The organism is Cytobacillus pseudoceanisediminis (assembly GCF_023516215.1).
GTDB lineage: Bacteria > Bacillota > Bacilli > Bacillales > Cytobacillaceae > Cytobacillus > Cytobacillus pseudoceanisediminis.
Map to the genome: position 1 here is coordinate 4696715 of NZ_CP097349.1, position 57671 is coordinate 4754385.

Annotated in this window: 46 protein-coding genes, 1 tRNA gene, 13 pseudogenes and 2 riboswitches (1 of these 62 cut by a window edge); of the genes and pseudogenes, 46 read left to right on the forward strand and 14 right to left on the reverse strand. The window is 43.9% G+C overall.

What is annotated here, in order from left to right:
* The 5 genes and pseudogenes from M5V91_RS25100 to M5V91_RS25120 form a co-directional block, all read left to right on the forward strand.
* Nucleotides 1-701, forward strand: a pseudogene (locus M5V91_RS25100) (DMT family transporter) (it extends 212 nt beyond the left edge of the window).
* Between the two features lie 74 nt (nt 702-775).
* A riboswitch (SAM riboswitch) is annotated at nt 776-875 on the forward strand.
* 101 nt (nt 876-976) lie between these two features.
* Nucleotides 977-1077: riboswitch (SAM riboswitch) on the forward strand.
* A gap of 109 nt (nt 1078-1186) precedes the next feature.
* Nucleotides 1187-2218, forward strand: a complete 1032-nt coding sequence (locus M5V91_RS25105; protein WP_009331872.1) for a methionine ABC transporter ATP-binding protein — start codon at nt 1187-1189, stop codon at nt 2216-2218.
* A complete protein-coding gene (locus M5V91_RS25110; RefSeq protein WP_071156401.1) occupies nt 2208-2858 on the forward strand; it encodes a methionine ABC transporter permease in 651 nt (216 codons plus the stop codon). The genes M5V91_RS25105 and M5V91_RS25110 overlap by 11 nt, the downstream gene beginning before the upstream one ends.
* 18 nt (nt 2859-2876) lie before the next feature.
* Entirely contained in the window at nt 2877-3704 is an 828-nt protein-coding gene (locus M5V91_RS25115; RefSeq protein WP_009331870.1) for a MetQ/NlpA family ABC transporter substrate-binding protein, read from the forward strand.
* Nucleotides 3705-3731: 27 nt separating this feature from the next.
* A complete protein-coding gene (locus M5V91_RS25120) occupies nt 3732-4940 on the forward strand; it encodes a M20 family metallopeptidase (protein ID WP_251175530.1) in 1209 nt (402 codons plus the stop codon).
* Between the two features lie 159 nt (nt 4941-5099).
* On the opposite strand, the gene M5V91_RS25125 is transcribed toward M5V91_RS25120, so the two are convergent.
* Nucleotides 5100-5375 carry an alpha/beta-type small acid-soluble spore protein gene (locus M5V91_RS25125; RefSeq protein WP_009331868.1) on the reverse strand — a complete coding sequence of 92 codons (276 nt, stop codon included), beginning with the start codon at nt 5373-5375 and terminating at the stop codon, nt 5100-5102.
* Nucleotides 5376-5524: 149 nt separating this feature from the next.
* Here M5V91_RS25125 and M5V91_RS25130 point away from each other — a divergent pair, with 149 nt between their 5' ends.
* From M5V91_RS25130 to M5V91_RS25170, 10 genes and pseudogenes are all read left to right on the forward strand, one after another.
* The gene (locus tag M5V91_RS25130) at nt 5525-5761 is read left to right on the forward strand and encodes a DUF2198 family protein (RefSeq protein WP_009331867.1); all 237 of its coding nucleotides are present in this window, start codon (nt 5525-5527) and stop codon (nt 5759-5761) included.
* 394 nt (nt 5762-6155) lie between these two features.
* Nucleotides 6156-8134 (forward strand): annotated as a pseudogene (gene uvrB / locus M5V91_RS25135) (excinuclease ABC subunit UvrB).
* A gap of 7 nt (nt 8135-8141) precedes the next feature.
* Nucleotides 8142-11018: an excinuclease ABC subunit UvrA gene (uvrA, locus tag M5V91_RS25140; RefSeq protein WP_251175531.1), complete on the forward strand. Its 2877-nt coding sequence runs from the start codon at nt 8142-8144 to the stop codon at nt 11016-11018.
* Nucleotides 11019-11317: 299 nt separating this feature from the next.
* Nucleotides 11318-11659 (forward strand): annotated as a pseudogene (locus tag M5V91_RS25145) (SGNH/GDSL hydrolase family protein); the annotation flags it as partial.
* 29 nt (nt 11660-11688) lie between these two features.
* A complete protein-coding gene (locus M5V91_RS30735) occupies nt 11689-11862 on the forward strand; it encodes an SGNH/GDSL hydrolase family protein (RefSeq protein WP_369425917.1) in 174 nt (57 codons plus the stop codon).
* A 207-nt stretch (nt 11863-12069) separates the two neighbouring features.
* Nucleotides 12070-12414 (forward strand): hypothetical protein, encoded by a 345-nt coding sequence (locus M5V91_RS25150; protein WP_009331863.1) that lies wholly within the window; start codon nt 12070-12072, stop codon nt 12412-12414.
* Between the two features lie 354 nt (nt 12415-12768).
* On the forward strand, nt 12769-13083 hold the full coding sequence (locus tag M5V91_RS25155; RefSeq protein WP_217026078.1) for a magnetosome magnetite crystal formation protein family: 315 nt from the start codon (nt 12769-12771) through the stop codon (nt 13081-13083).
* A 23-nt stretch (nt 13084-13106) separates the two neighbouring features.
* Nucleotides 13107-14216: a DUF4097 family beta strand repeat-containing protein gene (locus M5V91_RS25160; protein ID WP_284521578.1), complete on the forward strand. Its 1110-nt coding sequence runs from the start codon at nt 13107-13109 to the stop codon at nt 14214-14216.
* A 190-nt stretch (nt 14217-14406) separates the two neighbouring features.
* Complete coding sequence (locus M5V91_RS25165; protein ID WP_009331860.1) at nt 14407-14601, forward strand: PspC domain-containing protein; 195 nt, start codon at nt 14407-14409, stop codon at nt 14599-14601.
* A gap of 3 nt (nt 14602-14604) precedes the next feature.
* A complete protein-coding gene (locus M5V91_RS25170) occupies nt 14605-14964 on the forward strand; it encodes a phage holin family protein (RefSeq protein WP_009331859.1) in 360 nt (119 codons plus the stop codon).
* A gap of 39 nt (nt 14965-15003) precedes the next feature.
* On the opposite strand, the gene M5V91_RS25175 is transcribed toward M5V91_RS25170, so the two are convergent.
* The 7 genes and pseudogenes from M5V91_RS25175 to M5V91_RS25205 form a co-directional block, all read right to left on the reverse strand.
* Entirely contained in the window at nt 15004-15669 is a 666-nt protein-coding gene (locus M5V91_RS25175) for an N-acetylmuramoyl-L-alanine amidase (RefSeq protein ID WP_251175533.1), read from the reverse strand.
* Nucleotides 15670-15776: 107 nt separating this feature from the next.
* Nucleotides 15777-16508 carry a GntR family transcriptional regulator gene (locus tag M5V91_RS25180; RefSeq protein ID WP_009331857.1) on the reverse strand — a complete coding sequence of 244 codons (732 nt, stop codon included), beginning with the start codon at nt 16506-16508 and terminating at the stop codon, nt 15777-15779.
* 32 nt (nt 16509-16540) lie between these two features.
* Nucleotides 16541-17275 carry a glucosamine-6-phosphate deaminase gene (gene nagB / locus M5V91_RS25185; protein ID WP_251175534.1) on the reverse strand — a complete coding sequence of 245 codons (735 nt, stop codon included), beginning with the start codon at nt 17273-17275 and terminating at the stop codon, nt 16541-16543.
* Entirely contained in the window at nt 17272-18462 is a 1191-nt protein-coding gene (nagA, locus tag M5V91_RS25190; protein WP_009331855.1) for an N-acetylglucosamine-6-phosphate deacetylase, read from the reverse strand. The genes nagB and nagA overlap by 4 nt, the downstream gene beginning before the upstream one ends.
* A gap of 186 nt (nt 18463-18648) precedes the next feature.
* A complete protein-coding gene (gene murQ, locus M5V91_RS25195; protein WP_251156261.1) occupies nt 18649-19554 on the reverse strand; it encodes an N-acetylmuramic acid 6-phosphate etherase in 906 nt (301 codons plus the stop codon).
* Nucleotides 19555-19556: 2 nt separating this feature from the next.
* Nucleotides 19557-20623: pseudogene (locus M5V91_RS25200) on the reverse strand (DUF871 domain-containing protein).
* Between the two features lie 463 nt (nt 20624-21086).
* Nucleotides 21087-22466 (reverse strand): PTS transporter subunit EIIC, encoded by a 1380-nt coding sequence (locus tag M5V91_RS25205; RefSeq protein ID WP_251175536.1) that lies wholly within the window; start codon nt 22464-22466, stop codon nt 21087-21089.
* Between the two features lie 358 nt (nt 22467-22824).
* On the opposite strand from M5V91_RS25205, the gene hprK reads away from it, so the two are divergent.
* From hprK to hisIE, 13 genes and pseudogenes are all read left to right on the forward strand, one after another.
* Nucleotides 22825-23760, forward strand: a complete 936-nt coding sequence (gene hprK, locus M5V91_RS25210) for an HPr(Ser) kinase/phosphatase (protein WP_009331851.1) — start codon at nt 22825-22827, stop codon at nt 23758-23760.
* 291 nt (nt 23761-24051) lie between these two features.
* Complete coding sequence (lgt, locus tag M5V91_RS25215) at nt 24052-24876, forward strand: prolipoprotein diacylglyceryl transferase (RefSeq protein ID WP_009331850.1); 825 nt, start codon at nt 24052-24054, stop codon at nt 24874-24876.
* A gap of 19 nt (nt 24877-24895) precedes the next feature.
* Nucleotides 24896-25842: pseudogene (locus M5V91_RS25220) on the forward strand (nucleoside recognition domain-containing protein).
* A gap of 49 nt (nt 25843-25891) precedes the next feature.
* A pseudogene (gene ppaX / locus M5V91_RS25225) lies at nt 25892-26479 on the forward strand (pyrophosphatase PpaX); the annotation flags it as partial.
* Nucleotides 26476-27027, forward strand: a complete 552-nt coding sequence (locus M5V91_RS25230; protein WP_251175538.1) for an acyltransferase — start codon at nt 26476-26478, stop codon at nt 27025-27027. The pseudogene ppaX and the gene M5V91_RS25230, both read left to right, overlap by 4 nt.
* 269 nt (nt 27028-27296) lie before the next feature.
* Nucleotides 27297-28480 (forward strand): annotated as a pseudogene (locus M5V91_RS25235) (ATP phosphoribosyltransferase regulatory subunit).
* A complete protein-coding gene (hisG, locus tag M5V91_RS25240) occupies nt 28477-29121 on the forward strand; it encodes an ATP phosphoribosyltransferase (protein ID WP_251175540.1) in 645 nt (214 codons plus the stop codon). Before M5V91_RS25235 ends, hisG begins: the two are co-directional and overlap by 4 nt.
* Nucleotides 29122-29283: 162 nt before the next feature.
* On the forward strand, nt 29284-30555 hold the full coding sequence (hisD, locus tag M5V91_RS25245) for a histidinol dehydrogenase (protein WP_251175541.1): 1272 nt from the start codon (nt 29284-29286) through the stop codon (nt 30553-30555).
* A 15-nt stretch (nt 30556-30570) separates the two neighbouring features.
* Nucleotides 30571-31158, forward strand: coding sequence for an imidazoleglycerol-phosphate dehydratase HisB (gene hisB / locus M5V91_RS25250; RefSeq protein WP_009331843.1), 588 nt, complete (start codon nt 30571-30573; stop codon nt 31156-31158).
* A complete protein-coding gene (gene hisH, locus M5V91_RS25255; RefSeq protein WP_009331842.1) occupies nt 31159-31797 on the forward strand; it encodes an imidazole glycerol phosphate synthase subunit HisH in 639 nt (212 codons plus the stop codon).
* Nucleotides 31794-32530 (forward strand): annotated as a pseudogene (hisA, locus tag M5V91_RS25260) (1-(5-phosphoribosyl)-5-[(5-phosphoribosylamino)methylideneamino]imidazole-4-carboxamide isomerase). Before hisH ends, hisA begins: the two are co-directional and overlap by 4 nt.
* Nucleotides 32524-33282, forward strand: a complete 759-nt coding sequence (gene hisF / locus M5V91_RS25265) for an imidazole glycerol phosphate synthase subunit HisF (RefSeq protein ID WP_009331840.1) — start codon at nt 32524-32526, stop codon at nt 33280-33282. Before hisA ends, hisF begins: the two are co-directional and overlap by 7 nt.
* Complete coding sequence (gene hisIE / locus M5V91_RS25270; protein ID WP_019383313.1) at nt 33279-33923, forward strand: bifunctional phosphoribosyl-AMP cyclohydrolase/phosphoribosyl-ATP diphosphatase HisIE; 645 nt, start codon at nt 33279-33281, stop codon at nt 33921-33923. Before hisF ends, hisIE begins: the two co-directional genes overlap by 4 nt.
* Nucleotides 33924-33968: 45 nt before the next feature.
* Here hisIE and M5V91_RS25275 read toward each other — a convergent pair whose 3' ends face one another.
* The 5 genes and pseudogenes from M5V91_RS25275 to M5V91_RS25290 form a co-directional block, all read right to left on the reverse strand.
* A complete protein-coding gene (locus M5V91_RS25275) occupies nt 33969-35207 on the reverse strand; it encodes an NAD(P)/FAD-dependent oxidoreductase (protein ID WP_217026091.1) in 1239 nt (412 codons plus the stop codon).
* Complete coding sequence (locus tag M5V91_RS25280) at nt 35204-35536, reverse strand: (2Fe-2S)-binding protein (RefSeq protein ID WP_217033779.1); 333 nt, start codon at nt 35534-35536, stop codon at nt 35204-35206. Before M5V91_RS25280 ends, M5V91_RS25275 begins: the two co-directional genes overlap by 4 nt.
* Entirely contained in the window at nt 35529-35804 is a 276-nt protein-coding gene (locus M5V91_RS25285; RefSeq protein ID WP_071156423.1) for a (2Fe-2S)-binding protein, read from the reverse strand. Before M5V91_RS25285 ends, M5V91_RS25280 begins: the two co-directional genes overlap by 8 nt.
* A gap of 77 nt (nt 35805-35881) precedes the next feature.
* Nucleotides 35882-36037, reverse strand: a pseudogene (locus M5V91_RS31025) (helix-turn-helix domain-containing protein); the annotation flags it as partial.
* 62 nt (nt 36038-36099) lie between these two features.
* Nucleotides 36100-37494 (reverse strand): annotated as a pseudogene (locus tag M5V91_RS25290) (sigma 54-interacting transcriptional regulator); the annotation flags it as partial.
* A gap of 215 nt (nt 37495-37709) precedes the next feature.
* On the opposite strand from M5V91_RS25290, the gene M5V91_RS25295 reads away from it, so the two are divergent.
* The 13 genes and pseudogenes from M5V91_RS25295 to M5V91_RS25355 all read left to right on the forward strand — a co-directional run bounded on the left by M5V91_RS25295 (nt 37710) and on the right by M5V91_RS25355 (nt 52092).
* A complete protein-coding gene (locus M5V91_RS25295; RefSeq protein ID WP_251175543.1) occupies nt 37710-38885 on the forward strand; it encodes an NAD(P)/FAD-dependent oxidoreductase in 1176 nt (391 codons plus the stop codon).
* Nucleotides 38885-39922 carry a proline racemase family protein gene (locus tag M5V91_RS25300; RefSeq protein WP_251175544.1) on the forward strand — a complete coding sequence of 346 codons (1038 nt, stop codon included), beginning with the start codon at nt 38885-38887 and terminating at the stop codon, nt 39920-39922. The genes M5V91_RS25295 and M5V91_RS25300 overlap by 1 nt, the downstream gene beginning before the upstream one ends.
* A complete protein-coding gene (locus M5V91_RS25305; protein WP_251175545.1) occupies nt 39919-40872 on the forward strand; it encodes a proline racemase family protein in 954 nt (317 codons plus the stop codon). The genes M5V91_RS25300 and M5V91_RS25305 overlap by 4 nt, the downstream gene beginning before the upstream one ends.
* Before the next feature lie 31 nt (nt 40873-40903).
* The gene (gene dapA, locus M5V91_RS25310) at nt 40904-41797 is read left to right on the forward strand and encodes a 4-hydroxy-tetrahydrodipicolinate synthase (protein ID WP_009331831.1); all 894 of its coding nucleotides are present in this window, start codon (nt 40904-40906) and stop codon (nt 41795-41797) included.
* 20 nt (nt 41798-41817) lie between these two features.
* On the forward strand, nt 41818-43320 hold the full coding sequence (locus tag M5V91_RS25315; RefSeq protein WP_071156429.1) for an aldehyde dehydrogenase family protein: 1503 nt from the start codon (nt 41818-41820) through the stop codon (nt 43318-43320).
* A 164-nt stretch (nt 43321-43484) separates the two neighbouring features.
* Nucleotides 43485-44948 (forward strand): alanine/glycine:cation symporter family protein, encoded by a 1464-nt coding sequence (locus M5V91_RS25320; RefSeq protein WP_009331829.1) that lies wholly within the window; start codon nt 43485-43487, stop codon nt 44946-44948.
* 471 nt (nt 44949-45419) lie between these two features.
* Nucleotides 45420-46919: a tetratricopeptide repeat protein gene (locus tag M5V91_RS25325; RefSeq protein ID WP_071156431.1), complete on the forward strand. Its 1500-nt coding sequence runs from the start codon at nt 45420-45422 to the stop codon at nt 46917-46919.
* Between the two features lie 129 nt (nt 46920-47048).
* Nucleotides 47049-47998 (forward strand): annotated as a pseudogene (gene trxB, locus M5V91_RS25330) (thioredoxin-disulfide reductase).
* A 384-nt stretch (nt 47999-48382) separates the two neighbouring features.
* On the forward strand, nt 48383-48841 hold the full coding sequence (locus tag M5V91_RS25335; protein WP_019383301.1) for an 8-oxo-dGTP diphosphatase: 459 nt from the start codon (nt 48383-48385) through the stop codon (nt 48839-48841).
* A gap of 28 nt (nt 48842-48869) precedes the next feature.
* The gene (gene rapZ / locus M5V91_RS25340; RefSeq protein ID WP_009331825.1) at nt 48870-49763 is read left to right on the forward strand and encodes an RNase adapter RapZ; all 894 of its coding nucleotides are present in this window, start codon (nt 48870-48872) and stop codon (nt 49761-49763) included.
* Entirely contained in the window at nt 49760-50737 is a 978-nt protein-coding gene (gene mgfK / locus M5V91_RS25345; protein ID WP_009331824.1) for a gluconeogenesis morphogenetic factor MgfK, read from the forward strand. The genes rapZ and mgfK overlap by 4 nt, the downstream gene beginning before the upstream one ends.
* Nucleotides 50738-50856: 119 nt before the next feature.
* Nucleotides 50857-51805 (forward strand): annotated as a pseudogene (whiA, locus tag M5V91_RS25350) (DNA-binding protein WhiA).
* 29 nt (nt 51806-51834) lie between these two features.
* Nucleotides 51835-52092 (forward strand): HPr family phosphocarrier protein, encoded by a 258-nt coding sequence (locus tag M5V91_RS25355; RefSeq protein ID WP_009331822.1) that lies wholly within the window; start codon nt 51835-51837, stop codon nt 52090-52092.
* 43 nt (nt 52093-52135) lie between these two features.
* Here M5V91_RS25355 and clpP read toward each other — a convergent pair whose 3' ends face one another.
* Nucleotides 52136-52741, reverse strand: a complete 606-nt coding sequence (gene clpP, locus M5V91_RS25360; protein WP_009331821.1) for an ATP-dependent Clp endopeptidase proteolytic subunit ClpP — start codon at nt 52739-52741, stop codon at nt 52136-52138.
* Nucleotides 52742-53046: 305 nt separating this feature from the next.
* Here clpP and M5V91_RS25365 point away from each other — a divergent pair.
* From M5V91_RS25365 to gap, 5 genes and pseudogenes are all read left to right on the forward strand, one after another.
* Nucleotides 53047-53118 (forward strand) — tRNA-Arg (locus M5V91_RS25365).
* Between the two features lie 358 nt (nt 53119-53476).
* A pseudogene (rpoN, locus tag M5V91_RS25370) lies at nt 53477-54807 on the forward strand (RNA polymerase factor sigma-54).
* Between the two features lie 17 nt (nt 54808-54824).
* Nucleotides 54825-55073 (forward strand): glutaredoxin family protein, encoded by a 249-nt coding sequence (locus tag M5V91_RS25375; protein WP_251175546.1) that lies wholly within the window; start codon nt 54825-54827, stop codon nt 55071-55073.
* A 134-nt stretch (nt 55074-55207) separates the two neighbouring features.
* Complete coding sequence (locus M5V91_RS25380) at nt 55208-56230, forward strand: sugar-binding transcriptional regulator (RefSeq protein WP_009331818.1); 1023 nt, start codon at nt 55208-55210, stop codon at nt 56228-56230.
* A gap of 45 nt (nt 56231-56275) precedes the next feature.
* A complete protein-coding gene (gene gap / locus M5V91_RS25385; protein WP_009331817.1) occupies nt 56276-57283 on the forward strand; it encodes a type I glyceraldehyde-3-phosphate dehydrogenase in 1008 nt (335 codons plus the stop codon).
* Nucleotides 57284-57671 lie beyond the last annotated feature (388 nt).

Genomic DNA, 57671 nt, shown 5'->3' on the forward strand with positions numbered 1-57671 from the left:
ATACTTGGATTCCTTGGTTTTACGGTTTATCATACAGCTCTCAACATTGGGGAAAAACAGTAAGCGCCGGGCCGGCAAGCTTGATTGTATCAATGACTCCGATCTTTTCGGCTGCGTTGGCTGCTTTATTTTTAAGGGAAAGGTTTGGAAGGGTCAGGTGGACTGGTTCCGCAGTCAGTTTTGCTGGTGCCGCACTTATTTCGCTTGGTGCAGGAGGAGGGTTTGAAATCCAAACCGGTATTTTATTTGTCCTGCTTGCTTCCATTTCAGAAAGCATCTATTTCGTGTTTCAGACTAAATATTTTAATAAATACGGATTTTTGTCATTTACATCCTATACGGTATGGGCAGGGACTGGTTTTATGCTGATTTATCTTCCTGGGCTTGGTAATGAGATCTTTCATGCATCGGCCGAATCCACTTTAAGTGTCATCTATTTGGGGATTTTTCCAACGGTAATTCCATATATTGCCCTAGCTTTTCTTGCGTCCATAGGAGGGACTTCTGAAGCGACAAGCTCTCTTTATCTGACACCAGCAATAGCATTTGTCATTGCTTGGGTTTGGCTGGGAGAGGTGCCGACTATGTTATCCGTTGCGGGTGGTATAATCGCTCTGGCAGGTGTGATGATTATTCACCGTAAAGACAGCTCTGTTAAAGTAACGGAAATTTTTGAAAATGGACCAAGTGAAAATATTTGAATAATAATGATTGACATCCTTTTCTTTATGGTGGTAAAGTAATAAGCATATTAAACAACCGAATAATAAAAATCTTCTTATCCAGAGAGGTTGAGGGACTGGCCCTATGACACCTCGGCAGCGGACAAAAGTGTACCGTGCCAAATCCAGCAAGCGTAGCTTGAAAGATAAGAAGAGGACCATTGATAAATGCCGCCCTCTTCTTTCTTTAGAAGAGGGTTTTTGTTTTTATCCGAAAAAATGCATCAAGATTCTATTCATAAACATATGAATAATTCTTATCGAGAGAAGCAGAGGGACCTGGCCCAATGAAGCTTCGGCAGCAGGCAGACTGCACTGTGCCAAATCCAGCAGGCGATAGCCTGAAAGATAAGGAGGGGACTTCAAAAAACCTCTTCTGTTAGAAGGGGTAAATTTCAGGATATAATTCTTAGTTTTCCCATGGGATTAATTATATATAACATTTAGAAAAGGAGAGATGCTGAATGATAGAGTTTCAGAATTTAAAGAAAATCTATGAAAGCGGAGGACAGCAGGTAGCTGCTTTAAATGGAATAGACTTAAAGATTAACAAAGGTGAGATTTTCGGTGTGATCGGCTTCAGCGGTGCGGGAAAGAGCTCTTTGATCCGCTGTGTCAATTGGCTGGAGAAGCCGACTTCAGGAAAGGTCATTGTCAGTGGACATGATCTGACGGCTTTATCTGTAAGAGAAATTCGCGAAGTGAAAAGAAACATCGGGATGGTCTTTCAGCATTTTAATCTTTTAAATTCGAAAACAGTGTTTGCCAATGTGGCGATGCCGCTCACACTGGCTAAGATCCCTAAAGATGACATCAAAAAGCGTGTCCATGAACTATTAGAATTCGTGGGGCTTGCAGACAAGGCAAACAGCTATCCCGATCAGCTGTCAGGCGGGCAAAAGCAGCGGATCGGAATTGCCAGGGCGCTGGCGACCCAGCCTTCCATTCTATTATGTGATGAAGCAACTTCAGCGCTGGATCCGCAGACAACCAGCTCTATCCTGCAGCTGCTGAAAAAAATAAATAAAGAATACAACATTACTATACTGATCATTACCCATGAAATGTCTGTAATCAGAGAGATCTGTGATCGTGTCGCTGTAATAGAGGCAGGAAAAATTATCGAAGAAGGAACCGTCTTCAATGTCTTTTCATCACCAAAGACACAAACAGCGAAAAACTTTGTCAGCACTGTCATGAATGATCAAATACCTGACTCCATTAAAGAAGTGATTGAAAAACAGCAAGGGCTTCAAAAGGTATTTAGAATCAACTTTGTTGGAAATTCTGCCGGGCAGCCGCTCCTCTCGCAGGTTGCCAAAAAGTTTAATATCGACTTCAACGTCCTGTTTGGAAATATTACTGAACTTCAGGGAACACCGTTTGGCAACCTGATTGTCGAATTCCAGGGTCCGGACAGTGAAATCAGACGTGCTATACAGTACATCAGCCAGGAAAAAGTTTCAATAAAGGAAGTGACAACACGTGCTAGTTAATCAGGAAAAAATCATCGAAGCCTTAATCGAAACGGTTCAAATGGTGGCATTCTCATTGCTGTTTTCAGCTATTATCGGACTGCCGCTTGGTATATTGCTTGTCGTAACAAGGAAAGGGCATCTGCTGGAAAACCTCGTTGTTTTTAATATCATAAACAGCATTATTAATATTTTCAGATCAGTTCCCTTCATCATTTTAATGGTGGCCATTATCCCCATTACCAGGCTGATTGTCGGAACATCGATAGGTACGGCTGCAGCCGTAGTGCCGCTAGTCTTTTATGCCGGGCCATATATTGCAAGATTAATAGAAAACTCATTGCTTGAGGTAGATCCGGGAGTCATAGAAGCTGCAGAAGCAATGGGAGCAACACCAGGCCAGATAATATTAAAATTCCTGATTCCGGAAGCACTTAGTTCGCTGGTATTAGGCTTTACAATTGCAACAATCGGATTGGTCGGAGCATCAGCCATGGCCGGGGCAGTCGGAGGCGGCGGGCTTGGTGACCTCGCCATTACCTACGGCTACCAGAGATTCGATACAACAGTCATGCTGATTACCGTTGCGATCTTAGTTGTCATGGTTCAGGGCCTGCAGTCATTCGGAAATATCTTATCCAAAAAAATCAGAAGAAGATAAATAAGGAGGAAATACATCATGAAAAAACTATTCTTAACATTCATTATTTTAGCATTGGGTGTGTTCACTGCAGCATGCTCAAGCACAACTGGAGGAGAAGAAACAAAGAAGATTAAATTAGGTGTAAGCGGTTCTGATACACGCATCTGGGACTTTATTGCAGAAAAGGCTGAAAAGGAAGGCATTGAAATTGAAGTTGTGACATTCTCTGACTATGTGCAGCCAAATGTTGCCCTTGCAGAAGGCGATCTTGATGTGAATGCATTCCAAACAGTCGCTTATTTTGACACTTTTATTAAAGAGCATAATATGGATCTTACCCCAATAGCGACAACTGTTTTAGCACCAATGGGGCTTTATTCTGAAAAAGTAAAATCGGCAGAAGACATTCCGGAAGGCGGCAAAATTGCCATTCCAAATGATGCTTCAAATGGCGGAAGAGCCCTTCTTTTACTGGAGGAAGCCGGCCTGATTAAATTATCCGAGGACTATGACGGAAACCTGGACTTGAATAAAATCGTTGAAAATCCGAAGAACCTTGAATTTGTAGAAATGGTATCAGCGCAGACACCGCGTGCACTTCCGGATGTCTCTGCTTCTGTAATCAATAACGGAATTGCCGTAGATGCAGGCTTTAACCCAACTAAGGATTCAATTTTTATTGAAAGTGAAACCGCTACTCCATACGTAAATATCATTGCTGTCCGAACAGAAGACAAGGATAACAAAACGCTTAAGAGAATTGCTGAACTTTACCAGGAAGATGATGTAGCTGATTTCATTACGAAGGAATATGACGGAAGCATGATCCCGACTTTTATTCCTTTAAGTGATATTGGCTGGTAAAAAATTATTTATAAAGGAGGAACAATGATGGCGGCACCTGTAAAAGCACTATCTGAACTGAAAGAAGCAATCAAGAAAAATGTTGAGGGAAATAAAGAACTTTATCTTTCCGCAAGCCACCGGATCCATGCGACCCCGGAAATAGGAAATGAGGAGTTTTTTGCCTCTGGCTTGCTTTCAGGCATCCTTGAGAAGGAAGGTTTTGAAGTTGAGCGGGCAGTGGCCGGGCATGAAACAGCTTTCCTTGCCCGGAAAAAATCCGATAAACCAGGGCCGTCTATTGCATTCCTTGCAGAATATGATGCCCTTCCCGGGCTGGGTCATGGATGCGGCCACAATATCATTGGCACAACAAGTGTGGCAGCAGCCATTGCATTGAGCAAGGTTATTGATGAGACCGGAGGAGAGGCAGTAGTATTTGGAACCCCGGCAGAAGAAGGCGGGCCAAATGGAAGTGCAAAAGGCAGCTTTGTGAAGCATGGCTTACTTGAAGGCATTGACGCTGCCCTAATGGTTCATCCATCAAACCATACCCGCCTGACCAGTTCATCACTGGCAGTTGATCCGCTTGACTTCGAGTTTATCGGTAAGCCTGCCCATGCGGCAGCTTCACCGGAGGAAGGAATCAATGCCCTTGATGCAGTTATTCAGCTATTTAACGGAATTAATGCCCTTCGTCAGCAATTAAAGGATGATGTACGAATCCATGGCATTATTACTCATGGCGGGGATGCTCCAAATATTATCCCTGAGTATGCAAAAGCCAGATTCTTCATCCGTGCTACAACCAGAACCAGTCTTAATGAGGTAACACGGAAGGTTAAAGCTGTCGCTGAAGGCGCCGCATTGGCAACCGGAGCAAAGCTCAATGTTATTGCTTTTCAAAATGAAGTTGATAACCTGCTGTTAAACAAGACATATGACCAAGTGTTTAAAGAAGTGATTGAAGACTTGGGAGAAACGGTCGTTGAAGGGGACAGAGATGGAATCGGCTCGACGGATGCAGGCAACATCAGCCAAGTGGTGCCAACCATTCATCCTTATATTAAAATTGGTGCAGATGATCTTGTTGCCCATACAGTTCCGTTTCGTGAGGCTGCAGCATCTGTAAAAGGAGACGAAGCACTGATAACCGGGGCAAAAGGGCTCGCACTCACTGCCTTCCAGCTGGTAACAGACCAGGAGCTGCTTAAATCCATTAAACAGGAATTTCTAGAGCGGAAAGCCGCTGAATAAGAACAAAAGCTATCCTCTTTGCGGGATAGCTTTTCCTTATTCAGTGAGTCTTTTCCTCAAATTGGAGGTTTCTTTCCCTAATTTGCTGAATAATATTTTCCGTAAATTTAGTCTGCGTTTCCCCAATTTTCTCATTCTTTTCCCGAAGTTCACGATTACCTACTGTTCCTTCATCTGTTCCTGTGCCATCCGAATAAGCTCCTTCACCATACTTCCGCCAATCTTCCCGCCCACTGTTCCTGCCTGTTTGGATGTAAGACGGCCGTTATATCCCGGCTTCAATGGCACACCGGCCTCCTCGGCAATTTCATATTTCACGACATCGGGATTTTCATTGTCAACATGGTATCCCTGGTTTGCCATTACCTGATTTTTAAGCTGGTCTAATGCCGCTCTTGATTCCGGCACAAGCGGGCGTCTTTTTCTTCTTGCCATGATGCATTCCTCCATAATAAGTACTTTTTCTTATTATGTGATAGAACATAGGGAATAACACTGAAAAAACTTGTACATCTTCTTATGAAAAGATATTCTAATGTTAGAAACCCTGAATCATTGTGAATAAACAAAAGAAGGTGTTTTGGTTGGCATTAAAATACTTGTCAGCTCTGCTGCTGCCCGGCCTGCTGGTTTTGCTCTTTACGAGAGTAAGCTATAATCGTGTGATTGGGCTTGTATTGACGGTGGGACTGATTGCTGCTTCTGTCTATAAAGGGTATACAAATTCATTTGCCTTGATTGTTATAGACGCACTTTCATTGACTGTCGGGTTTTGGTACGCTCAAAAACTGAAGCCCAAAACAAAGCCAAGTGCGGAATAATTTTTGCGGAACCTGTCGATCAAACGTATCGACAGGTTTTTTGTAAAATGAAATTTCAGCTGTATTTTTGCTCGCATAAAATCAGCTATTAATCAATATCAATCAAACGTTTGATTTAATTTCAGGAGGTTAATCAAACGTTTGATTAACCTTGCTTCGACACCACCCTCAAGAATTCGGCATATTTCCCAAGCAATATTTACCCGGCAAAAATAAAAAAACGAATATCCGTTCGTATATTGTTGGTTTGTTTTAGGCTCTTTGTGGTAGAATGATGATATGAGTTTTGAGTAAAAAACTGACAAATCAGCCATGCATCCCGGATCTTAAATTCTTTCAATGCTGGTTTGTGATTAATATATAGATAAAAGTAATTTGAACGGGAGGCTTATAGGTGAAGGATCAATTTGAATTAGTCTCAAAATATTCCCCTCAGGGCGATCAGCCTGGGGCAATCAAAAAAATTGTGGAGGGAATTAATTCCGGCAAGAAGCACCAGACGCTTTTGGGTGCAACAGGAACGGGAAAAACCTTCACAGTTTCAAATGTTATACAAGAGGTTAACAAGCCGACGCTAGTCATTGCGCATAATAAGACACTTGCAGGGCAGTTATACAGTGAATTTAAGGACTTTTTTCCAAACAATGCTGTTGAGTATTTTGTCAGCTATTATGACTACTATCAGCCGGAGGCATATGTGCCTTCTACAGATACCTTTATTGAAAAAGATGCAAGCATCAATGATGAAATTGATAAGCTCCGCCACTCGGCGACTTCTTCATTATTTGAGCGCAAAGATGTCATTATAATTGCCAGTGTGTCTTGTATATATGGTTTGGGTTCTCCTGAAGAATACAGTGAAATGGTGCTATCCCTCAGAACCGGCATGGAGATTGAGAGGAACCAGCTTCTTCACAGGCTCGTTGACATTCAGTATGAACGCAATGATATCGACTTCCAGCGCGGCACCTTCCGTGTACGCGGGGATGTAGTAGAGATTTTCCCGGCATCACGGGATGAGCATTGTATCCGTGTAGAGTTTTTCGGGGATGAGATAGACCGGATCCGTGAAGTAGATGCCCTCACCGGAGAAATTATGGGTGAACGTGAGCACGTTGCGATCTTCCCGGCATCCCACTTCGTAACGCGTGAAGAAAAATGCGGATCGCCGTCCAGAACATTGAAAAAGAACTGGAAGAGCGCCTTGCTGAATTAAGAGAAAACGATAAGCTGCTTGAAGCCCAGCGCCTCGAGCAGCGGACCCGCTATGACCTTGAGATGATGAGGGAGATGGGTTTTTGTTCCGGCATAGAAAACTACTCCCGCCACCTTACATTAAGGCCGCCTGGTTCAACACCGTATACCCTTCTGGATTATTTTCCGGAAGACTTTCTAATTGTGATTGATGAGTCGCACGTAACTCTGCCGCAAATCCGCGGTATGTTCAATGGTGACCAGGCAAGAAAATCCGTGCTTGTGGACCATGGTTTCCGTTTGCCTTCAGCCATGGATAACAGGCCGCTTACGTTTACCGAGTTCGAAAAGCATGTGAAACAGGCTGTCTTTGTTTCGGCAACACCTGGCCCTTATGAGCTTGAGCATACACCGGAAATGATTGAGCAAATTATCCGCCCAACCGGTTTGCTTGATCCTACTATTGATGTCCGTCCAATCGAAGGGCAAATTGATGACCTAATCGGTGAAATCCAGGATCGCATTCAGAAAAATGAACGTGTGCTTGTCACTACATTAACAAAGAAAATGTCTGAGGACTTGACAGACTACTTAAAAGAAATCGGCATTAAAGTGCAGTATCTGCACTCAGAGGTAAAAACGCTTGAGCGGATTGAGATTATCAGAGAGCTTCGTCTAGGTAAATACGATGTGTTAGTCGGAATCAACCTTCTAAGGGAAGGACTTGATATACCGGAAGTGTCTCTCGTTACTATACTTGATGCTGATAAGGAAGGTTTCCTCCGTTCGGAACGTTCACTCATCCAGACGATTGGACGTGCAGCGCGTAATGCGAATGGCCATGTCATTATGTACGCAGACCGGATCACTGACAGCATGGAAAAAGCCATCAGTGAAACAAAGCGCCGCCGGTCCATTCAGGAAGAGTACAATAAGAAGCATGGCATCACGCCAATGACTATACAGAAGGATATACGCGATTCAATCCGTGCAACACATGCGGCAGAAGAGCAGGAAGAATACCAGCCGTCAGCAAAGCTCGGCAAGCTGAACAAGAAGGAGCGCGAGAAGCTGATCGGCGATATGGAAAAAGAAATGAAGGAAGCGGCCAAATCCCTGAATTTCGAAAGGGCTGCCGAGCTTCGTGATCTAATATTAGAGCTGAAAGCGGAAGGATGACGTAAAAATGGCGATGGATAAACTGATTGTAAAGGGTGCCAGAGCCCATAATCTGAAAAATATAGATGTCACCATTCCGAGAGATAAGCTTGTCGTCCTGACAGGACTTTCAGGTTCAGGAAAGTCCTCACTGGCATTTGATACGATTTATGCAGAAGGGCAGCGCCGCTATGTGGAATCATTATCTGCTTATGCCCGGCAATTCCTCGGCCAGATGGATAAGCCTGACGTGGATGCGATCGAAGGTCTGTCTCCTGCCATTTCAATTGACCAAAAGACGACAAGCAGAAATCCTCGTTCCACAGTGGGAACGGTGACAGAAATTTATGATTATCTGCGATTATTATTTGCAAGGGTGGGGCGTCCAACCTGTCCGATTCACAATATTGAAATCTCCTCACAGACCATAGAGCAAATGGTTGACCGGATTATGGAGTACCCTGAAAGAACAAAACTCCAGGTTATGGCTCCGCTTGTATCCGGCCGAAAAGGGACACATGTAAAAGTGTTTGAAGATGTCAAAAAGCAGGGGTTTGTCCGTGTCCGTGTCGACGGAGAAATGATGGATCTCGGTGATGAGATTGAGCTGGAAAAAAATAAAAAGCACTCTATAGAAGTAGTAATCGACCGGATTGTCGTAAAAGAAGGCGTAGCACCAAGGCTTGCAGATTCATTGGAAACCGCGTTGAATCTGGGCAATGGCAAGGTGCTTGTGGATGTAATCGGGGAAGAAGAACTGCTGTTCAGCGAGAACCACGCATGCCCTCAATGCGGGTTTTCAATCGGCGAACTTGAGCCAAGAATGTTCTCTTTTAATAGTCCGTTTGGTGCCTGTACGGAATGTGACGGATTGGGCTCAAAGCTGGAGGTAGATATTGATCTGGTCATACCCAATAAGGATCTTTCATTAAAGCAAAATGCTATTGCCCCATGGGAACCGACCAGCTCTCAATATTATCCTCAGCTGCTGGAGGCGGTATGCAATCATTATGGAATTGATATGGACGTTCCGGTTAAGGATATTCCTGAACACTTGCTTGAAAAAGTTTTATACGGATCCGCCAAGGACAGCATTTATTTCCGATATGAAAACGATTTTGGCCAGGTGCGGGAGAATTATATCCATTTTGAAGGTGTCATCCGCAATGTGGAGCGCCGCTATAAAGAAACAAGTTCTGATTATATCCGGGAGCAAATGGAAAAATACATGGCCCAGCATCCATGTCCTTCCTGTAAAGGCTACCGTCTGAAGCCGGAAACGCTTGCGGTGCTTGTATCAGGAAAGCATATCGGCCATGTGACAGAATATTCGATTGAGGAAGCATTCAGCTTCTTTGAGAATCTGACACTGTCTGAAAAAGAAATGAAGATTGCCAAACTCATTTTCCGTGAGATTAAGGAGAGGCTAGGCTTCCTCATTAATGTCGGGCTGGATTACCTGACATTAAGCCGGGCAGCGGGAACTTTGTCCGGCGGTGAAGCCCAGCGTATCCGCCTGGCCACACAAATCGGTTCGCGCCTGACAGGTGTACTCTACATTCTGGATGAGCCTTCCATTGGTCTCCATCAGCGTGATAATGACCGCTTGATTGATACACTGAAAAATATGCGGGATATCGGCAACACCCTGATCGTGGTGGAACACGATGAAGATACAATGGTGGCAGCTGACTATTTAATTGATGTAGGTCCGGGAGCAGGGGTTCATGGCGGACAAATCGTTTCAGCTGGTACCCCTCAGGAGGTAATGGATGATCCAAACTCCCTGACAGGGCAATATTTGTCAGGCAAGAAATTCATTCCGCTTCCAATTGAGCGCCGCAAGAATGACGGGCGCTTTATCGAAATTAAAGGGGCTAAAGAAAACAATCTTAAAAATGTGAATGTTAAGTTCCCGCTCGGCACTTTTATTTCCGTTACTGGTGTATCAGGTTCGGGCAAGAGTACATTGATTAATGAAATTCTTCATAAAGGGCTTGCCCAAAAGCTTCATAGAGCCAAATCAAAGCCGGGTGAGCATAAAGAAATTAAAGGTGTGGATCACCTCGACAAAGTCATTGATATCGACCAATCTCCAATCGGACGGACACCTCGGTCCAACCCGGCAACATACACCGGAGTGTTTGATGATATTCGTGATGTATTTGCTTCAACCAATGAAGCAAAAGTTCGAGGCTACAAAAAGGGGCGCTTCAGCTTCAATGTAAAAGGCGGACGATGTGAAGCATGCCGCGGAGACGGGATCATCAAGATTGAAATGCACTTCCTGCCTGATGTGTATGTGCCATGTGAAGTATGTCATGGCAAACGCTATAACAGGGAAACACTTGAAGTGAAGTATAAAGGGAAGAATATTTCGGAGATTCTCGATATGACAGTGGAAGATGCACTGGAGTTTTTCGAAAATATTCCTAAAATCCGCCGCAAGCTGCAGACGATTTATGATGTTGGCCTGGGCTACATCACTTTGGGACAGCCTGCGACAACATTGTCCGGCGGTGAAGCGCAGCGTGTCAAACTTGCTTCCGAATTGCACCGCCGTTCAACGGGCCGCTCCCTGTACATTCTTGATGAACCGACAACAGGTCTTCATGTAGATGATATCTCAAGACTGCTCGTGGTCCTTCAGCGTCTTGTTGAAAATGGAGACACGGTACTGGTTATTGAGCATAATCTTGATGTCATCAAGGCAGCCGACTATATAGTGGACCTGGGACCTGAGGGCGGAGATAAGGGAGGTACCATCTTAGCAGCCGGTACACCGGAAAAAATTGCCGAAGTCCCGGAATCCTACACAGGCAAATACCTCAAACCAATCCTGGAAAGAGACCGCCTGAGAATGAAACAGCAAATTGAAGAGAAAGAGGGCGTGACAAACGCTTAATTAGGAGGAAGCAGTACCGTTTTGGTACTGTTTCTTTTTTATGTAAAAGAGATTAATTCTTCTGGATGAGGGGTATAGAACATGCGTCTGCAGCAACCCTCAATAATCTCAACCAAGAAAGGAACATTCACTATGAAAAATAAAATCTACCTTTTGGCAGGCCTTATTTTGCTTGGGTTCGGCATCTATCTATCCATCACATTTCTTGGAGAGGAAAAAAGGCTGAAAGCAATCAATCGATTGTAGCTTTTGGCGATTCGCTCACCTACGGATATGGAGATGAAACTGAGGAGGGGTACATTGGCAGGCTGCAGAGCAAACTGGATCGGACATTTCCGGAGAAGAATTATACAATAACAAATCATGGAGTGTATGGCTTTAAATCTTCGGATGTCCTTCAGCAAATGCTCAAACCGGAAGTGGCACAGGATATTAAAAATGCAGATATGTTTATCGTATATATTGGAACAAACGATTTGCTGAAAAGCAACGGAGGGGATCTTTATCCGCTCCATCACGAAAAACTGGTTGAAGCTAAAGACATTTATGAGGATAAACTGAATGGAATCCTGGAAACACTGGAAACCGCCAACAGTGATGCACCTGTTATCCTTCTCGGACTATACAATCCCTATCAGGACGGTGACCAGATTGAAAAATATATTGACCATTGGAACAATTCCATAAGAAAAAAGCAGCGGAAGATAAAAATATCACCTACATTTCTACCAATGAACTATTCAAGGGAAAAAACAAGAAACAGTACTTCGCTGATTCCCTTCATCCGAACGGAAAGGGATATGAGATGATTGCGGATAGGATTATGGAAGGCTTTTCTTTTTAATAAAATTTAAAGCTTACTAAATTGATTTTAGCACCCTGTTGCCTGGAGCGGAAATCAACAGGTCAAATCAAAAGAACCATTTGAAGTTCCTTCCTTTCTGACCATTTGATAACACAATGTAATGTTCCAGCAAAATCGATGTAACCAAGCAGCGTTATACTCCTATATAAGGGAAGCTATTGCCTGGAAACAGAAGGGGAGGTCATTATGGAGGATTATTTAGAGAAGTCTCTGGAAGAATGGAAAGAAGATATTTCTGAGGTTTTGGATCAGATTAATAATGAATATGAGGATGTTAAAAAAGAGCTTAAAGTATATTCCTACAAATATGGAATTACAAAGCAGGTTATCCAGTCTACTGTGAACGAAGAGATTATTGATAATATCCGCGAAATGTATCATAAGCCTTTTGAAGAGAAGTATAACGAATTGAAAGAATACATACGTGATTTGGATGAAAAACGAAAAGTTTTCCAAATGTTTGTCAATAAAATCGACGAAGTGAAAAAGAAGGAAGCGCCTCGCACTGACCTGGCAGCTGCCTATAAATAGGACATAATCATAAAACCGTCTTTTCAAGAAAGGCGGTTTTTAATATAGAAAAAAGCTATGCGACTTGAGGCTATGGAACCCCTCAGCCTGCAGATGTATTTTTAGAAATATGAAGGAAAATACTCCTTTGATTTTCTATAATGAAGAAGAGGCTGAAACTTTTAGCGCTCCATTTCCGTATGACAGATAAGGTGAAACTTCAATCAGTGGGGTTTTTTTATCCCCATTGATTGTTAGTTGAACCAATCGGGCCTTTACGGGCAGTTTGCCCCCCACTTATCCTCCATTGGTTTCTCTGAGTCTTGAAGTGGGGGTCTTACTGCCCGTTAGACTGCGATAAAGGAGCTGAAAACAATGGAAACAAGAAAGGTTCTGTCTGCCTTAAGCTATTTTAGCATTATGTTCGCAGGATTTATTTTTCCGCTCATTGTATTTTTTGCATCAGAAGACACGGAAGTGAAGCGGCATGCCAAGAGTGCATTCTTATCACATTTGATTCCGCTGGTTCCTGTTCCGTTTATTGTTTTTGCTGGGGTGACCCAGTTCACAGTAAATGATCAGGAAATCCCGGTCCTATTTCTTGCAGCTGTGGGCATCACGATCATTCTGCTATTAATTGTACTTATCTGGAATATCATTAAAGGGGTAAAAGTCCTGATGCAAGAATAGAAATAATAGAGGAGGGCCAAAGAATGAAAGAGGAACGCAAACGTATTTTGAAAATGGTCGAGGATGGAAAGCTTACGGTTGACGAAGCTTTAACTCTGCTGGAGCAGCTTGAAAAAACAAACCAGACGATGGAACAGAAGCAGGAGGATTTAATTAAGGAGCTATCTGCTGAGGTTAAGTTTGAAGAAGCTAAAAAGGGTGAGCCATACAGCTCAAAGCAACAAAGTGCCAAGGAAAAAATCATTGATTTTGTAGATTCAGCATATAAGAAAGTGAAGGATCTCGATCTTGATTTTAATTTTGGGAAAAGTGTTGAGATCTCTCATATATTTCAGCATGCAGACGCATACTTAAAAGATCTGGACATTGATGTTGCCAATGGGACAGTTAAGGTGATTCCATGGGAGCAAAGTGATGTCCGCGTTGAATGCAAAGCTAAGGTCTATCGTGTGGATAATCAGGATGAAGCACGCAGAAATTTCCTGAAGGATGTTATTTTTGCCATTGAGGGGCAAAGGCTGAGATTTTCCAGTCAGCAAAAGTGGATGAAGCTTGAAGCAGTCATCTATATTCCAAGATCTGAATATGAAAATGTGAAAATCCGCATGTTTAATGGCCCGATTGAAAGTCAAAACTTAACAGTGGAAAACTTTAAAGCGAAAACGGCCAATGGAAAGATTACGGTTAGTGATTTAAACAGTAAAAATGTTGAGGCTGAAACCGCCAACGGGCAGATTACCATTCAAAAAAGCCGAATTGATCATGTAGAAGCCGAAACGTTGAATGGTGCAATTCTGGCTGAAGGAGACTTCAAAAAAGCCGAACTCCAATCGTTTAATGGAAATGTAACATGCAGGGCAGAAAATGAACGCTGCGAATGGATCGAAGCGAAGGCAGCGACGGGCAGCATCGACTTGTTTGTTCCGGATTTCGCTGCTGTCAGCGGAGAACTTCGCACCAATCTGGGCAGTTTCCACCCTGATATTGAGGGTATTGAAGTTATAGAAGAAAAGAGCGAAGTGATTCAGAAAATGCTGCGCTTCAAGTCTGTAAAAGAAAGCGGCAGCGGACTCAAGCTGAGGGCTGACTCAAAAACAGGTACGATCACGATCAAGCGGTCAACTGCCTGGTAAAGCGTAAGGAATTTGGCTGTTGATAGATAGTATAAAATTTTGAACATTACTGTCTAGCTCCACAAGGAACGCTCGACAGCTTTATCATCGCACGACTAAAAGCGCCAGCTTTTTAGGAGGAGCGCCTGCCCCCTCGAGGGGTCTGGGGTGGGCAAGGGGCTTTCGCTTTTCTTGATAGGAGGGATTCTTTGTGAATAAATTGGTTCGCTCCCGCAGCAACCGGAAATTAGCGGGGGTATTGGGCGGCTTATCAAAATCGATCGGTATAGATCCTACCGTACTCAGGGTGATTTTCATTGTTTTATTATTTACAACAGGCGTTTTTCCAATGACACTCATTTATGCTCTGCTTGTGTTCTTGCTTCCTAATGAAGAGGTGCTGTAGAAAATGAGATGGATTCTGGGAATTTTGATTAATGCGGTCCTATTTGTAGCGATCGCCGGTTTTTTTAAGGATTCGTTTTACTTATCGGGATTTGGGGCTGCCATCGGTGCCAGCTTCATGCTTTCCATCCTGAACATTCTCGTGAAACCAATCCTGATTATATTAACTCTGCCAGTCACTGTTTTAACGCTCGGTCTGTTTTTGTTCGTCATCAATGCTGTTACATTAATGATTACAGATGGCTTTATGGGGGATTCTTTTGAAATTGACGGGTTTGGCACAGCGATTCTTGTGTCTGTGATTATGTCAATTGTTAATCTGATCATTCAAAAAGCGATCCTCGAACCGGCAAGGGAAAAGTAAATGCGTTAAAAAGCCAGCATCCGTGATGCTGGCTTTTTTCTATTCAATGATGGTGGCATTAAAGCCGTCCCTCTTCAGACTCCCGGCAAGTTTCTCGGCAAGCTGCTTTTCTGAAAATGCAACTTGAACTTTATATTGTTTGATTTTATCATTCTTTCTCAAGCCGTATTGTTCGGCGATTGCTTTTACTATGGCTTGTGCACAGCGTTTTCGATAGAGAGGGGTCCGGAGAAGGGAAGCTTCTTCTTTATTGGTCATAAACCCGCATTCCACAAGTACAGCAGTCATTTTTGTCTCACGAAGAACCTGGAATTCAGCTGTTTTGACTCCCCGGTCCCGCAAGCCTGTAGAACTGATTAAGTTTCGCTGTATCTTTTGGGCTAATGCCAGCGCTTCCCGAGGTTTTGAAGGGTAGACATATGTCTCAATTCCGCCTGCACTGTTCCATCCGCCTGTTCCGTAAGCATTGGCATGGATGGACACATAGCAGTCCGCGTTTTGTTTATTTGCCAGCTCGGTCCTTTCGGCAAGCGGCACGTCCCGTACATCCGAGTGTGCAAAGGAAACCACTGTGGTTTGATAGCTTTCCAGCATCTCCTTTGCTAGTTCGGCAACAGCCCGATTGAATTCATATTCTCTCATTCCGTTAGGGCTCCGTTTGCCGGAGGTGCTGTATCCATGCCCGGCATCCAGTATGATTTTCATCTAATCGCTCCTTTCAATAAAAAATATTCTCATGTATATAATATGGACAAACCTTCCAAAAGGACATGGTAAAATGAAAATAGGAGAAAACCCTGATGGGCTTTCTCCTATTTTGCGGCGCGCTGCATCGTATGAACAAATTTATAGCGGTCTGCGCGGTATGCTGATTTGACAAGCTCAAAAGGCGTGCCATCCTCTAAAAAGGAAGTTCGGACAATAAGCAGTACAGGCGATCCGGATTCGACCTGCAAGTGGTTTACTTCCGTTTCCTTAGCGATGGAAGCTTCAATTTGCTGGGTTGCTTCACTGATGGTCAGGGACAATTTTTCTTCAATATGCTGGTAAAGGGACTTGTTGATGATTTCTTCTGTAAGCCCTTTAACGAGATTAGCAGGCAGGCAGGTAGTTTCCAGCGCCATTGGCAGATTATCTGCCATACGCACCCGTTTAATTTCATAAACAGGTGTGTTTTCTTTTATATCAAGCTTTCTCGCCAGCTGCGGCTCGGCCGGGATGATTTCAAATGAAATCAGACGGCTGCTCGGCACCATGCCGCGCTCTTTCATATCTTCAGTAAAGCTGGTCAATCCCTGAAGCTTTTGTTCGACCTTCTGCTTGTTGACGAAAGTTCCGCGCCCTTTTTGCCTGTATAGATAGCCATCATTGACAAGGTTGTTTAATGCCTGTCTGACTGTCATGCGGCTAATCTGGTATTGCTCAGAATACTCGCGCTCAGAAGGGATTGCTTCATCAGGCTTTAATTTGCCGCTTTCTATTAATTGTTTAATATACTCTTCCAATTGGTGATATATCGGGATGGGTGATTGCTTATCGATCATGGGAATTCTCCTATCACTATTAGTAGTGCTCATCAATCCTTACTGACAAGACTAAGTGCTTCTTCATCGGCTATGATTGTCACATTCTCATGAAGCTTCAAAGCTGATGCGGGGAACTGTTCATCAGGTTCTCCATAAACCAGTTGCCTGATAGCTTCTGCCTTGGCTGAACCTGAAGCGAGCAGGATGATTTCCCGGCTATCAAGAATCGAAGCGATTCCCATAGTAATCGCTTGGGCTGGAACGTCTTCAATAGAATTGAAAAACCTTGCGTTCGCCTTACGTGTACTTTCAGCCAGGTCCACGACATGCGTACGGCTTTGAAAAGACGTGCCGGGTTCATTGAAGCCGATATGTCCATTGCGTCCAATTCCCAGCAGCTGCAGATCGATATCTGCCAGATCCTTGATCAGCTGCTCATACCGTTCGCATTCCTGTGGCATATCTTCTGCTGCTCCTTTTGGAAGGTGAGTGTTTTCCAGCCGGATGTCCAGATGATCAAATAGTTCACTATTCATGAAATGCCTGTAGCTATTAGGGTCGAAAGGAGGCAGGCCGATATATTCGTCCAAATTAATCGTCGTGATTTTATCATAAGAAGTGCCATTTTTTTGATGATCTTTAAAAAGTTCAGCATAAACTCCTTTTGGTGTGCTGCCGGTTGCAAGCCCTAATGTCAGATCCGGCTGCTGCCGGATTTTTTCAATCATCATCTGGGCAGCTTTTTGGCTCATATCGTTATAATTGGCTGTTCGAATGATTTTCAAGGTCTTTTCACCTCGCGTTCAAAGGCTTTGACGCCTCTGCAGAAAGTCATGGCAACCTCAAGGTTCTCATCGAGTACAACCAGGTCGGCATCCTTTCCTTCCGAAATGCTGCCTTTCCGGTCAAATATATTGAGCTGTCTGGCCGGGTTGCTGCTTGCAAGCTGGACAGCTTCAGACAGCTGAATATCAGTAAAATCAATCATATTTTTAATGGAATCTTTCATTTTCAAAATACTTCCAGCCAGTGTGCCGTCAGCAAGCAGTGCCTGGCCATTTTCAACCTTTACATCCTGTCCGCCAAGATCATAATGGCCATTTTTCAGGCATTTTGCTCTCATGGAATCGGTTATCAGGATCATTCCATCCGGGCCCTTGGCGTTTAGTGCAAGCTTGATCATTTCAGGCCGGACATGGATTCCATCAGCAATCATTTCAACTATCAATTCTTTGAATAAAAGCGAAGCGCCGGCTACTCCAGGTTCACGGTGATGCATGCCTCTCATTCCGTTAAAAAGGTGAGTCACCTGCTTAGCTCCCGCCTGAACAGCTTTCTCCATTTCTGTAAAAAGGGCATCGCTATGGCCGATTGAGGGGACAACACCGTTTTCACTCAAGTAGCGGATAAATTCATAGCCATTTGCTTTCTCAGGTGCAAGTGTAATCAGCTTGATGGTTCCATTTGCTGCTTCCTGCCAGCGCTTAAAAAGTTCAATATCAGGCTCGAGTATATGATCCTTCGGCTGGGCTCCGCCTCTTGCTTCGTTAATAAACGGGCCCTCCAGGTGGATTCCGATTACTTCCGCCTGGCCAGGAGTATTTTGTTCTTTTTGAAAGTGGGCTGCATTGATCAGCGCGCCTTCTATTTTTTCCTTTTCCTGTGTGATAGTCGTGGCCAGGAAGCTGGTGGTCCCTTCTTCAGGCAGCACGCTGGCCATCGTGTTAAGTGCTTCAAATGTTGCATCCATTGTATCGGCACCGCCAGCGCCGTGAATGTGAACATCAATAAACCCCGGACTGATTGTATGCTCAGGGGAAAGTTCTATGATTTCTGTATCCTGGCCGATGGCAGGAAGCTCCTCCAAAGTTCCAGTTTTTAAGATTCGGTCTTTCTCTATTAGAATAAACCCTTGATCAATCATGCTGTTTTCCAGAATAATTCTAGCGTTTTTCAGTAATAGACGGCTCATTTTAGTTCATCTCCGTTTGAATGATACTTTTATTATAAAAGGTTTGTGTTTAGATGTCTATACCAGTTGGGATAATTAACTCTATCTGGTGTTTTGGTCTATACAACTAAAATAGGATAGAAGGCGGGTGGACGCTTTCTATCCTATTAATTTGAGTTTTAAGGGAATTTCATACAATATATCTGATTATTTAGTATGATATTCCGCAATGGCTTCCCGTAAATAACCATTATGCTTTTTCAGAAGCCTGGCGGCTGCTTCACCTTTTAATCCTGTTAAAATTTGAAGAATCGCAGCCTTTGTATTATGGTTTTGTTCTTTGAGAGCGGCCTGGGCTTCTTCATCAGATGCACCTGTGGCCATTTTGACGATATTTTCAGCACGTTTAAACAGCTTCTCATTTGTCATCTGCACATCCACCATCAGATTGCCGTATACTTTTCCGAGTTTGATCATGGAAGCTGTTGTTAACATGTTCAGGACGAGCTTTTGTGCAGTGCCTGCTTTCATTCTTGTAGAGCCTGTAACCACTTCGGGCCCTGTGATAGGTGCTATCGTATATTTTGCAATTCTCCCCATTTCGGAGTCTTTAGTGCAGGCAACAGCAACAGTAACAGCACCGACTTCATTTCCATATTGAAGAGCACCGATCGTATACGGCGTACGGCCGCTCGCTGCAATGCCGACAAGCACATCCTTGTCCGACAATTGAATATCTGCGACATCCTGGCGTCCCTGTTCACTGTCATCCTCGGCGCCTTCAACTGCCTCGGTCATGGCTTCTTTGCCGCCGGCAATAATGCCGACAACCATTTCCGGGTCCGTTCCATAAGTGGGCGGACATTCTGAAGCATCGATAATGCCAAGGCGTCCTGAGGTGCCTGCACCAACGTAAATCAAGCGGCCTCCTTTTTTAAAACTATCCGTAATTTCATCCACCACTTTTACAATGTGAGGAATTTCTCTTGCAATGGCATTTGGAACAATCGCATCTTCCTGGTTTATGATTGTAATAATTTCTTCGGTTGTCATTAAATCTACTTCCATTGTTTTAGGGTTTCGCTGCTCGGTATTTAGCTTTGTAATATTCATTGTTAATCCCTCACTATTAATTGAAATTTAGTTCCTGCCTTGATCTGGTCAAGGAGTGGCAGATCCTCATCCATAACTCTTGCGATCACATTCACGCGTTCATCCCGGGGAGATCTGCTAAAGTAATCTGCATCTCGCCTGCGTAGCGGCCGTATAGGATATTATCAACTGTGACACTCCCTTTTTTACGTTCCAGCTGGTTCATAGGTTCCCATTTATTTGATCCCTGGCCAGCATATGACCTTGATTCCACTGACCTTACAACATCCCGGGCAGGATCCATCCGATTTGTATGAGGTTTGTTAAAAAGCTCCTCATAGGTTTGTCCGCCAATTAGCTCGATTCGGAGAGGCACAGTAGCATTGGCGATTTTCGCCAGTTGTGCAAGAGTCCCGTCTTTTACTGAATGATCACCGATCAGCACCTTGTCTGTATAGCAGCTGTTCATCAATTCAGCCGCCGCCGCAGCGGGTGGATAGCCCCGGTGCTTCTCAAGAGTAGGAAGCCCTGCGAAAATGGGTCCGCGATGTTCAGCGTCACCAGGCGCAAACGCCATGGTGGTTATCCCCATGCTTTTAAGGAACCGATTTCGCTCTATAAAAAAGTCTTTATCCAAACCCGTTTCAGGCCGCGGATAAAAATTATGCCAGGCTTCAACATTATGGGCGTTTAATCCCGCTTCCATCCACTCCTGCAGTTCTGCAGCAGAGATAGTGCTCGCATTGATTCCAAGTTTCATTTTTTTAGAGAGTTCAACAATCTGCTTAGAAGTAAAGCCGTAGTCTGCCCGGATTCCGGAGAGACCCCATTCAAGAAGAGTATCGAGCGTTCCCCAGTCCAATCCTAGATGGTCCAATGACTGAGGGGAAACGTCGGCGAGGAGTTCCATTTGATGCTGCTTTGCAAGAGCACCGAGGTTCTGAAGCAATTGTTTATATGTGCTGTGGTCATCTTCGGGAATATGGAGGGAAGTGAAGATGGATGTGAAGCCGTGAGAAGCCGCCCGCGCAATCCATTTTGCATTTTGAAGCTGGCGCTCCTCTGATAGATAAACTGATATTCCAAGCATCATAGTCACCTCTATAAGTCTGAATTTTTCAAAAATGCGACTTCATAAGTAAAGAAGGAGGAATGCTCCTCCTTCTCCTAAATTAGAAAATATAAAATCTTGAATATAGATAACTGCCTAGCTCCAGCGCCTACCCCCTCGAGGTCACAAGGGCTCCTATGGACTCGGGTCATAAGCCGTTTCCTTTCAGAAGGAAGAACGCCTACTTACAGAAACCGTCTTATGCCTGTCGTCCCTGGGCTGTCACCTCCACATTTCTGGCAATCCTCCCAAAAAGGCAAAGAGCGCCTTTCCGTGAGGCTCGTCTTGTGCTTGAGGCCCCCAGGACAAGGAAGGCCTCGTCAGCATAAACATCGCACGACCGAAAGCGACAGCTTTTGGGAGGAGGGGGCATGCAGACGTTGCCACAGGACGTGGCGTTGGTTAGTCTGCGTTCCTCTGTGGACAAAGCGCTTCCGCTTTTCTATATGTTTTTAGCCATTTCCTCTTTGAATCCGAACATCCATGTGAACAGGAAGCCAAACGCATAGGCAATTAAAAGGCCGATCAGATACAGTACGATTTGATTTGTGTGAACGAGGAAGGCAAGCGGTATGCCGGAAACCCCGATGGCTACTGTAGCAATCTTGAAGAACGCCTGGAAAGCACCGCCCACAGCAGCTCCTAGACATGCTGTTAAGAAAGGACGTCCCAGCGGCAGTGTCACCCCGAAAATAAGCGGCTCACCAATACCGAGCATTCCAACCGGAAGTCCGCCTTTAATCACTTTCTTCAGACGGGCATTTTTTGTTTTGAAGTAGATGGCGAATGCCGCACCTACTTGGCCGGCGCCTCCCATTGCAAGAATCGGCAGGAGCGGATCGTCACCGATTGAGTTAATTAATTCCATATGAACTGGAGTTAAACCTTGATGCAGCCCAGTTACAACAAGCGGAAGGAAGGTTCCGGCAAGTACTAAGCCAGCCAGGATGCCGCCAACATCCAGAACGCCAAGGAGACCTTTTGTGATAATGTCAGACAGGAATCCGCCAACAGGCTGCAGGACAAAGAATGTCGCAAAGCCTGTAATTAATAATGCCAGTGTCGGTGTTACAATAATATCAATTGCTGATGGAACGACTTTGCGGATTCTTTTTTCCAAAAAGGCCACAAGCGCAGCAGCGAGCATGACTCCAATCAAGCCGCCCCGGCCTGGCACCAATGCTTCACCGAAAAGAGTTATATTGGCAAGGCCGGGATTGATTAATAGAATACCGGCTGCACCGCCTAGAGCAGGAGACCCTCCAAACTCCTTCGCTGTGTTAATACCTACAAACACGCCCAGGTAACCGAATAAACCCCAGCCAATCAAATCAAGCATTTGAACGAGCGTGGATTCCGGGTCTCCGCCTGATTTGATGATTACATTATTGATCCCTGCAATCAAACCGGAAGCAACGATAGCTGGAATCAGCGGGATAAAGATACTTGCAATTTTTCTTAAAAATAACTTGAAAGGAGTAGCGTTTTTCTCATTGAGTCCGGCTTTCGTCCGGGCTGCCAGTCCTTCCAATGAAGTGTCAATCTCTTCATCATCATCAATGGATGAAACATTTTTGCCTGTCATCCTGGAAACTTCGTCAGCTACCTTGGTGACGATCCCGGGTCCGAGGATGATTTGGAGTGTTTCTGCTTCCACCACACCCATAACGCCATCAATATCCTTGATGCCATTCAGGTTGACTTTGCTTTCATCGACCGGCTTCACGCGAAGGCGGGTCATGCAGGAGGCCAGTTCCGCGATATTGCCGGTGCCGCCCAACTGCTCCGTAATCTCTTTCGCCAAGCGTTCTTCTTTACGCATGAGTTTTTCCCCCTCTTTTTTTAAAAATGAATGAACGTAATAAAAGCTAAAAAATGTAAATGAATTCGCTTACATAATCATATTACCAAGGTTTAGTATAGTTGTCTATACCATCTGAATATTTTTACAAAAAGCATATCATCATATTTATACGCAGAATATCCCTGAAAATTGTCCCTGTCGAGAAGGATTAAGCATATGGGCCTAGTGTTAATTTTGTAAAAATCGTTTTCAGAAATTTGGTTCTGCGTTAAAAAGTGCTAAAATAGAGTGAAACTTCAGAGTGAATTTTTTAGAAATTATAAGTTACATATAAAGAGATCATCCAGAAGTGCCAGCATTAAAGGAGGAACCTATTTTGGTAAAAGTGCGCACAAAAGATATTATAGAAAAATTTGGGCTCGAATTGATTGCCGGAGAGGAAGGCATTAACCGGCCGATTACGACGAGTGATATTTCCCGTCCGGGCCTGGAGATGGCTGGTTATTTTGATTACTATCCGGCTGAACGTATTCAATTGGTCGGGAAAACCGAGCTGTCTTTTGTTGAAAAGTTAAATAATTCCGAGCGGGAGATCCGGCTTGAACGGCTCTGTACAGATATTACACCCGGCATAATCGTCACGAGAGGACTGGATATACCTGACGAACTGATTGAAGCGGCAGAGAGAGAATCGGTTCCGCTGCTCCGCTCCAAACAGAAAACGACTCGTTTTTCCAGTTTGCTGACCAATTTTCTGGAAAGCAAGCTTGCTCCAACCACAGCTGTACATGGCGTCCTTGTCGATATTTATGGGGTAGGGGTACTGATAACTGGAAAAAGCGGAGTTGGTAAGAGTGAGACGGCGCTTGAGCTAGTTAAGCGGGGACACCGCCTTGTTGCGGATGACTGCGTGGAGATCAGGCAGGAAGATGAAGATTACCTGGTCGGAAACTCACCGGAATTGATTGAACATCTGCTTGAAATCCGCGGCCTCGGCATTATCAATGTCATGACCCTGTTTGGTGCTGGAGCAGTCCGCAGCTATAAGAAAATCTCTGTGGTCATGAATTTGGAGCTGTGGGATCCGAAAAAGCAGTACGACCGTCTTGGCCTTGATGAAGAAAAGATGAAAATCATCGATACAGAAGTTACAAAGCTGACCATTCCGGTAAGACCCGGACGAAACCTGGCTGTCATCATTGAAGTGGCTGCCATGAATTTCCGATTAAAAAGAATGGGGATGAATGCAGCGGAACAGTTCACGAACCGCCTGTCGGATGTGATTGAGGACGGAGACCATGATGATCGTTAAAGAGGGCAAAACACTTTCAATCAAACGTTTGATTGAAAGCTGATAAGCCTGACTAGCTTAGGATCTATAGCGCGTGTGGCAAAAACCACCCCAGAGGTGCATGCGCTTTTCTTGCAATAATAGAATTTATATCTTTGAACTTAGATAACTGTCTAGCTCCAGGCGCCATCGGCTCTCAGGTCTAAGCCAATCCGTCACAAAGGTTAAAAAACAGCCTTCATGCCGGCTTGTCTTATGCTTGCCGCCGATGAGCGGGCGCCTTGCGCTTTTCGATGAGAAGGAGAAGTGATCATGGAAAAAAATATTCAGCCGTTAGATCCGATTGCCATATCCCTTGGGCCAATTCAGGTCCACTGGTACGGCCTGATTATCGGTGTTGGCATTGCACTTGCACTCATTATCGCGATGAGAGAAGGGGAGAGAAGGGGACTCCCTAAAGATATTTTTGCCGATTTGATGCTGTGGGCCATTCCCATTGCGATTATTTCTGCAAGAATCTATTACGTTATTTTTCAATGGGATTTTTACTCGCAGAATCCGGGTGAAATCATTAAAATTTGGAATGGCGGAATTGCCATTCATGGAGCTTTGATTGGTTCTGTCATCACAGCTTATGTTTTTGCAAAGAAAAGGAAGATATCGTTCTGGAAGCTGGCTGATATTGCAGCGCCAAGCATCATCTTAGGGCAGGCAATCGGGCGCTGGGGCAACTTCATGAACCAGGAGGCTCATGGCAGGGAAGTCAGCCGGGCATTCCTGGAAAATATGTATTTGCCTGAATTTATCGTTGACCAGATGTATATTAACGGTGCCTATTATCATCCGACGTTTTTATATGAATCAATCTGGAATATCATTGGGTTTATCATTCTTATATTATTAAGAAGAGCAAACTTAAGGCGCGGGGAACTTTTCCTCTCGTATGTAATCTGGTATTCGATCGGCCGTTTCTTTGTAGAAGGCCTGCGGACCGACAGCCTGATGCTTACTGAGAATTTAAGGATTGCTCAGACGATATCTATCGTTCTTATTATTGGTGCGCTAGTCCTGATTTTTTATAGAAGAGCAGAGGGTCTTGCCAAAGCTCGTTATTTGGATAAAGCCGAGGGGAAATAACGGACAGGGGAGAGTAGAGATGCTGGTTGAATCTTGCAAACGGGGGCTGATGGCCGGCTTAAAGACAACATGGACACTCGGGAAAGTCATTTTCCCGGTCACGCTGATTGTGGCACTGCTTCAGCATACGCCAGTGCTTCCATGGGTAATCAAGCTGATCACGCCCCTTATGAATCTGATTGGGCTGTCAGGAGATGCAGCCATACCGCTTGTATTGGGGAACTTCTTAAATTTGTATGCGGGGATTGGAGCCATTTTAACGCTCGATCTCTCGGTTAAAGAAGTATTTATTATTGCCGTCATGCTGTCTTTTTCACATAATATGCTGATTGAAACCGGAGTGGCATTGAAGGTCGGCGTTAAGCTTTGGGTCGTTCTGGCAGTACGCATCGGACTGGCGCTTTTAAGCGCGATTGTGATCAACCTTGTTTGGCAGGGAGGATCCGAAACTGCTAAGTACGGATTTATTCCGGCAAAAGAAGAGCTGGTATCCGGTGCATTGCCCATCCTGCTGGATGCACTGCAGACTGCATTGCTCGGTATTCTCCAGCTTGCCATCATCGTCATTCCACTGATGATTATTATTCAAATCTTAAAAGATAAGCAATGGCTTGCTGTTTTTTCAAAATGGATGGCGCCTGTGACCAGGGCACTTGGAATGAAAGAAAATACGTCTACAACTCTTGCAGCCGGCTTGCTGATTGGCCTTGCCTATGGGGCGGGCGTCATGATTCAGGCAGTAGAGGAAGATGGCGTCAGTAAACGAGATGTAACGATCGCATTTATTTTCCTCGTTGCCTGCCACGCAGTCGTTGAAGATACTTTGATTTTTGTGCCGCTTGGCATTCCGGTATTACCGCTTCTGCTGATTCGCCTGGGTGTGGCAATTATCCTGACATTGGCAGTGGCAGCGATCTGGAAGCGTGCTGATCTGGCAAAAGAAAGGAAGCAACATATGAGCATTAACACACTATTATTTGACTTAGATGGAACATTGATCGACACAAACGAATTGATTATTTCCTCATTTTTGCATACGCTGGGAAAATATTATCCAGACCGCTATCAGCGGGAAGATGTTCTCCCATTCATGGGGCCGACCCTGCATGAAACATTCGAGTCCATCAACCCGGAAAAAGTGGAGGAGATGATCTCGGTTTACAGGGAGTACAATATTAAGAACCACGACGTGCTTGTGAAAGAATTTGCTGGCGTATTTGAAACGGTTCGGACTTTAAAAGAATCGGGATATAAACTGGGCATTGTTACGACAAAAGTTTCCAATGTAGTTGAAAAGGGCTTAAAGCTGACAAATCTTGACCAGTTTTTCGACGTGGTTGTTACGCTCGACCACGTGGATAAGCCAAAGCCCGATCCGGAGCCAATCTTGAAGGCATTAAGCCTGCTGGATGCGAAGCCGGAAGAAGCTATTATGGTCGGCGATAATTCGCACGATATCGATGGAGGAAAAAACGCCGGCACAAAAACGGCTGGTGTTGCCTGGACAGCGAAAGGCCGTGATTTCCTCGCGCGCTTTGAACCGGATTATATGCTGGACAATATGGCTGACCTGCTCGATATTCTTGAGGCAGAAAACCAATGAGAAAAACGGAGCGTTTTCCGGTAGAGGGAGGCAATTCTCTCTGGCATGTGTATAAAACGGTTCCGTTCTTGAAGGTGGTCAAAAACTTTATTGTGATCCAGCTTGCGCGCTACACGCCATTTCTGGGTATGAAAAATTGGCTCTATCGTAATTTCCTGAGAATGAAGGTGGGGGATCAGACATCATTCGCACTCATGGTTATGCTGGACGTCATGTTCCCGGAAAAAATATGTGTCGGCCGCAACACGGTCATTGGATATAACACTACGATCCTCGCCCATGAATATTTGATTAAGGAATATCGCCTCGGGAGGGTTGAAATTGGCAGCGAAGTCATGATTGGCGCCAATTCAACCATTCTTCCCGGCGTCACGATCGGAGATGGTGCGATTGTTTCAGCTGGAACGCTTGTTCATAAAGATGTCCCGTCTGGCGCTTTTGTTGGCGGCAACCCGATGCGTGTCATCTATACAAAGGAAGAACTTGCCGCACGCTGGGCGGATGATCCGATATATGGCATTAATAAAGACCAAACTCCGTTAGCTTAGGCTGGCGGTTTTTTTATTATTGTGAGATGTTGGATAGATTCCAAAAGATGCTCGATATATTTAGATGCAAGTCTTTAACTCAAATAACCTTTCCAAAAAAGTACAAACTATATGAAAGCTCGTTTTTAAAAAAGGGAGTCTTTTTTATTTTTCTGATTCTTTTGGTTGACGGCATAGAATTTGCGCGTTAAACTACATATAACTTCAATTTGCTACCATATTAGCGAACTAAAGGATTCGGAATTTTTAAGTCATAGAGGTGAATACTTTTGAGCCGATTATTTATGTTTGAAAAGCCGTTAGGCATGAGAGATACATTACCAGATTTATATGAAAGAAAGGCAGCAGTCCGGTCATCCATCCAGGAGGAAATGAAACGGTGGGGCTATCAGTTTATCGAAACGCCTGCACTCGAATATTACGAAACAGTTGGAGCGGCATCAGCAATACTTGATCAGCAGCTGTTCAAGCTGCTTGATCAGCAGGGCCATACCCTTGTGCTGCGGCCGGATATGACAGCGCCGATCGCAAGGGTGGCAGCATCCCGTCTTTTAAAAGACGAGCTGCCTATAAGGCTTGCATATTCTGCCAATGTATACCGCGCCCAGCAGCGGGAGGGCGGCAGGCCAGCTGAGTTTGAGCAGATCGGTGTTGAATGCATTGGCGACCATACGATCAGTGCGGATGGCGAAGGGATGGCGATGATGATCTCTGCTTTAAAAGAAGCTGGTCTTCAGAACTTCCAGCTTTCCGCCGGCCACATCGGTTTTGTCCGGGACTTCTTCCAGCAGATTTTAGGAACGGAAGAAAGAGTGGAAAACCTGACAAGATTTTTATATGAGAAAAATTATGTCGGGTACAGAGAACATGTTAAGAGCCTGGCTCTTTCATCCATTGATAAACAAAGGCTTCTCGATTTCCTTAAATTAAGAGGCGGGGAAGAAGTCATTGAGATTGCTTATGGCCTTCTGGAAAACGGCACAGGAAAAAAGCATTAGCCGAGCTCGAACAGCTTTGGGGCATTATGCAGGACTACGGCCAGGAAGGGACAGTTAAATTTGATTTAACGCTCGTCAGCCATATGAGCTACTACACGGGCATTCTTTTTGAGGTATATGCGGAAAATGTTGGTTTCCCGATCGGAAATGGCGGCCGCTATGATCTGCTGCTCCAAAAGTTCGGAAAAGATACGGGAGCAACCGGCTTTGCCATCAGAATGGACCGCCTGCTTGAGGCTCTGGAAGACAGCATTGCGGCTGAACCTGTGTACTGCGTTCTATACAGTCCGGAACGCCGCAAAGAGGCATTCGATTTTGCGAAGAAGGAACGTTCTGCCGGAAAGAAAGTGGTTCTGCAGGATATTAGCGGTGTCAAGGACATCGATGCCTGCACCAGCCAATATGAGGATATTACCTTTTTAGTCGGAAAAGCTGGAAAGGAGAGCATAAAATGAGTGATGTTTTAACGATTGCGATGCCAAAGGGCCGCATTTTTGAAGAAGCGGCTGAATTGCTCCGCCAGGCAGGCTTTCAATTGCCTCCGGAATTTGATGATTCACGTAAATTGATTATAGATGTACCTGAAGAGAATTTTCGCTTTATCCTTGCAAAGCCGATGGATGTGCCAACTTATGTAGAGCATGGTGTGGCAGACCTTGGGATTGCGGGGAAGGATGTAATGCTTGAAGAAGAGCGGGATGTTTACGAGCTTCTTGATTTAAAGATCAGCGCCTGCTATCTCGCGGTCGCAGGACTGCCAAATACCAGGCTGAACGATGTTGCTCCTAAAATTGCAACGAAGTATCCGCAGATTGCGGCAGCGTATTTCCGTGAGCAGGGGGAGCAGGTGGAGATCATTAAATTGAACGGTTCCATAGAGCTTGCGCCTATGATCGGGCTGGCAGACCGGATCGTGGACATCGTATCAACCGGCCGAACGTTAAAAGAGAACGGGCTCGTTGAATACGAAACCATCGTCGGCATCACTTCAAGATTGATTGTCAATCCTGTCAGCTACCGCATGAAGGATGAACGCATAAGCGAGCTGGTTGGACGTCTTACGGAAGTAATAGCTGGAGAAGAAATTCGTACTTAAAGTGAAACTTCCATCAGTGGTGTTCTTCCACTGATGGTTAGTTGAACCAATCGGGCCTTTATGGGCAGTTTATCCCTACCTGATTTCTAATTAGGTCTTGATTGAAAATATGAGGTAGGGATATTACTGCCCGTTAATCTGCGATAAAGGATGTAGAGGTCTATGAAAATTTTAAAAGTAATTGACCAGATTTCAATTAAACGGTCTGTTGATAACGGAACAGAAGAACAGCGGGCGATTGTAAAAGATATAATTGAATCAGTCCGCCAAAACGGAGATCAGGCATTAAAAGATTACACAGAAAAATTTGATGGCATATCCCTGGATGATTTCAAGGTATCGCAGGCTGAAATAGAGGAAGCTTTTAGTCAAGTGGATGGAAAAATCCTGGAGATCATTAAAGAAGCTGCCGAGAATATCCGGTCTTTTCATGAAAAGCAGCTGCGTCCTTCCTGGATGACAACAGAAGAAAACGGCACAGTGCTTGGCCAAAAGATCACACCGCTTGATTCAGTCGGCCTGTATGTCCCAGGCGGTACGGCTGCCTATCCATCATCAGTACTTATGAATGTGATCCCGGCAAAAGTTGCGGGCGTCAAACGGATCGTCATTACCTCTCCTCCTGATAAAAAGACTGGAAAGCTGCCTCCTGCGGTCCTTGCTGCGGCCAAAATTGCAGGAGCAGAAGAAATCTATAAAGCAGGCGGTGCCCAGGCAATTGCCGCTCTTGCATATGGAACCGAAACGATAGCTCCTGTTGATAAAATTACAGGTCCCGGAAATATCTTTGTCGCTCTTGCAAAGCGTGAAGTTTTCGGGGACGTTGATATTGATATGATCGCAGGCCCCAGTGAGATTGCGATTTTAGCAGATGATACGGCACACGCAGATGAAGTGGCTTCAGATCTTTTATCACAGGCCGAACACGACCCTATGGCAAGTGCAGTCCTTGTGACACCATCATCAGCGCTTGCAGCGCAGGTCTCAAGAGAAGTGGACCGCCAGCTGGCTGAGCTGCCAAGGCAGCAAATTGCCTTTCAATCAATCGAAAACTATGGTGCTGTCTATGTGGCGGAAAACATGGATGAAGCTATTGAAACGGTGAATAGTCTGGCTCCTGAGCATCTGGAGATTTTAACGGAGAATCCGATGGAGCTTCTCGGACGGATTCGTCACGCCGGAGCAATCTTCCTCGGGAGGTTTAGCCCTGAACCGGTCGGTGACTATTTTGCCGGCCCGAACCACGTCCTGCCGACAAACGGAACGGCCCGTTTCTCAAGCCCGCTTAATGTGGAGGATTTTCAAAAGAAATCAAGTATTCTTTTATACAGTGAAAAAGCATTAAAGGATAATGGCGAAAAAATAGCGGCCTTTGCGCGTCTGGAAGGCCTTGAAGCCCATGCCAGATCCATTGAAACAAGACTAAGAAAATAAGCTGGAGGAATAATCATGGCCAGAACTGCTGAAATTTCACGTAAAACCAATGAAACGAATATCACTCTATCCTTAAATATAGACGGCGAAGGCAAAAGCGATCTGGAAACAGGGGTGCCTTTTATGACGCATATGCTGGACCTGTTTGCCAAGCACGGACAATTTGACTTGAACATCGTTGCAAATGGCGATACAGACGTGGATGATCACCACACAACAGAGGACATTGGCATCTGCTTAGGCCAGGTACTGAAGGACGCTTTAGGCGATAAGAAAGGCATTAAGCGCTATGGAAATGCTTTCGTTCCGATGGACGAAGCATTGGCTCAAGTTACAGTTGACCTCAGCAACCGCCCTCACTTGGAGATGCGTGCCGAGTTCCCGAGCCAAAAAGTCGGTACATTTGATACCGAGCTTGTTCACGAGTTTCTTTGGAAACTTGCACTTGAAGCCAGAATGAACCTGCATGTCATCGTCCACTATGGACAGAATACACACCACATTATCGAAGCGATTTTCAAAGCACTCGCTCGTGCGCTTGATGAGGCAACAACGATTGATCCAAGGATTAAGGGAGTTCCATCAACGAAAGGGATGTTGTAAATGATCGGCATCATCGATTACGGAATGGGGAATTTGTTCAGTGTCAGTAAAGCGCTTGAACGGTTGGAGGTTCCTTATTTCCTTTCTGAAAATAAAGACGAGCTCCTTAAAGCAGACGCCTTAATTCTGCCGGGTGTCGGCTCTTTCAAAGATGCCATGACCATCTTAAATTCTACAGGTCTGGCAGATCTGGTAAAGGAGTTTGCTGATACAGGCAAGCCGCTTCTTGGCATTTGCCTTGGCATGCAGCTTTTATTTGAGAGCAGTGAGGAGAATGGCATGACGGAAGGCCTGAAGCTTCTCCCTGGCCATGTGAGGCGTTTTCCCGGTGCAACAGCAGAAGGCGAAACGTATAAAGTTCCGCATATGGGCTGGAACCGTCTTGAATTCTTACAGGGTTCGCCAATTTTAAAAGGACTTAATGAAGATTATGTCTATTTCGTCCACTCCTACTTTGTAGATACAGATGATAGAGAAGTTGTTATCAGCAGAAGTATGTATGATGTAGAAGTGCCGGCAGTTGCCGGAAGGGGCAATGTGTTCGGCATGCAGTTCCACCCTGAAAAAAGCAGTTCGCTCGGCATGGCGCTTTTACGCAATTTTACCGAGCTGGTTGAAGAAAGGATGTCTGTGAAATGAGTTTTACGATCTATCCGGCAATCGATATGAGAGGCGGCAAGTGCGTCCGGCTGCTGCAGGGGGATTACGATAAGGAAACGGTGTATGGCGACTCTCCGTTTGATATGGCCAAAAAGTTTGCTGATGAAGGAGCAGACTGGATTCATATGGTAGATCTAGACGGGGCAAAGGATGGGAAGCGGGTTAATGATCAATATGTCATTCAGGCTTCCCGCGAACTTGGCGCCTCCGTCCAGATCGGCGGGGAATCCGTACGGAAGAAGACATCCTGCATTATCTGGATAATGGCGTAACACGCGTAATAATTGGAAGCATCGCCGTCTCCAATCCTGAGTTTGCTATTGAAATGATCCGCAAATACGGCAAAGCCATTGCAGTCGGCCTTGATGCGAAAAATGGCTTTGTGGCCACACATGGCTGGCTGGAAACGTCTGAAGTGAGGGCAGTTGACTTAGGAAGGCGATTTGCCGACGCAGGTGCGGAAACTTTTATTTTTACAGATATCGCAACAGACGGAATGTTATCGGGGCCAAATATTGAAGCTGTTCGTCTGCTTGCAGGGGAAACCGGAAAAAGTGTCATTGCATCTGGCGGCGTCAGCCAGCTGGCTGATTTGGCGAAGCTGCGGGAGTATTCTTCAGAAGGTGTTGCTGGCGCCATTGTCGGAAAGGCCATTTATGAAGGCCGTTTTACCGTAGCGGAAGCTCTGAAAGAGGTGAAGGAATCATGCTGACGAAACGCATCGTTCCCTGTCTGGATGTAAAAGACGGCCGTGTGGTAAAAGGGGTCCAATTCGTGCAGCTGCGTGATGCCGGAGATCCGGTTGAGCTTGCCCGATTTTATGATGAGCAGGGAGCTGACGAGCTGGTCTTCCTCGATATCTCCGCTTCACATGAAGGTCGGAAAACTATGGTTGAGGTTGTAAAGGCTGTTGCGTCTGAGCTTGCCATTCCATTTACAGTCGGCGGCGGGATTAACGCGCTGGAAGATATGAAACGAATTTTGCGGGCAGGGGCTGATAAGGTTTCTCTCAATACAGCTGCCGTAAACAATCCTGATTTAATTACAGAAGGGGCAAATTTTTTCGGATCACAGTGCATCGTTGTTGCGATTGATGCAAAATACGATGAAGACCTTGGTTCCTGGCGCGTGTACACACATGGCGGACGGACACCGACTGACCTTGAGGTCATCGCTTGGGCCCATGAAGCAGCGGAGCGCGGGGCCGGAGAAATTTTACTCACAAGCATGGACTCTGACGGTGAGAAAAAAGGCTTCGATATTAAGCTGACAAAAGCAGTCAGCGAGGCGGTTTCGATTCCGGTAATTGCTTCAGGCGGTGCCGGAAATGCTGATCACTTTGCTGAAGCATTTATCGATGGAAAAGCGGATGCCGCATTGGCTGCATCGATTTTTCACTATAAAGAAACGTCTGTTGCAGAAGTAAAGTCATATATTGAGGAAAAAGGGGTGGTTGTCCGATGAATATTGAAAGTGTAAAGTTCGATGAAAAGGGACTGATCCCTGCAGTTGTACAGGATGCAAAAACAAAAGAAGTATTAACGTTAGCATATATGAATCGGGAATCCCTTTTAAAATCGGCGGAAACAGGTGAGACCTGGTTTTTCAGCCGTTCCCGCAATGAGCTTTGGCACAAAGGGGCAACAAGCGGCAACACACAGAAAATTGTTGAAATGAAGCTTGACTGTGATCAGGATGCGATTGTGGTTATGGTTGAACCAGCAGGTCCTGCCTGCCACAATGGAACAGTCAGCTGCTTTGAGGAAAGAGTATACGGGGAAGGGTCAGGCGGCTTATCTGAGTACGAAATCCTTTATACACTTGAAAAGGTCATTGAAGAACGGGAAAAGACACGCCCTGAAGGAGCATACACGACATATCTTTTTGAAAAGGGCGTGGATAAAATCCTGAAGAAGGTCGGCGAAGAATCCGCAGAAGTCATCATCGCTGCGAAAAACCGTGATAAGGACGAACTGAAATGGGAAGCAGCCGACCTGATTTATCATTTGATGGTGCTGCTGCGGGAGCAGGAACTGCCTTTTAATGAGGTATTAAAAATACTGAATAAACGGCATGACAAGAAAAGCGAACCGGCCTCCGAATAGGGAGGGCGGTTATTTTACGAAAATTTGCTATTGGATCATTACATTTTATCCTATTTCCTTTAAAGAATCCTGTTCTTTCCTATAAAGATCCTCCCAAAGTTCATAGATTTTCCTCCGGCCGTTTGCAATTTCAGGGTTGAATTGGATGGCAGCGTTTTGACGGACAGTATGAACATTTTTCAATGCCTGTTCAAGCTTCTTGTTGATGTCGGTGCTGCCCTTTCCAGCGTGTTTAGCAATCGAAATGCCTGCTGTTGTTCCTTGGGCCATGGCGATTTTTCCGCTTTCAATGCCGGTGATATTCCCGGCAACAAATAATCCTTCGAGCGGAGTTTCCATTTTTTCAGAATGAAGCGGAACATGTCCCCCAAGTTCTGGAACGTATTGGAATGGGCATCCGGCAACTGCTGTAAGCTCTGCTAACGGATACAAGCCGCCTGCGATACACACGAAATCTGCTTCGTAAATTTTTTCTGTACCTTTGATTACGTTACCATTCACATCTATTTCTGCAGTGAGTACGCCTTCTACCTGATCCTTTCCAAGAATTTCAAGTGCTGCTTTTCTAAGCTGCAATGGTGTTCCATTCACCTTAACGCCGCTTTTAGGATAAAATTTCATCCCTAATTTGCGGAATCCTCTATTTCTCATAAAGCGACTGCCCAGCCGCAAAATGGGTGACGGGGCAAGATGGGCCGCATTTAGAAGTGACTTCAAGACTTCCTCAGGTTCTCCCGCTTTTTGGCTAAGCGGACTCTTTTCTGGCAGTACAATATGTTCCACATTAATTCCGGCTATTTGGAGCTCGTTTAAAATCGCAAATGCTAAAATGTTAGCACCAATGATGATGCCTTTTTTGCCAACCTCAACACGATGAACATTCGTCATGACCTGTGCAGCCCCGATGGACATAACACCTGGAAGAGTCCAGCCTGGCACAGGAATAGGGAACTCAGCTGCACCAGTTGCTACCAGCACATAAGGAGCTATCAGTGTTCCTATATTAGTATGAACATTCCAGCAATCCTTATCTTTTTCAAGGTTATATACAGAAACGCCGCAGCGGATATCTACAGAGAGTTTCTGTGCTTCGTTATGCATACGAGTGGATTCTTTTATTCCATTCCACCATTCTCCAGACGGTTCCTGGTGCAATTGACCGATTAATCTTCCGCCTGGCCTGACAAATTCATCAATGACGGTAACTTTTAAGCCGTATTCAGCACAGGTTATGGCACCAGCTAAACCGGCTGGTCCAGCTCCAATAACGATTACATCTATCATAGATTCTCCACCATCCTTTTAACAATATTAGGATGCTGTTTTCCTCTTTCAACAACCATATTCTCCTTCACAACAGTTAAACAGGCTCTTATATTGGCCTGCCCATTAACATTTACACGGCATTCCATACAGTGGCCGATATTGCAATAAAACCCTCTTGGTGTTCCACTTTCCTCATGAACACGCAGTGTTCTCACACCGTTTGCCAGCAGAGCTGCCGCGATTGTTTCAGTTTCAAATGCTTCATATACTTTCCCATCAAAAGTGAATGGAATCTTTTTTCTATCATCTAATTTTCCTAAAACCGGATGATCTATAATTCTAGTCATTCTTTTCACCTGCCGTTCCAAAAGTTACAGGGCGAATTGGAGGCTGATATTTTAAAGGAATTTCACCTTCTCCTGTATTAGGTACGATACTTTCAATAATCCGATCGACCATGACCCTGCAAGTGCGTCCTCCACAAAACCCCATTCCAGCTCTTGTTCTAAGCTTCAGTTCCCTGGATGTACATTGATGTTCTTTTGCTGTTGCGAAAAGCCGCCCATAGGTAACCTCTTCACAACGACAGATCATAAGTGCCTCATTGTTATTCATTTGGAAATCCCTCCTCTTCAGGTACATGTAAAAATATAATGCAAAAATCGTACCAACTTTGAAGCCAGTATTTCAAATTAGCTTAAGCCAAGACGTTTTAGACGATTGTAAAGGGTCGCCCGGGTGATTCCCAGTTTTTTCGAGCATTCTAATTTGTTGCCGCTGGTTAATGCCAATGCTTTTTCGAGTACCTTCTTTTCGTGCTGGTCCATTTCCTCCTGAAGAGGCACAATGACCGTTTTCATTTCTATGTTGTTTTCCTGAAGGTCCGTATCAGATACAGCTGAATAGCTCATTGCTGAGTGAAATGGCAAATATTCTTTTCGAATGACTCCATCTGTTGCAAAAACAACCAGACGTTCAACGACATTACGCAGCTCCCGAACATTGCCCGGCCAATCATATTGAAGCATCTCTTGCATAACTTCCTGTGAAAAATGATGGATCGGCCGCTGATAGCGCAGTGAAAAATCATTTAAAAAGTAATGAATTAGTTCAACGATATCTTCACAGCGTTCTTTTAAAGGAGGAATTTTTAAACTGACAACATTTAGCCGATAATATAAATCCTCCCGGAATTGGCCTTCTTTTATTAATTCTTTTAAATCCCTATTTGTTGCAGCAATTACCCGGAAATTAGCCTCAATTTCTTTTTCACCGCCAACCTTGTAATATTTTCTTTCTTGAAGAACACGAAGCATCTTGACCTGCATTTCTAAAGGCATTTCACCAATTTCATCCAGAAAAAGAGTGCCCCCTTTAGCAAGCTCAATTTTTCCTTTTTTCCTCTATGATCCGCACCGGAAAAGGCGCCGCGTTCATAGCCAAATAATTCGCTTTCAAATAATGAGGCTGGAATAGCACCGCAGTTAATTGAAATAAATGGAGCTTCAGGTCCTTCAGTTGCCTCATGAATGGATTTGGCAAAGACCTCCTTGCCGACTCCGCTTTCTCCTAAGATCAATACAGTTGAACGGACAGAGCACACCTTTTTTGCCATTTGCACCGTCTTTTCCATCACAGCGCTTTTCCCTTTAATGTATCTGAAGGGATCTGAAGGTCTGTATTTCGCCATCTCCTGTTCTAAACGATGAACCTCAGTCGACATATTAAATAATTTTTCATTAAGAACAACCTGGCTTGTCACATCAGTTTCCGACACAACTGCCCCGATAATGCGTCCATTAAAGTAAACAGGGTTTGAATTTATTAGGACAAAGAGATCAGATCTTGGCTGGTGATGCTTTCCTTGTATTCTCTTTCCTTTGTATAAGGATTCTAAGATTTGCAGATTCTGATGTTCAAAGAATTCTATTATTGGTTTGCCCACAATCTCATCTTTTTTTACAGAGAAAATTTTTTCAGCTCCTTCGGTCCATGTGCGGACACGTTCATCAGCATCAATCACTGTGACTGAAGCGTCCGATGTTTTGATGACAGCCTCATAGAAAGCCTTTAATTGATTGTAGGAATCATACAAAAAATCAATGATTTGTTCATTTGTGATGCAGCCGAGTACTTGGCCGCCTGAATTTACAACGGCAACGGCTGCATAGCGCTTGCAAGCATCAGCTAATGCAGCAAAGGAATCATCCAAATAAACTTTTGGTAAAGCGCCTTCATTATCAACTTGGTTCAGACAGATAAAATTACTTTCAATTATTTCTTTGACTGACGGAAATTCAAACATGACAGCCTCCTGAATGTAAAATTTTTTATACACTGTTCAATATTTTATACACTATTTTATCAAATTTTTTGACAATTAAGAACAGGTCAAAAAAATCTATATTTGGGTTAGCAGCAAAATTATTAGAAGGTTCTTATTTCTGCGTAAGATATAAAAAGTTGGCATGTTATTTGCATTAATAAAATGATGTAACAAGACGAAGGGAAGTTGGTTTTGTGAAATATCATTGTGACGTTTTGGTTATAGGCGGGGGAATCATAGGCTGTGCAATTGCCTATTATACTTCTAAATCTGGAAGATATGTAACAGTTATTGAAAAAGGTGAATTTGTCAGTGGCACGTCTTCCCGCTGTGACGGAAATATTTTAGCTATTGATAAAGATCCTGGCTTCGATAGTCAAATGTCACTTGTCAGTCAGAAATTAGTAGATGAATTAAGCAGAGAATTGAAACAGCCTTTTGAATATCGGGCTCCCGGAAGCATCCTTGTATGCGAGACAGAAGAAGAAATGGAAGCAGCACAAAAGTGGGTTGACCGTCAGAGTGAGGCCGGTTTGCCGTTCAGGATGCTGGACAGACAGGACATCCGCCAAGACTCCAAGTATTTTGCTGATGATTTATTAGGCGGCTTAGAGTGTGCAACAGATTCTACAGTCAATCCATATCTACTTGCCTTTAACCTTCTTGAGGGGTCAAAGGAGATGGGCGCTAAAGCCCATAAACAAACTGAGGTTACCGGAATGAGAAGGAAGACGGACGGTACATTTAGCGTTGAAACATCCAATGGGACCTTCACCGCTAACTATGTCATTAATGCGGCAGGTGTATGGGCTCCATATATCGGTGAGATGCTGGACTTGTCTATTCCAATTAAACCAAGAAAAGGCCACATTATGGTCGCATCACGCCAGGATTTTGTTGGGCCAAGAAAAGTCATGGAATTTGGCTATTTAATATCAAAATTTGGCGGCAAGCGCCAGGTTGACCCGATTACTGAAAAATACGGAGTAGCACTTGTTTTTGAACCGACTGAAAGTCAAAACTTCCTGATTGGAAGCAGCCGTGAATTTGTTGGGTTTAATACAAAAATCAATAATGAAATTATTAAATGCATTGCCAATAGGGCCATTAGATTCTATCCGAAAATGGCTGACATGATGGTCATACGTACTTATGCTGGCTTACGGCCCTGGACGGAGGATCACTTGCCAATTGTGTCAGAAGTGGAAGGAATTCCTAACTATTATATTGCAGCTGGTCATGAGGGAGACGGAATTAGCCTTGCCGCTGTTACTGGAAAAGTGATAGAGGAAATGCTTAATGAAAAGGAAACTTGCATCCCAATTGAACCGCTGAGATTTTCTCGATTTAAGGAAAGGGTGAGGAGCTGATGAAAGCCAATCGGGTTTTTACAACCATTGATACACACACGGGCGGAAATCCGACAAGGACATTGATTAGTGGACTCCCAGTACTAAAAGGAGCGACAATGTCCGAAAAAATGCTTCATATGCAAAAGGAATATGATTGGATTCGTAAGCTCCTGATGAATGAACCAAGAGGGCATGATGTAATGTCAGGAGTACTTTTAACAGATCCATGTCATCCGGAAGCAGATATCGGTGTTATATATATCGAGACCGGCGGATATTTGCCAATGTGCGGCCATGACACAATCGGAGTTTGTACAGCATTAGTGGAAGCAGGGCTATTCCCTGTTCAGGAGCCAGTTACTACCATCAGGCTTGATACACCAGCAGGTCTTGTTAAGGCAGAGATAAAGGTAGAGAACGGTAAAGCAAAAGAGGTTTCCTTCTGTAATGTCCCTGCGTTCCTGTTAAAGAGTGTCTCTGTTGAAGTTGAGGGAATCGGAACCGTTGATGCAGACATTGCTTATGGGGGCAACTTCTATGGAATCATTAATGCCCAATCTGTTGGATTAGAACTGACACCGGAGAATGCTTCAACAATCATTGAAAAAGCTATCAAAATTAGGAATACAATTAACGAAAAAACGGATGTCATTCATCCGCAATATCCATTTATTCGCGGTTTGACCCATATTGAATTTTTCACTGTGCCAACCCATGAAGAAGCTGATGTAAAAAATACAGTTGTTGTCCCTCCAGGCGGGATTGATCGTTCACCATGCGGTACAGGTACTTCGGCCAAATTATCTGTCCTCTATGCCAAAAAGGAGATTGGTATCAAAGAAGAATTTGTACATGAGAGTATTGTCGGCTCTTTATTCCGCGGAGAAGTCCTTGAAACAGCAGATGTTCTGGGTGTGGAGGCTGTTATTACAAGAATCACTGGTTCAGCATGGCTAATGGGAATGCACCGGTTCTTTTATAACGAGGAGGATCCGCTTAAAGAAGGCTTCTTACTTATTCCCCCAATGAAACATGAAATGGAGGATGTGAAATGATAATTCAAAAGACGTATACAGCAACCGATGTACACGTAGCAGGTCAGGCTTATCGTATTGTTAAGGATGGACCATTTGTTCATTATCAAAGTATACAGGAGCTGAATGAGCAGTTTTCGCTTGCCTATCAGGAGGAAATTAAACTTCTATTAAATGAGCCCCGCGGATTTGCTGGATTAATGGGTTGTTTGATCGTCCCGCCTTTTAAAAGCGATGCCGATGCAGCTGTAATCTTTTTCGATCATTACGGAACCGTACCGGTGCAATATGGCGGAATTGTTGCTGTCATAACCGCATTGTTAGAGTGCGGCCAATTAAAGGCCAGGCCTTCAAATGTATACAGAATTGAAACAATTAACGGTGTTGTTTCTGTTACTGCAGCAATTAAAGATGGTGAAGTGAAATCAGTTAAGTTAAAAAGCGGGTCTTGCCAGGTTGTACAGGTCAATGCGCCGGTGTCTTATTTTGATTTAAATACCGAAGTATCTCTAGTCCAAGCCGATCATATTTATGCCATTTTTGATAAAGCAGAGCTGCCTTTTGAGATTGAGATGGAGAACCTTCCAGTTATTAATCAATGGGGGCAAAAGGCAATTGAAGCATTAGAAGGCAAATATGCTTTCAGCAGAGTGATATTGCTGGATCATTCGCAAAAAAGTGAAGGCAAAATCAAAACGGTAACCTTCCGTCCGGATCGTTATATTGTGCGTTCTCCGGGATTTGGCACTCTGGCTGCCTGCAGTAGCTATTTATTAAGGAATGGCGATATATCTGCAGGCAGCCCAATTGAAAATGAAAGCCTTTTCAAAGGTAAATTAAGAGCCGAGTATTCAGCACAAATTGAAACCAGTTACGAGTTTAGTTTTTCAGCCCGCGGATTTATTACGGGTATGCAGACATATTTATTAGACCCGACAGATCCATTATTCGCAGGGTTTTTATTAAAATAAAAAACTATTAATTATAGGGAGGAAAATTAAAATGACTAGAATTAGAGGAGCTTATCCAGTATTAATTACACCAATGACACAGGAGCAGGAGATTGATTGGGGCGGTGTAAAGAATAATGTTAATTACTTTGTGGATCAAGGTGTGGCAGGTATCGTCATCAATGGGAGTACTGGTGAATTTGTCAGTCTATCAAGAGAAGAAAAATTCCAGATGGTAGAAACTGTTATGAAGGAAGTAAGCGGCCGCATCCCTGTTATTGTGGGGACAGCTGCTGAAACAACAAGGGAAACAATCGAGTATACAAAGCAAGCTGAAGTACATGGAGCGGATTGTGCTCTAATCATTAACCCTTTTTACATGAAGCCAAAGGAAAATGAAATCTACCATCATTTTAAAGAAGTATCTGGCAGTGTTAATCTTCCAATCATGCTTTATAACAACCCATTTACTTCTGGCGTTAATATGAGCGCAGATTTAATGCTTCAAATTGGCAAGGATTGTAAAAATGTAACTCACATTAAGGAATCAAGCGGTGAAATTGGCAAGGTAAGAGATCTTGCAAGAAAAGGAAAAGGAGACTTTGAAGTATTCTGCGGTGCTGAAGAGCTTGTAATGGAGTCTTACTTAGTTGGAGCAACCGGGTGGATTTCTGTTGCAGGAAATATTGTGCCAAAGCTGGTTACAGATATGTATAACCATTTCCAAAACGGTGAGTTAGAAGAAGCTTGGTCAATCAATGATCGTATTTTACCACTGTGCGCGTTCCTTGAAGGATCTGGAAAGTATGTGCAAATTGTGAAGAGAGCCATGGAATTAACCGGCCAGGCTGGCGGACCTGCGCGTTACCCTCGTCTAGGCCTATCACCTGAGGAGGATCAAAAGCTAAAAGACCTGCTTGCAAGTTTAGAGACAGTAAAAAACTAAAAAAGTGAAGGAGTGAGGATATGCAAGCGACAAAATACAATTTAAAACCGAAAGTTCAAGAATTCCTGGAAGGTGTGAAAGGGCTATATATTAACGGTAAATATGTACCGGCGATCAGTGGTAAAAGGTTTACCGTCGTTAATCCTGCAAACGAAGAGGTGATTGCAGAAGTAAGTGAAGCGCAAGAGGAAGATATTAACGCTGCGGTAGCTGCTGCAAGAAAAGCATTTGATGATGGCCAATGGACAAAAATGGATGCCGCTGAACGCTCCCGCCTAATCTATAAATTTGCGGATCTCTTAGAAGAAAATCGAGAGGAACTTGCACAACTGGAATCATTGGATAACGGAAAGCCCTATAAGGTCGCCTTGGCAGATGATGTCGACGGAACAATCCAGCATTTTAGATATTACGCAGGCTGGGCCACAAAAATATTTGGTAAGACAACTCAGGTTTCAAAGAATTATGTAACCTATACTGTACACGAGCCGGTTGGGGTTGTAGGCCAAATTATTCCATGGAACTTTCCGCTCGCCATGGCTGCCTGGAAGCTCGGATCTGCACTCGCAGTCGGCTGTACGATTGTGATTAAACCGGCAACTGAAACACCATTATCTCTTCTCTACGCAGGAAAGCTATTCAAGGAAGCCGGGTTCCCGGATGGTGTTGTAAATATTGTGCCAGGAACGGGCAGGGTTGCGGGAGAAGCAATTACTGCACATAAAGATATCGATAAGGTAGCATTCACAGGATCAACTGCTGTCGGAAAAGAAGTAATGAAAAAAGCTGCAGATCAAATTAAAGGTGTTACGCTGGAGCTTGGCGGAAAATCGCCAGCCATTGTCTTAGATGATGCTAATCTTGAGGAAGCAATTGAAGGGGTATTTAACGGAACAATGTACAATCATGGGCAAAACTGCAGTGCTTGTACACGTGTATTTGTACAGAGAAACATATATGATCATGTAGTAAAAGCCTTAGCAGAACGAGCGAATGCAATGAAGTTAGGTGATGGAATGAACCCCGAAACGGAAATGGGCCCGCTTGTTTCAGCAAAACAGCATCAAACTGTTCTTAAGTATATTGAACAAGGGAAGAAAGAAGGGGCGCGCCTCGTGGCAGGGGGCGAAAAAGGATTTGAAAAAGGTTATTTTGTACAGCCAACCATTTTTGCTGATGTACAAGATCATATGGTTATTGCTCGTGAAGAAATCTTTGGTCCTGTAATGTCCATTTTCGTTTTCGATACGATTAATGAGGTCATTAAACGCGCGAACGATAGTGAATATGGCTTAGCTGCAAGTATCTGGACAGAAAGTATGAAAAAGGGACATTATATTGCAAGCAAGCTGCAATCAGGTACAGTCTGGATTAATGATTTTGGTCTTGAATGGGAAACTATGCCTTTCGGCGGCTACAAACAATCAGGCATCGGCCGCGAAATGGGTGGAGAATATGGCTTACAAAACTATACGGAAGTGAAAAGTGTATTTGTTAACATCAAGCATGATGAGAAATTTTAAGGAACAATTGGACAATCAATCCTGTGTACTAATTGGATGGGAGTGGGACAGCGTTTTGTTACAATGTCCCATTTTGCACATTTATATGTCTGAATATTATTAATATTATAAATTAAAACAGAAACGGAACTATCTACTTAAAGTTTGAAAATAGGTGGGATAAGATGGAAGAATTAGTGAATAAAGCGTCGGGTTTAGTTTGGAGTCTTGGATTGGTAGCGTTCGCGCTTGGTGCTGGATTGTTCTTTTCCATTATGACACGTTTTGTGCAATTTAGATATTTTAAGGAAATGATTAAACTTCTTTTTGAAAAGGGTAACCCGGAATCAGGTGTATCCTCTTTCCAGGCATTTACAATGGCTTTAGCTGGCCGGGTCGGTATTGGCAATATCGCCGGGGTTGCTACTGCGATTGCATTCGGAGGTCCGGGAGCGGTTTTCTGGATGTGGATTATGGCTTTATTAGGTGGAGCAAGTGCTTTTATAGAATCTACTCTTGCTCAGGTCTATAAAGTAAAAGATGGTAATCAATACCGGGGCGGAACTCCTTATTTCATTGAAAAAGGTTTAAATATAAAATGGTTCGCGGTATTTGTTGCGATTGTTGTTACCCTCTGCTACGGAATTTTAGTTCCAGGTATTCAGGCAAATACGATTGCTGTTGGGTTCGAAAACACAATTGGCCTCAATAAAAGCATCACTGGAATCATTCTTGTTGTATTACTTGGCATCATTATTTTTGGCGGCGTTAAGCGAATTGCTACTGTTTCGGAAAAAGTTGTCCCTTTTATGGCCTTAGGATATGTGGTTATTACTTTCGTTCTTTTATTTGCCAATGCAGCAGAAATTCCAGCCATGCTTTGGCTGATTATTTCAAGTGCATTTGGTGCAAATGAAATGTTTGGCGGTATTATCGGTGCAGCGATTGCATGGGGCGTTAAGAGAGCGGTATTCTCTAACGTTGCTGGTGTAGGGGAAGGAACTTATAGTTCAGCTGCAGCAGATGTATCCCATCCGGCAAAACAAGGTCTTGTTCAAGCATTCTCTGTTTATATTGATACTATCATTGTTTGCACAGCTACTGCACTTATGATTCTAATCACCGGTATGTACAGCGTTACACCAGAAGGAAAGCAGCCGATTGTTGAGAACATCCCAGGTGTTGAAGCTGGACCAATGTGGACACAGGCGGCCGTTGAAAGCGTTATCCCTGGATTTGGCGGTTTTTTCGTAGCTATTGCTATCTTCTTCTTTGCCTTTACAACCCTGTTGGCTTACTACTATATTTCTGAAACAACCCTCGTTTACCTTGGCAGAAAGAGAAATCTAAAAGGGCTAAAAGCAGGCTTAATGATTCTTTTCTTAGGAATGATCTACTTAGGCAGTGTTGAAAATGCATCCCTATTATGGGCGCTCGGAGACTTTGGCTTCGGAAGTATGGCCTGGCTTAACTTAGTCGCTATTCTATTTTTGACTAAAACAGCCTTAAAAGTATTTAAAGATTATGAAGAACAGAAGAAAGCGGGCATTGAACCAGTCTTCGATCCTGTTAAACTTGGCATTAAAGGTGCTGATTTTTGGGAGGAGAAAGTGAAAGAAAGCAATTCAAAAGGCAAGAAGGTAATTTAAGTGCAGCCGGAAACAGAGAACACTTCCCGCTTTTACTTCTAAAATCCTTATTGCATGTGGTGGCAGCTTCTTCACCAACTGCTGGAGCCCAAATGGCCAGTACTCCAGGCTGTCACCATCTTTATGTTCAGCAACTAGATCCGAAACCCCACTTACAGACTCCGATTGCGAATAAGGACTTTCGGGAGCTCCTTCACTGAAATCTCCTCATATATCCAGAAGGTTATTCGATTCCCTCATCCCCCACACCGGCACCACCAGAGGCCGCTGCTATCACCCGGCGCGAAGCGAGCAGTTTATCTCCTAATTTAGCTCCCCTATTAAACCACCGCAACAACCCTTTAAAACATAACCGCGATAAGATTTCCAATAAAAAATTCCGATGGGAAATAGTATTGTCATTTCTTCCCTTCTCCACAGGCTTGTTCGTGTGATATACTACTTTAGTTACTAACATTTATGGAGGATTTCATGAGTAAAGACTCTAAAGCTAGACACCAAAAGGGAAAGTTACTGTCATTTATCCCGAATGGTGAGTACTATTTTTCCAAAGGGATTAAGGCGTACCACCGCAGGGATTTTCATAAAGCAAAGAAATATTTAATGCGGGCGATGCAGCTTGAGCCGGGTGAACCGATGATTATCTGTCAGCTTGCAATTGTCCATTCAGAAATGGGTGAGTATCAGGAGTCGAATAAGCTGCTTCATATGATATTGGAAGAGCTTGATGAGGATATGGTGGAATGCCATTATTTCCTTGCCAACAACTATGCTCATATGGGCCTTTTCAAAGATGCTTACACGCATGCAAATACGTATCTGGATTTGGATCGGGACGGAGAGTTTACGGAAGATACAGAGGATCTGCTGGAACTTCTGACGCTTGAAGGGGAAGATTTGGATGATGAGCTCTACGAGCAGGATGACCTGATAACGAAACAGGAACACGCACGGGAATTGCTGGAGTCCGGTCATTTTCCAAAAGCGGTTGAGATACTGAACTCTGTGATTGATGAGTATCCGGAGTACTGGTCCGCATACAACAATTTGGCCTTGGCGTATTTTTACCTTGGAGAAGTGCAAAAGGCAGCAGATATTTTAGAGAAGGTGCTGGAAGAAAATCCGGGTAATCTGCACGCTTTGTGCAACAAGCTTGTCTTTGCTTTTTACGAGCGGGATTTTAGGCAGGTGCGCTTGTTGAAAGAGGCTCTGAAAAAAATTAAGCCGCTTTCAATTGAACATCAGTTCAAGCTTGGTGCCACTTTTGCTTTGACCGGCGAATATGAGGCTGCCTTTGCATGGCTTCGCAAGCTTCAAAAGAAAGGCTTTGAAGGGGACGGACCATTTTATTACTGGCTATCCTATTCCGCATATTTTACCGGACGTGAAGAAATGGCGAAATCAGCATGGAAGAAAGCCATTGAGATTAATCCGGAAAAAGAAGGCTTTGAGCCCTGGAACGATGAAAAAGTAACCAGCAGCGGCTTTGAAGACCATTATTCATCCATTCTAAAAAAGCTGGAAAGCGACTATATTGAAGAGCGGTTATTCGGCCTTTTCCTTACGTCAGTATCCAGCAGAAGAGATGAAATTTTGATCTCTGAAGCAATTGTACGAAACAATAAGTTTTCAGCTGTGGAGAAGGAATATCTCTCTTTTGTGAAAACAGACCAGGAAGCGCCTGCCCAGGTTCAGGCTGCGCATGAGACAGCTGAACTGTTTTATGAAAACTACCATCCGATTGGCACGGTGGAAGCCGGCCTGTATTTAATGTGGTTTACCATTTTTGCTGAATTGACAAATAACTGCCAGAATATAAAAAACAATAAGGCTTGGGCTGCAGCAATTGAGTATGTCTGGCATAAGCTTCGAAACGAAAAGGTTTCCCAATCAAAAATTGCAGGAAGATACGGGATTTCCGCTTCAACGATGGGTAAATATGTAAAATCGGTGAACGACCGCCTTCAGTGAGCAGATGTATGGACGAAACACGCGCCAATTTTATAGGATAACAGTAAGAAGGTCATACTATAATATGCGTATTTATAGAGTGTTTTATTTAAAATACTGGATTTCTGATTACTGAAGGAGTGAATCGCTGTGACTGAAGAAAAAATTTATGATGTCATTATCGCTGGCGCAGGTCCGGCAGGGATGACGGCAGCTGTATATACATCTCGTGCAAATCTGTCTACACTAATGATTGAACGCGGTGTTCCGGCGGACAAATGGCCAATACAGAAGAAGTTGAGAACTATCCTGGTTTTGACCATATTTTAGGCCCGGATTTATCCACCAAAATGTTCGATCATGCGAAGAAATTTGGCGCTGAATATGCGTATGGAGATATTAAAGAAATCATTGACGGCGAAGAATATAAAACTGTTATTGCTGGATCGAAGCAATATAAAGCACGCTCAGTAATTATTTCTGCTGGTGCCGAATACAAAAAGCTTGGCATTCCTGGTGAGAAAGAGCTTGGCGGACGCGGTGTATCCTATTGTGCAGTTTGTGATGGAGCATTCTTTAAAGGCAAAGAGCTTGTTGTAGTCGGCGGCGGTGACTCTGCTGTTGAGGAAGGCGTATATTTGACCCGTTTCGCCTCTAAGGTGACAATCGTTCATAGACGGGACCAGCTTCGTGCGCAGGCGATTCTTCAGCAGCGTGCGTTTGACAATGAAAAAATCGACTTTATCTGGAACACTACAGTGAAGGAAGTTAATGATAAGGACGGAAAAGTAGGCAGCGTAACGCTTGTGTCTACTGAAACAGGGGAAGAAAGAGAATTCAAAGCAGATGGTGTCTTCATCTATATCGGCATGGTTCCTCTTTCCAAGCCATTTGAAAGCCTTGGCATCACGAACAGCAATGGCTATATTGAAACAAACGACCGAATGGAAACAAGGGTGGAAGGCATTTTTGCAGCCGGAGATATCCGCGAAAAATCCCTTCGCCAAATCGTTACAGCAACAGGTGATGGAAGCATCGCTGCCCAAAGCGCCCAGCACTATGTTGAAGAATTGCAAGAACGCCTTAAAGTGAAGAAATAATGGGAACAGGCATATGGTCCTAGGGGCTGTATGCCTTTTATTTTAGTAAAAAAAGCCACTGGTTGAAAAGTTTTACAAAAAGTCATGTGGTTTTAATTCTCCTGTAACCTTCATGAAATAAATTTCGGGTAGTATAGGAATAGAAATTGACCCCCTTTTAAAGATATAATCCTTTTAAAGCACAGGCACATGCCTGTGCTCTTTTTTTGCATAAATACAGTATGTTTTGAAGAATGTTTTTTGGAAACCTGTATTCATTGTGGCTGTAAGCCAAAAATAGTATAATGAAATGAATAAGAAAAGAACGTTAGCCGGACTTTACTTTAAGCGATTTCATGAAAAGGCGGCAGCGGTATGATTTCGGAAAATTAGAGGTGAAATGTGTTGCAGCGAGTCACGAACTGTGTGTTACTGAAAGACGATAAAGTATTGCTTTTACAGAAGCCGAGAAGAGGCTGGTGGGTGGCTCCGGGCGGAAAAATGGAGCCGGGTGAATCAGTGAGGGACTCGTGCATCCGTGAGTTCAGGGAAGAAACAGGCATTTATCTGCGAAATCCGAATATTAAAGGCATTTTTACGTTCATCATGAAGGATGGCGATAAGGTTGTACAGGAGTGGATGATGTTTACTTTCCTGGCTACAGCTTCTGATGGGCTGAACCTGGAGGAATCAGATGAAGGCAAACTTCGCTGGCATCCGTTTTCAGAGGTTAAGAATCTGCCGATGGCTGCCGGAGATTCACATATTTTGGAGTATATGATTCATGGACAGGGCATGATTTATGGAACGTTTACGTATACGCCTGATTTTGAACTGCTTAGTTACAGGCTGGATCCAAGCTGAATTTGACAGAAACAGGGGGAAATTATAAATGAGCACGGGTGCAGTTAATGATACTCAAATGGTGATTATTACGGGAATGTCAGGGGCAGGGAAAACAGTAGCCATCCAAAGCTTTGAAGATCTTGGCTTCTTCTGTGTAGACAACTTGCCGCCGACACTGCTGCCGAAATTCCTTGAACTTATGAAGGAATCAGGGAATAAAATGAATAAGGTGGCATTGGTGATGGATTTGCGCGGCCGTGAGTTTTTTGACCACTTATTTAAAGCGCTGGATGAATTATCCGAGACATCCTGGGTCACCCCGCAAATTTTATATCTTGATGCTGATGATTCGACGCTCGTCAGAAGATATAAAGAAACAAGACGATTCCATCCCCTTGCACCATCAGGATTACCTCTTGAAGGCATAAAGCTTGAACGGGAACTGCTTGAAGAATTAAAAGGCAGGGCCCAGCTTATTTATAACACATCACAAATGAAACCAAGGGAATTGCGAGAGAAAATTCTCACAGAATTCTCATTGAATAAGAAAACTATATTTACGGTTAACGTCATGTCTTTTGGCTTTAAGCATGGAATTCCAATTGATGCCGACCTGGTGTTCGATGTCCGGTTCCTTCCGAATCCGCATTATATTGAGCATATGAGGCCGAAGACAGGATTAGATGAAGAGGTATCCAGCTATGTGCTGAAATGGACTGAAACAAGTAAATTTCTCGAGAAGGTTACGGAGCTGCTGAGCTTCATGCTTCCGCATTATAAACGGGAAGGGAAAGCTCAATTGGTCGTTGCAATCGGCTGTACGGGAGGCCAGCATCGTTCGGTAGCGCTGACAGAGTATATTGCTGACTATTTCGGCAAGGATTACCATACGGCAATCACGCACCGTGACATCGAGAGGAGAAAGGAAAACATCAAATGAACCGACAGCCAAGAATCGTCATCATCGGTGGAGGAACAGGGCTGCCTGTCCTCTTAAGGGGATTGAAACAATTCCCTGTTGATATTACTGCCATTGTGACAGTTGCCGATGATGGCGGCAGTTCAGGAAGATTGAGAAATGATCTTCATATCCCGCCGCCCGGTGACATCCGCAATGTACTGGCAGCTCTTTCAGACGTGGAGCCGCTCATTGAGGAGATGTTCCAGCACCGCTTTGCGACATCCAATGAGTTATCCGGGCATTCGCTTGGCAATCTGATTCTAGCGGCCATGACCTCGATAACAGGAAACTTTGTTCATGCGATTCAGGAAATGAGCAAGGTGTTAAACGTAAGGGGAAAGGTATTGCCGGCTGCAAACCAGAGTGTGGTCCTTCATGCAGAAATGGAAGACGGGACCATAGTATCGGGAGAATCAAAGATTCCCTATTCCGGCAAAAAAATTAAACGGGTATTTTTAACCCCTAAAAATATCAAAGCCCTGCCTGAATCACTGCAGGCAATCAGACAGGCTGATATGATCATCATAGGGCCTGGAAGCTTATATACCAGTATTCTTCCAAACCTGCTTGTCCCTAGGCTGGGACGTGAGGTCTGTCATTCTAAGGCGAAAAAGGTGTATATATGCAATTTAATGACACAGGCAGGAGAGACGCTCGATTACACGGCAAGTGATCACGTAAAAGCATTGTATGATCATATGAGCTGTGCTTTTATCAATACCATTCTGGTAAACAATGAGGAAATTCCTCCTCATATTCAGGAGAGGTACAGCGAGGAAATGGCAAAGCCTGTTGTGTATGATACAGGTGCTCTTACCGAACTGGGCCTTGAAATAATGCACGGTGAAATTGTCAGCCACGAAGGCGGGATCATTCGCCATGATACAAAAGAAGTTGCCCAAATGCTATATAATTTACTTTTACATGAAACCAATAGGCGTTTTAACGCGTAGTATACAGGTGTGAAAGGGCTTTTGCCGGTAAAAAAATAAACTGTGCATACGTTTGCTCAGTAAAGAATATCTTTTTATATGCTACTGGCTTAGCGCTTTTGCGGATAGGAGGTGAAGGGATGTCTTTCGCTTCGGAAACGAAAAAAGAATTGACGAACCTGGAAATAAAAGACTGCTGCGGGAAGGCGGAATTGTCCGCCTTAATCAGGATGAATGGTTCACTTTCTTTTCCAGCCGGAAATTGATTGTGGATATACAGACGGAGAATGCAGCAATTGCAAGAAGGATTTACACTCTGATTAAAAGGAATTACAACGTTCAGGTCGAGCTCCTGGTCCGGAAAAAATGCGGCTGAAAAAGAACAATGTTTATATTGTCAGGCTAACGGAACAGGCCAGTATGATTCTTGATGATCTGAAAATTTTAAGCGAGGGATTCGTATTTACACACGATATTTCCAATGAGCTCATAAAAAAGAAATGCTGTAAGCGTTCTTATCTGCGCGGTGCATTCCTTGCCGGGGGATCGGTAAATAATCCGGAGACCTCCTCCTATCATTTGGAGATCTTTTCACTTTACAAGGAGCATAATGACTCCCTGTGTGAATTGATGAATACGTTCGGGCTGAACAGCAAAACGCTTGAACGGAAAAAAGGCTATATCACGTATTTAAAGGAAGCCGAAAAAATAACGGAGTTCCTAAATATTATCGGTGCACACGCAGCTCTGCTCCGGTTTGAAGACATCCGGATTGTCCGCGATATGCGAAACTCGGTCAACCGGCTCGTAAATTGTGAAACAGCGAACTTAAACAAAACAATTGGAGCTGCTTTGCGCCAGGTGGAAAATATCCGGTTCATCGATCAAACTGTCGGACTTCAGGTTCTTCCTGACAAACTGCGGGAAATTGCCGAATTGCGTGTAGCTTACCAGGATGTCACTTTAAAAGAGCTTGGGGAAATGGTCTCAGGCGGAAATATCAGTAAATCGGGTATTAATCACAGATTAAGAAAAATAGATGAAATCGCTGAGAAACTCCGGGCAGGCGACACTATAGATGCTCACTGATAGAGGGATCAGCAGGGAGGAGATATACAATGGCGGAAAAACAGGTTGAAGTTAAGCTGAAAACAGGATTACAGGCACGTCCGGCGGCATTGTTCGTACAGGAGGCCAATCGGTTCTCATCCGATATTTTTCTGGAGAAGGACGGAAAGAAGGTAAATGCCAAAAGCATAATGGGGCTGATGAGTCTGGCAGTAAGCTCAGGATCAGTCATTACCCTCAAGGCTGAAGGGAACGACGAAAACGAAGCTCTTGAGGCACTTGCGAACTATATTCAAAAGGAAAACTAAAACAACTCGCATCGGGAAGATGCGAGTTGTTTTTTTATGCTTATTATTTATCTTTCTTCTCATCCAAAGAGTTTCTGGTAATGATTTGGTCAACCAAACCGTATTCAAGAGCTCTTTCAGCTGTCATAAAGTTATCGCGGTCAGTGTCTCTCGCAATGACTTCAAGCGGCTGTCCAGTGCGCTCTGAAAGAATTGTGTTTAATTTTTCGCGAAGGAAAAGAATGCGCTTTGCAGCGATTTCAATTTCAGTCGCCTGTCCCTGAGCTCCGCCTAGTGGCTGATGAATCATGACTTCACTGTTTGGAAGGGCAAAACGCTTGCCTTTCTCACCAGCAGCAAGAAGGAACGCACCCATGGATGCTGCCATACCGATACAGATCGTTTGTACCTTTGGCTTGATAAATTGCATCGTATCATAAATAGCCATACCAGCTGTAATGCTACCGCCCGGGCTATTAATGTAAATGGAAATGTCTTTTTCAGGATTTTCTGCTTCAAGGAATAAAAGCTGGGCAACAATTGAGTTTGCCACATTGTCATCGATTGCGCTTCCCAGCATAATGATGCGGTCTTTTAAAAGGCGGGAGTAAATATCATAAGCGCGCTCCCCGCGGTTTGTTTGTTCAATAACTGTAGGGATTAAGTTCATTTTCCAATTCCTCCTTCAAGATAAGGTCAACACACAAGATGAACAAGCATGTTCTTCCAAGTAAAGAAAATTTTTTAACTCCTATGTATTATCATGATACACTGATGGTCAATTAAGGTCAAACAAATCGCATAGAATTCGTGCTTGATTCGTTCGACACTTTTTTCTGTGCTGTGCTATCTCATTCCATGATACCCATTGTTCCAATTTTTAAACTAAAAGGAGGCTTGCAAAGTGAATAAACTTATCATATAATTAGTTATCGTAGCGGCTGAGCGCTTGGTCAGCCACCTATTAAAATATCTGCCCTCGTGGTGCAACGGATAGCACGTGAGATTCCGGTTCTTAAGATGTGGGTTCGATTCCTGCCGAGGGCGCTGCCAAAACTCCTTGTCTGATATGGACAGGGAGTTTTTACTTTTACGCTATCCGCAAATAAATCCAGCCTATGCGCACACAAAAAAATTTATCCGCAAGTAAATTGGCCCTATACGCAAATAAAATTCCTCTATCCGCACATAAATCTAAAAAACTTCCTAAACTTAAGCCTGAATTTCAAAAAAATCCTTAAAATCCACAGTTTTCACCATAAAAAATGAATATTCTTCCCTCTTCCATGCATATTGTGAAGTATTCAGAAAGATGGTAAAGTGCCCGTGCGATTGGCATTTGCCAAGATATTTCCATACAACATTTACCTGGAATATTGTAAAATGGGGACAGGGGGAATGTACGATGAATTTGAAAGCTGGGTTATGGCAGCAGCAGACAATGAAATTAACAATGACACAGGAGCTGACGCAGGCGATTGCCCTTCTGCAATACAGCACACAGGAGCTTTCTGCTTTTTGGAAAGCAAGGCGCTTGAAAATCCCCTTTTAAAAGTAGAGTCCGGTCAAGTCCAGACGATGGATCCCCGTTATGACCGTGTCAAACCGACGAGAATAAAAGTCGAAAAAGATAAAATAAATTGGATTGAGCAGATTGGCTGCGGAAAGACGATGAAGCTGGATGAATATTTGAAGTCGCAGCTTCATTTGAAATTAAACAAGGACGAACAAAAAGTAATTGAGCATCTTATTGAGAGCCTTGATGAAAACGGTTACTTGCGAGCGGATTTGCAGACAGCTGCCAAGGCGCTCCAGATGCCTCTTGAAAATATGGAACAGATGCTTGAAGAATTGCAGGAACTCGAGCCTGCTGGTGTTGGCGCGAGGAATCTCCAGGAGTGCCTTTCCCTGCAGATTAAGAGATTGCCAGAGAGAAATGAACTCGCTGAAATTATTTTAGATGAATACTTTACCTTTTTTGCGGAGAAGAAATGGAAAGAGATTTCCAAGCAGCTTGGTGTGGGGCTAAAAGAGATTCAGGAGGTATTCGACCTTGTGCAGACCTTGAATCCTAGGCCGGCTTCATCCTTCCAAAGCGAGAAATCGGCATATATAACACCGGACGTGATAATTAAGTGGGATGGAAGCTCCTTTTCTGTAAGTGTTTTTGATGAAGTGCTTCCTAAAATCAGTTTTAATGAAGGTTATTATAAAAAGTTTGCGGCCTCTGGAGACCGGAATGTCAGCCGCTTCCTTCAGGAAAAGCAGCAGGATTATCAATGGATCATGAGGAGCATAGAGCAGAGAAAAGAGACTCTTGCGAATGTGACCCTTAAAATCGTTGAAAAACAGCAGGACTTCTTTATAAAAGGACCTTCACATCTGAAGCCGATGACCATGAAGGAAATATCAGATGAACTCGATATTCATGAATCAACTGTCAGCCGTGCTGTCCGGGAAAAATATGCGCAAACGCCATATGGGACCTATGAGCTGAGGTCGTTTTTCTCAAGCACGATTAAAACAACATCCGATGAAAATACGTCTTCACAGCAGGTCAAGACGATAATTGGTAAAATGATAGAAAAGGAAAATAAGCAAAAGCCTTTATCCGACCAGGAGCTTGTGAAGCTGCTGAAGGAAGAAGAGGGGATGGTTGTCAGCAGAAGGACGATAGCAAAATATCGGGATCAGCTGGGCATCCCATCATCATCTAAACGGAAAAGGTATGACTGATAAAGGAGATTTGCTGATTGAAACAGCCAGAGGTCGTGTTTTATACACGCAGCAGTTGCCCGCTGTGTGATAAAGCCAAGGATGTAATAATGGAATTAAAGAAAGAGTACGAATTTATCTTAATTGAGAAAGACATTGATGGTAGCGATGAACTGACAGAGAAGTATGGGCTCATGATCCCGGTTGTTGAAATTGATGGGTATAAAGTGCAGTTCGGGCATATTGATGCCATTACGGTAAGTGAAGCGCTTACAGAAAAAAACTGAGTTTTATCAGTTGATTTCACTACTCACTCTTGCTATTATTGAAGAGAAGCAAGGGTGATTTTTTTGTGGTAAGTGGGACATAATATGTCTATGCGGGACAAAAAATGACCACATATGATTAAGGAGCTATCCGGATGTACTCACTAATTGATATTCAAAAAAGATTATTGCCTGATATGCTTGCGGTTATGCAGAAGCGCTATGGGATCCTTCATTACATAGGGCTGATGGAGCCGGTTGGAAGAAGGAGCCTTGCAGTAAGTTTGGGCCTGACGGAAAGAGTGCTGAGAAGTGAGGTTGAATTTTTAAAAGACCAGAATCTGATCCGCATTTCAAGTACGGGGATGAGCCTTTCTGCCGATGGCAGGGATTTGCTTGAAGCTCTTGAAGGAATAATGAGGGATATATCGGGTATAGCCGTAATGGAGCAGGAATTATCCCGAAAACTTGGCATTCGCCAGGCGATCATTGTTTCGGGCAACAGCGATGAATCTCCATGGGTAAAGCAGGAGCTTGGCAGGGCAACAGCGATGTGTATGAAATCAAGGCTCAAAGGCAAAAATATCATCGCAGTTACCGGCGGATCCACAATGGCAGCCGTAGCGGAGATGCTAACCCCTGATCTTGCTGAACGGGATTGGCTGTTTGTGCCGGCACGGGGCGGAATTGGGGAAGATGTTAAAAATCAGGCTAACACCATTTGTGCAAAAATGGCTGATCATACAGATTCCAGACACCGCGTCCTTTATGTACCGGACCAGGTGAGCAGGGAGATGTATGAAAGCATTATTAAGGAACCCAATATTAAAGAAGTAATCACCCAGATCAAATCTGCTAGCATGGTTTTACACGGGATTGGGGACGCTATTACAATGGCGGAACGCCGCAAAACCAGTGAAGAAGATTTTGTTAAAATCAAGCATGCCCAAGCAGTAGGAGAATCCTTTGGTTATTACTTCAATGAAGGCGGCGAGGTTGTACATAAGGTTCAGACCATCGGCCTTCAGCTGGATGACCTATCCCATATTGAACATGTCATTGCAGTGGCAGGCGGCTCTTCAAAGGCAAAAGCCATTGCTGCATACATGAAACGGGCACCATCCTCTACCATTTTAGTGACAGATGAAGGTGCAGCAAAACAGTTGTTAAAAGGGTAATCCCTTTTCAAATATTAAATCTACCTTTCTAAGGAGGAAATAATCATGGCAGTTAAAGTTGGTATTAACGGATTTGGAAGAATCGGGCGTGTTGTTTTCCGTGCAGCTCTTAAAAACCCTAACGTAGAGGTTGTAGCAGTAAATGACCTTACAGATGCAAACATGCTTGCACACCTTTTAAAATATGATTCCGTACACGGAACATTAAATGAAGAAGTAACAGTTGATGGCGATTACCTTGTTGTTGGCGGCCATAAAGTAAAAGTACTTGCTGAGCGCGATCCTGCTCAATTAGGATGGGGAGACCTTGGCGTAGAAGTAGTAGTAGAATCTACTGGCCGTTTCACAAAGCGTGCTGACGCTGCGAAACACCTTGAAGCTGGTGCGAAGAAAGTAATCATTTCAGCTCCTGCAAGTGACGAAGATATCACAGTGGTTATGGGTGTTAACCATGATAAATATGACCCTGCAAACCACCATGTAATCTCTAACGCATCTTGTACAACAAACTGCTTGGCTCCATTTGCAAAAGTATTGAACGACAGCTTCGGAATCAAGCGCGGTATGATGACAACTGTTCACTCATACACAAATGACCAGCAAATCCTTGACTTGCCGCACAAAGACTACCGCCGTGCCCGTGCAGCAGCAGAAAATATCATTCCAACAACTACTGGCGCTGCAAAAGCAGTATCTCTAGTATTGCCTGAACTTAAAGGCAAATTGAACGGTGGAGCTATGCGTGTTCCAACTCCAAACGTTTCTCTTGTTGACCTTGTTGCTGAGCTTGACAAAGATGTAACAGCAGAAGAAGTAAACAGCGCTCTTAAAGCAGCTGCTGAAGGCGAACTTAAAGGCATTCTTGCATACAGCGAAGAGCCATTAGTATCTGGCGACTACAACGGAAACCCAGCTTCTTCTACAATCGATGCACTGTCTACAATGGTTATGGAAGGCAGCATGGTAAAAGTTATCTCTTGGTATGACAACGAGTCTGGTTATTCTAACCGTGTAGTTGACCTTGTTGACTACATCGCTCAAAAAGGACTTTAAAAAGAAAACTTCCATCAGAGGGGAATTAGTTCTTCTCCTTTGATGGTTAATTGAAGTTACCGGGCATAACGGGAAGTTACTCCTCGTTTTACTCCAGGGGGCTACTGCCCGTTAATCGCGGCAATTGAGAAATCTTTACGAGAAAAAATTCGTTTTGCGAAGCATTCTCAAGGTGAATTTTTTCTCTAAAAAAATACCTCATCTTGTTGGATATTAAAATCTCTAACGTCTATAATGGATAAGGGTAAAAGGGGAGCAGGGAAACAATCCCTCTCCCTTTTGTTTTAAAGCAAAAAGTAAAAATAATTGACTAGGTTGGTGTCTAGCTCCAGCGCCTGGGGTCTCGAGTCATAAGCCAATCGCTTCTGAAGGCAAAGCACGCCTTCTG

Excerpts from the sequence above, each read along its gene's own strand:
- M5V91_RS25105 (WP_009331872.1), top strand. The coding sequence starts at position 1,187 with ATGATAGAGTTTCAGAATTTAAAGAAAATCTATGAAAGCGGAGGACAG.
- M5V91_RS25115 (WP_009331870.1), top strand. The coding sequence starts at position 2,877 with ATGAAAAAACTATTCTTAACATTCATTATTTTAGCATTGGGTGTGTTC.
- M5V91_RS25120 (WP_251175530.1), top strand. The coding sequence starts at position 3,732 with ATGGCGGCACCTGTAAAAGCACTATCTGAACTGAAAGAAGCAATCAAG.
- M5V91_RS25125 (WP_009331868.1), bottom strand. The coding sequence starts at position 5,375 with ATGGCAAGAAGAAAAAGACGCCCGCTTGTGCCGGAATCAAGAGCGGCA.
- uvrA (WP_251175531.1), top strand. The coding sequence starts at position 8,142 with ATGGCGATGGATAAACTGATTGTAAAGGGTGCCAGAGCCCATAATCTG.
- M5V91_RS25150 (WP_009331863.1), top strand. The coding sequence starts at position 12,070 with ATGGAGGATTATTTAGAGAAGTCTCTGGAAGAATGGAAAGAAGATATT.
- M5V91_RS25155 (WP_217026078.1), top strand. The coding sequence starts at position 12,769 with ATGGAAACAAGAAAGGTTCTGTCTGCCTTAAGCTATTTTAGCATTATG.
- M5V91_RS25160 (WP_284521578.1), top strand. The coding sequence starts at position 13,107 with ATGAAAGAGGAACGCAAACGTATTTTGAAAATGGTCGAGGATGGAAAG.
- M5V91_RS25170 (WP_009331859.1), top strand. The coding sequence starts at position 14,605 with ATGAGATGGATTCTGGGAATTTTGATTAATGCGGTCCTATTTGTAGCG.
- M5V91_RS25175 (WP_251175533.1), bottom strand. The coding sequence starts at position 15,669 with ATGAAAATCATACTGGATGCCGGGCATGGATACAGCACCTCCGGCAAA.
- M5V91_RS25180 (WP_009331857.1), bottom strand. The coding sequence starts at position 16,508 with ATGATCGATAAGCAATCACCCATCCCGATATATCACCAATTGGAAGAG.
- nagA (WP_009331855.1), bottom strand. The coding sequence starts at position 18,462 with ATGAGCCGTCTATTACTGAAAAACGCTAGAATTATTCTGGAAAACAGC.
- murQ (WP_251156261.1), bottom strand. The coding sequence starts at position 19,554 with ATGAATATTACAAAGCTAAATACCGAGCAGCGAAACCCTAAAACAATG.
- M5V91_RS25205 (WP_251175536.1), bottom strand. The coding sequence starts at position 22,466 with ATGCGTAAAGAAGAACGCTTGGCGAAAGAGATTACGGAGCAGTTGGGC.
- lgt (WP_009331850.1), top strand. The coding sequence starts at position 24,052 with ATGGAAAAAAATATTCAGCCGTTAGATCCGATTGCCATATCCCTTGGG.
- M5V91_RS25230 (WP_251175538.1), top strand. The coding sequence starts at position 26,476 with ATGAGAAAAACGGAGCGTTTTCCGGTAGAGGGAGGCAATTCTCTCTGG.
- hisG (WP_251175540.1), top strand. The coding sequence starts at position 28,477 with ATGAGTGATGTTTTAACGATTGCGATGCCAAAGGGCCGCATTTTTGAA.
- hisD (WP_251175541.1), top strand. The coding sequence starts at position 29,284 with ATGAAAATTTTAAAAGTAATTGACCAGATTTCAATTAAACGGTCTGTT.
- hisB (WP_009331843.1), top strand. The coding sequence starts at position 30,571 with ATGGCCAGAACTGCTGAAATTTCACGTAAAACCAATGAAACGAATATC.
- hisH (WP_009331842.1), top strand. The coding sequence starts at position 31,159 with ATGATCGGCATCATCGATTACGGAATGGGGAATTTGTTCAGTGTCAGT.
- hisF (WP_009331840.1), top strand. The coding sequence starts at position 32,524 with ATGCTGACGAAACGCATCGTTCCCTGTCTGGATGTAAAAGACGGCCGT.
- hisIE (WP_019383313.1), top strand. The coding sequence starts at position 33,279 with ATGAATATTGAAAGTGTAAAGTTCGATGAAAAGGGACTGATCCCTGCA.
- M5V91_RS25275 (WP_217026091.1), bottom strand. The coding sequence starts at position 35,207 with ATGATAGATGTAATCGTTATTGGAGCTGGACCAGCCGGTTTAGCTGGT.
- M5V91_RS25280 (WP_217033779.1), bottom strand. The coding sequence starts at position 35,536 with ATGACTAGAATTATAGATCATCCGGTTTTAGGAAAATTAGATGATAGA.
- M5V91_RS25285 (WP_071156423.1), bottom strand. The coding sequence starts at position 35,804 with ATGAATAACAATGAGGCACTTATGATCTGTCGTTGTGAAGAGGTTACC.
- M5V91_RS25300 (WP_251175544.1), top strand. The coding sequence starts at position 38,885 with ATGAAAGCCAATCGGGTTTTTACAACCATTGATACACACACGGGCGGA.
- M5V91_RS25305 (WP_251175545.1), top strand. The coding sequence starts at position 39,919 with ATGATAATTCAAAAGACGTATACAGCAACCGATGTACACGTAGCAGGT.
- dapA (WP_009331831.1), top strand. The coding sequence starts at position 40,904 with ATGACTAGAATTAGAGGAGCTTATCCAGTATTAATTACACCAATGACA.
- M5V91_RS25315 (WP_071156429.1), top strand. The coding sequence starts at position 41,818 with ATGCAAGCGACAAAATACAATTTAAAACCGAAAGTTCAAGAATTCCTG.
- M5V91_RS25320 (WP_009331829.1), top strand. The coding sequence starts at position 43,485 with ATGGAAGAATTAGTGAATAAAGCGTCGGGTTTAGTTTGGAGTCTTGGA.
- M5V91_RS25325 (WP_071156431.1), top strand. The coding sequence starts at position 45,420 with ATGAGTAAAGACTCTAAAGCTAGACACCAAAAGGGAAAGTTACTGTCA.
- rapZ (WP_009331825.1), top strand. The coding sequence starts at position 48,870 with ATGAGCACGGGTGCAGTTAATGATACTCAAATGGTGATTATTACGGGA.
- mgfK (WP_009331824.1), top strand. The coding sequence starts at position 49,760 with ATGAACCGACAGCCAAGAATCGTCATCATCGGTGGAGGAACAGGGCTG.
- M5V91_RS25355 (WP_009331822.1), top strand. The coding sequence starts at position 51,835 with ATGGCGGAAAAACAGGTTGAAGTTAAGCTGAAAACAGGATTACAGGCA.
- clpP (WP_009331821.1), bottom strand. The coding sequence starts at position 52,741 with ATGAACTTAATCCCTACAGTTATTGAACAAACAAACCGCGGGGAGCGC.
- M5V91_RS25380 (WP_009331818.1), top strand. The coding sequence starts at position 55,208 with ATGTACTCACTAATTGATATTCAAAAAAGATTATTGCCTGATATGCTT.
- gap (WP_009331817.1), top strand. The coding sequence starts at position 56,276 with ATGGCAGTTAAAGTTGGTATTAACGGATTTGGAAGAATCGGGCGTGTT.